Genomic DNA, 57671 nt, shown 5'->3' with positions numbered 1-57671 from the left:
ATAAAACTCTCGCCAAAGTCGTGCGTTATTGAACTGCCTAATTTCTTAATTTCTTCCATAGTGTAGATAGGTCTTGTAAGTAAATTTTTAAGTTGGTAATATTCTTCATCCGACAACTCAATATAATCTGTTTTTATAACATCTTCATAAATATAATTATTTAAATTGCTGAGAATAAAGCTGGTCAGGGAATCCTGTCGCAAACCATATACTTCTTCAACAAACTCTGCAAATTCCTTTAAAGGTATAGGTGAATATTCTTTAAATAATTCGACTAAAAATTCTCTCTTAGTTACATTTCCAATTGTAAATTCAGGCATTCTGTTGTAAATAACACCATCAACATCAATCATACGTCGGTATAAATTGTGTAACTCATGTTCAGTACGTATATCAAATTCGTTCATTATCTCAGGATTTTCACTGAATATTTTTCTCATACTATAAACACCTGGTTCAACCTCTATTAGTTCTTTTAGAATGCCGATTGCCTCATTTGTAATTACTTCAAAATCATAGTATCTATAAGTATTGCCCTTTCCCTTAATACTTAATTGACATCTATCACTTATTCCCCTTAATGATGATTCATCTGATAAATAATTCCTAGGAAGGTTATTCTTGATGATATACTCATTGAACTTATCCACAATCTCAGCATCCGTTACTGAGTTAATGGCATATTTAGAAACTACTTCATCAAATATACTAATTTTAGATAATTCCTTAATTTCTCCCTTTTTATTTAAGAATACATTGTAGTACCTAAGAATTTGTCTACGCTGCACCTCTGTAAATTTTGGGTTAAACACATCATCTAAAATACATTTGTTACCCTTATCATATTTTAGGTTTAGATAATTATATACTTCAGGAGGCTCCTGAAACAGGTTACAAAACAAGTCTTGTTCAATATCAAATTTTCCGAATGTTTCATTATATCGTAATTCTTCTTCAAAAAATGGCATTCTTTTAAGAACTCTTTTTTCGATGTTCCGTATTCCTTGCCTAGAATACTGATAATAGTTTGCCAGTTGAGATAGCGTTTTTCCCTGTAATCTCTCAATAAATATTTTTTTATCTTTAAACTCTTTCCTAATAAAATCTGTAAGTTTAGGATAATACCGCTTTACTTCATTTGAATCGTATATTATATATTTTGTAGAATGTAATTCTTTCAAGACAGATTGAATTGCATTCCTGTTAATTTTTAAATGACTTTCACTTGATATAAGCTCTTCAATTTTATTAAAGTGTATAATTTCATCTAGCTTAAGATTGTTTAATATATCAAGTATTAACTCCCTCAATTTCCAGTTTGATATTCTCCCCTTACTTTGTTCAACTTTTTCAAATGATGAAATGATTTTTTTATAAACACTTTTACGGTTACCACCATTCATTTCACTAAACTTTTCTAAAGTAAGTTCATTTATGTCAAAATAACTAATATTTAAATCTATTAAGTTTTTAATAATAACTTCAGAAAGACCCATATGCGCAAGTTGATATAAATTATCCGCTCGTTCAACATCACTTATAATTGGGATAATATCATCAATTTTCCTTACTAATGTAGGTTTATGATTAATCAATTCATTAATTTTTTCAGTTCTATCCTCAAAATCCTTTAAAGATAGACCTGATTTTACTAGATTTTTAACTTGACGTAATGATATTCCATAAAGACATAATACATAAAGATTATACATACTGCATTCACCTTTTTTCTTCTTTAATCATATATTTCTTTATAATAGACTTCTTTAGTTTCATACAGTTTAAGAAGATCTGTAGAATAAAAATATGATGTGTTTTTCATCAATCTAATAGCATAATCATAGTCAATTTCCAAATTACAAACAGACCACGCTCTGTTAATTAATTCATCTACTGACATAGACTTACTATTAATTAATAAATAAGCAACAAAATCATCGATTGTTATTTCTCTCAACGATTTAACAAATACAATCTGGTCAGCTAGTTTCAAATATTTCAAGCGACCCGGCCTCATTAGAATACTCTCATAAAATACATCTTCAAATCCATACTCATCAAGTTCATGAGTAAATCGTTGTTTTAAAGTACGAATAGTGAAGAAATTTCCCTCTTCTACAAATCTCTCAACAGCTGTTTTATAACTTATTAAATCCTGTTTTACAATTCCTCCTTTAAGAAGGTTATTATTGGTTATATACTGATTTTTTTCAATTTTTAATAACTTATAGTCATTCTCATAGTTATCAATCTTACGTTTTACATAAGATGTAACAAAAACAGGGTTGTTAGGTACTGAAAAATAAGGTCTACTAAATATAATATCGTATAGATATTGGTCAACACTTTCCAAATGATCTTTAATTACAAACCGTTTATCTATTTTATAGCCAAGTGTGGAAAGCAAATTACGGTTAACATCTAGAGTTGTAAAACTAGGAATAACCTGCTTTACTTTTATAATGAACTCCTCTATAGGATATACTGCCTCACTTAATTTTGTATTAAGGGAATTTATTAATTCTTTAGATAATATTAAATCATTTTTTTGATAATTAGAATGTCTCCTATTTACTGCAGGCATATCCATTAATATTAATGCAATATAACTGTTATTTAACCAATATGCTTGCTTTGTAATCATCTGACCATCAGGTAATTCTATTTTGTCGTTTCCATCATTAGCCTTAGGACGTATATGTGCTACATTGTTATCATTTTTTCCAGGTAAATTATTTTCGATAACTATCCTGTTGCCTACTTTTTTTTCCTTTAAAATCACTCCATTATTTACTTTTTCCCTTATTACATTCCACAACTTTTTTATATCTGTGTTTAACGTTTTTTCTGGCATCTGCCATACTTTAACTCCCTTAAACAATAAGATTTTTCCATCAAGTGTCTCTGTATATTGAAAAACGAAAAATAAAAAGATGGATTCAACAAATTTTTCTCTCAACTTACTCTCTTGCCATGTTTCTTCGGTAATTTCAACAAAATCCACATTTTCAAATGACATCGATTCCCTTGGTTTTCCATTAGGTTGTAAACGAACAGTTTTAAGAGATAATTGCATAGGTGCTACTTTATTTTCAAGTTCTTTCTTGTCCAAACTCTTATAATCTAACATTCTGTTAACGATAGCAACCACGGATGCTTTTTTCGATATCAGTGCGGGATTTATACTTACCTTATATGAAATTTCTTCAAATGAAAGGCCAATAAACTCTTCAAATTCGTTTAAAAGCTCCAATTCTAATGTGTTTTTAGTAAATGACAAAGTAATCACCTTTTTAACTAATTTTGGGATTTTTTTGTTATTATAACATTAATTATATAATTATTCCCATTTGGATAAAATAAAATTTTCCAACTTTCTTTGATTGTTATCTAATTGAATATTAATAAAAGTAAAATATTCTTATACTTAAAAAAGAAAATCGAGTGTCTTTAAATAACAGACACTCGATTTATTAAAATAATTCTAACTGTAGTGGATTTTTCTTAATTACCCTTTTTTCTTCTTCTTCTATCTCAATTATTCTATGGCCCATCATTTTTATTAAACCAACAACAAGGGCATTCCCCATACAGAAATACCTCGTTCTATCGGGCATCCCTGTGTTGGTCCAGCCTGCTGGAAATTCATTTAGTAATTCACACTCTTCAGGAGTCAAATAACGAATCCTTCCGGTATATAAATCCTCTACCACATGGGAACTTCTATTACAAGTTGCCTCAGAAGTTAACATAGTTCTCCCAGGTTTATTCAGATCATCCGGAAATGACATGCTCCCTTCTGAATATTTATATTCATATCCAGTAGACTTCGAAACACGTTTGATTTTCTTAGCACCTTTTAAATATTTCATCTCTTCCAATTCAGAACGTCCACTTTTCCTTAATTTTATATTGTCTAAATAATATTTTTCATCAGCTGGGCCATAATCATTGTATGCTTTTTCTAGTATATCCCGCAATGGTATGGAATCTACTTCTATTGGTGTCACTTCTCTTGAAAAAACATTCCCATCAATCATGGTTCCGGCATTACGATAGTTCTCCTTATATTGATTAGAGATATCTACAATATCATTTAATAACTTGTTATTAACATCTTTATGTTTTGTTAGAGGCTCTCCATGAACTGGAAACTTAGGTGCAAAAAAACCGTTAGAATGTATCCGATTTTCTGGTGAAAGGGAGCGCTGGTTTCTAGCAAATACTGTATCGTTTCTATATGCAAAGATAAAAACCCTTCTTCTACGTTGTGCAAAACCGTAATCCGCTGCATTTATTACTCTCCACTCCACGGAATAGCCAGCATCTCTAAAACTAGCAAGCATAATAGAAAAGTCACGACCTCGTTGCTGGGATGGAGATTTTAACAACCGATCAACATTTTCAAGAAGCACATAGCGTGGTGATTTATCTTCTATAATTTTCATGATTTCCCAAAATAGCACACCTTTTTTTCCTTGTATACCCGATTCTCCAGATAAAGTACGAGCAACTGAATAATCTTGACAAGGAAAACCGCCGACCAACAAATCATGTTGCGGTGCATCATTCCACACTTCTGAAATATCTTCATTTACATGGATACCACTATCGCCAAATCTTTTAGCATAACAATCAAATGCATGCTGTATTTTCGTTGCTGGTTCCCATTGATTTGCCCATACAACTTCAAAACCATTTGTTGATTCTAGCCCAAGACGAAAGCCGCCTACACCGGCAAATAATTCTACTACTTGTAACATATCAACCACCTACCTTTCAGAAGAGCCTTGCATTCGGTACATTATCAATATCTATTAAATCCTTACTAAGTTATTTATTTTAACATAAAATAATATAGATATGTTAATTTGAATATCATCATTATAAACGAACGATCGTTCTATATCAATGTTTAACTAAAAAATTATTGATAAAAATAAAAAAATATTCAATTAAGCATTAAATTAGATCAATTTAGTAATGATATTTCTATCCAAGTATTATAAGTATGGATAAAGCTAAAAAAGATAATGAACAAAAAAATACTAAACTATTTAATTTTTTTCTATAACTACATAACTCCACAAAGCCCCAGTCGTATCCCTCCCAATCCGACGAACCCACCAATCCCGATCACCATACTTCTCCACCACCATCTCCAATGCCTTCTCCTGATTCGGGGCCGAAACCACACTCTCAACTTCCTTATCTTCCGTATAAACATGATAAATATAAAGTGTCTGCTTAATAAGCTGACGAATCCCTAAAATCTGTTCAACCTTATTCTCGAACTTCTCAAGATTCGCTATGGAATGCTTTGATTCATTCACAAAACTGTCCTGATTTCCTAAATAATGATCAACCTCGTTCACAAACCCATCTTCAAACTCTACTCGTGTTATACAATGAGGATGATCGGTTGCGAACAGATCACCAGGTTCATATGTGTAATGGCGATAATCAAAGGATTCGATAAGGTCATTTAGCTTTTGAATTTTCTTTTCACTGATGGTAAAGGACTTTTTCCCAATATGTGAGACAAACATTTCTCCGTTCCAGTTTAAGGTTCCATCTGAGTAGACCTCTACATAGAAGATTGGGCATGTGCCGTAGCATCCAGTTCGTTCGAGATACAGTTTTTGAAACATTCCTCTTCCCCCTAGTTATGTATTTTCTTCGTTATGTAGATGGATATTTTTCCAGTCACTTTTAATAATGCTAAAATGATGCTGTTCATGAATGGCTAGTAAGTGAATAACCTGTATGAGATTTGGATAGTGAGCAACAGGATCAAAGAACACGATATGCCCCGCAATATCCTCATCTATACGCTCTACCTTACTCTTCACTTTTTCTGTTTCCTTCATAAGGAGTTGATGCAATTCCTTAAAATCCAATCGATATCGTATCCTTTGGGGAGGGTTTAACACAAAAGGTGCCTTCATACCTTTTTTCTTCTTTTCTTTATATTCTTGATAAATATCATATGTTTCCCGCGGAAAGGGTTTGTCTTTCACAAATCTAGAATATAGCTTCATGCTCGGAATTGTTAGTGTTGCTGCATGTTTGACGAGCTTCATCATTAAATATAAATGATAGATTGACTCACCCACCCCCCATTTTTCTTTAGCTGGCCTTGACCATAACTGTTCATTGGATAAGGTATTCAACTGTGGAAAAAGCATCTGCCTTTGCCTCTCCAGTGTAGAAAAATGATGTTGGATAGAAAGTGATTTCATGATGAGTCCTCCCTTCTCATTCAGCTTTTTCTATTTGTTTCACTAAACCTGACACGTTAATTTAAGTACAAATTCCATTTTCATTTTAACATATAATGACAATTACTTATTTAGTTCAATAAAATTAACATAGCAAATACCTAACCAATTAACGCAGTAAATACCACGCTGACAATTGCTATTGTCATTACGTTTTTTCGGGGTTGCGGTTTTGTATGCTAATGTTACTGTCCGATAATCCCTGACATATAAGAAAAAGAAAATGACCAAATCATATAAGATTTGGTCTGATAATTAGTGCGCTATTTCATATTTTGTACTCCAAAACCGAACCCTTGACCAAAATGAATGTCGAATTTTCTCTAGCAGCTAATCAAGGGCAATCGGCGTGATCTGTCCGTCCTCAACGGCAGCTACACTCGTGTTAATTTCAAATCCTCCATTTTCACCAATACTAGGAATCTCGTAAACCTTTTTATCATCTGGAAGGGCGTCTAATCCGTCTTGGATATGTTCATGAATGGCCTTCGCATCATCGACTGTACCTGAAGCTTTCATTGCCTCTACAAACACATACATGGAGAGATAGTGGAATCCGGCCTCTGAACCCGGGTCTTTATCATGGGTTGCCCGATATTTCTCCACAAAGTCTGCTGAACCTGGATAATCAGCATTCACTAATGGCATGGTCCCAATCGCACCTTCTAATGGTTCATAAGAGCCGCCCATTACAGCCTTCATTTCATCTAGTTTCGCTTGGTCCATGACCATAAAGCCACCTTCAAAACCTAACTCTCTAGCCTGCTGGGCGACTTTAGCAGTAGGCTCAGATGGTCCACCAATAAATAAGACATCGGGATCGGCCTCAAGGGCATTGGTTAACATCGTAAAGAAATCGGTATCCTTTGAGAAATCAATGGACGAATTATACACAACTTCCCCGCCTTGCTCTTCCCAGTGTGGAATTAAGGCTTCAGCCCAATCTTGACCATATTGGGTAACCGGTGGTAGTGCCGCAAGCTTCGGTCCAAACCGCTCCATTTGATAATTCGTAAAGGGCTCAAGGTACCCTTCGTAATTAGGAGGGATTCTTACGGTTAGAGAATTCCCTGCTTCCGTTATGGCTGGTTCACTTGAATAAGCGGCAACAATAAATTCCTCCTGCTCGTTGAATACTTGAAGGGCGGCGATTCCTCCGCTATGAGGCGTGAAAATAATTGGTGTATCATGCTCCTGTTTTAATCTCTTTGCGTTTGCGGCCGTTTCATTCGGTAGGTATTGATCGTCCAGCGTTTCCAAGTTAATCTTGTAGGTCGTACCATCTACTTCAAAACCTTCTTCATTAATTTCTTCTACAGCCATCTCTAACCCACTTAGTGTGTTTTCCCCATAATAGGCAGCTGGCCCGCTCAATGGCCCACTATAGCCAATATTGACAACCCCTTCTGACTGGCCTCCACTATTACCACTTTCTCCATTGTCTCCCCCACCTGTTTCATTGGACTCAGAACAAGCAGCCAACATGAACATCAAGGTGATTAAACCCATCAGATATAATGCTTTTCTCATATTACTTCCTCCTTTTTTATCATAATAGAGTCGCTAAGCCCCGATATAGGCTTTGCGAACTTCCTCATTTGCAAATAATTCCTTTGAACTCCCCTCCACGACAATGTTGCCATTTTCATAGACATATCCTTTATTCGCGATACTTAAGGCGGCATGAGCATTTTGTTCTGCTAACAGAATGGTTGTTCCATCCTGATTGATCTGTTGTATGCTTTCAAACATCTGCTCGACTATTAATGGAGCCAAGCCAATGGAGGGTTCATCGAGGAGCATTAATTCGGGTTTCGACATTAACGCTCTCCCAATCGCCAGCATTTGTTGCTGTCCTCCACTCAAACTTCCTGCTGCTTGATTTCGTTTTTCATGGAGAATAGGGAATAATTCAAACACTTCTTCTAAGGTGTGCTTGATCTCTTTTTTCTTTCTACGATGTACATAAGCCCCCATCATCAGGTTTTCTTGTACACTCATTTCAGGAAAAAGCTTTCTATCTTCAGCGCATTGAACTATCCCCGCCTTCACAATTTTGTCAGGGGTTAGAGAACAGATCGAGGACCCTTCAAAAAAAATGTCTCCAGTTGCAGGTTTATTCAAGCCACTTATGGTTCGAAAAGTGGTGCTTTTTCCTGCGCCATTGGCTCCAAGTAGCACGACAATTTCCCCTGACCTCACTTCGATATTAATATTTTGGATCGCTGTGTAATTTCCATATTGTACGGAAACATCCCTTAAACTAAGCACTCGCACTCCCTCCTAAATAGGCCTTGATGACTTCCTCATTATGGTTAATCTCGTCAGGTGTTCCTTCTGCAATTTTCTCGCCATAGTTCAGCACCATAATTTTCTCAGCTAGTTTCATAATCATCTGCATTTTGTGCTCAATAAGACAGATAGTGATACCTTGCTGAGCCATTTTTTCCATTAGTTGAGATAGCTCTGCGGTTTCATCAGGGTTAATGCCAGCTGTTGGTTCATCAAGAAACACAATCTCAGGGTCTGTAGCCAGTGCAAGTGCAAAAGCGACTCGTTTTTTTTCTTCTTGTGAAATGTTCGTGACCATTCGATCGACAGACTTGGACAGTCCTACGAATTTCAAGACCTCTAGTGCCTTTTCCTTGCACTTTTCTTCTTCCTGCTTTAATCGCTTTGTCCGGAAAATCGAATCTAGAAGGTTTGATTGGGTCCGTAAGCGATGACCGACGACAACATTATCAAAAACAGTGGCCATTTCGAATAAATGGGTAGTTTGAAAGGTTCTGGCTATACCTAGTTCTGCCACTTTATTGGCAGGTAGCTTGGAGATGTCTTTTCCTTTGTAGATGACTTGCCCTGAAGTAGGACGATACAGTCCACTTACAACATTGAAGAAAGTAGATTTGCCTGCACCATTTGGGCCGATAATTGCGTTTATTTTTCCGTGTTCTAGAGAGAAGTCTACATCCTTCACCGCCACTAGTCCTCCAAACTGTTTGGTTAGTTTACGGGTTTCTAACATGACGTTTACACCTCCTCGGCTTGTTCTTGAGCTTGGTTTATATTTACTTTTCGCCGGAGCTTCCAATTAGTAAACCAACCGGCAATGAAACCCACAATCCCTCTAGGAGAGAAAATGACAATTAGGGTTAATAAGGGACCAAAAATTAACATTCGATAATCCTGTAAAAATTGCAGATTTTGCGATAACCAAACAATGAGTAATGTTCCAACAATGGGACCTGATAGAGTTCCGATGCCGCCCACAATCATATACACGAGTAAATCAAAGGTGATGTTTAAATTGCCTATGTCTGGCCCGATAAATCGAATGAACGACGCATATAAAGCACCAGCTACCCCCGCAAAAAATGTGGATAGAACAAAGGAAAGTAATTTATTTTTGATGGTGGAAATACCTAATGATAGTGCTAGATCTTCACTATTACGAATAGCAATAAAGGTTTTTCCTGTTAGGGAATGGATGATTCGGTAGATCACTAGAATGACCAATAATAGTATGGTAAGTACAAAGTAATACTGAGCTATAGGTGTGGAGAGGGAAATCGGTCCAATGTCAGCAGGAGCCGGAATGCCGATTAGCCCACGTACACCTCCTGTCAGCCCTTCCCATTTGTCAATCACGAGATAAATTATATAGCCTACACATAACGTGTAGATGGCAAAAAAGTGCTCTTTCGTTCGAAGGGCAATGATCCCGACCAGAAAGCCAATCCCCGTTGTAATAACGGGTGCTAGTAAAAAGGCAGGCCAAAATCCCATTTCTGCTTTCACTGTCAACAGCCCTAAAGCATAAGCACCAATTGCGAAAAAACCAGCATGTGCTAAGGATAAATACCCTGTAAATCCGGCTAATAAATTTAACCCATAGACGGCTATCATCCAAATAAAGGCAAGTGTTAGCACATGTAGGTAATAATCATTTCTCGCTACATAAGGGAAAAGAGCTGCCAAAACGATTAAACCAATCACAACATTTCGTTTGGAAAAGATTGCTGCCATTTATGCTTCCCCCTTTGCAAAAATGCCCTGTGGCTTGATTGTTAAAATGATGATAAGTAAGACGAAGGCAATAATGTCGCTATAATCACTGGAGATGTAGGTAGCCCCAATGCTTTCACTGAATCCTAGAATATACCCACCCAGTATGGCTCCTGGAATACTTCCCATTCCACCTATGATAATGATGACAAATGCTTTTAAAATGACGAGATGCCCCATACTGGGGAATACAAGATTAATTGGTGAGGTTAAGGAAGCTCCAAGTGCTGCTAGAACACCTGCAATGAAAAAGGTTAGCATAGCGACTTTGTTCGTATTGATCCCCATTAAATGGGCACCTTCACGATTCTGAGCCATCGCAATTATACTAGCCCCAGTGTATGTTTTCTTCAGGAATAAATAGAGTAAAATCATCGCCACAATGGCTGTGACCACGATAAGAATTCGTTGCATCGTTAAGGTTAAGCCAAAAACTTCAATCACTTGCCCATAAGGCGTAACCATTTGCTGATAATCAGCCCCCCAAATGTAATGAGCCAATGCCTCTAAAAAGAGCAGAACCCCTATAGCTGCTACCTTGTGTTGAATCGGTGTGGAATCTCGTAATGGGTGGAATACGATTCGTTCCATCAATACACTGATGAGCCCCACGGATATAATGGAGACCACAATGGCAAAGACATAATGCAGTCCCAAGGATGTCATCATTGTGTAAGTAATATAGGCCCCGACCATGTAGAGGGCACCATGAGCAAAATTGGGGATGTGTAAGATTCCATAGACAAGCGTTAGTCCTAAGGCGACTAAGCTATACACACTCCCAACCGTCAATCCATTAAACAGCTGTTGAAACAGTACATCCAATTTCCTTTCCCCCTTCGTCAAGGTCTACACGCGTGGAAACGTTTACATTTTGTAAGTTGACAGTGGTTAGTTCCCTTTAAAATGTGCTGTTCGTTTTTCCTTAAAAGCTTGAACTCCCTCCTGATGATCCTTTGTGGTTACAACTGTAGCTTGAGTGATTCGCTCCATTTCTAAAATTTCGTCTAAGCTAGAATGTAGAGATTGATCGGCAATTCTTTTCATGAATCCATAGGCCTTAGATGGTCCAGCTGCGATTTGGGTGACAAATTCATTCACCTTGCTATCAAACTCGTGAAGTGGATAAATGTGATTGACAATTCCCAGTTCAAAGGCCTTATCAACTTTGATAGGTTCGCCGTTTAGGAAGAGCTCTTTAGCTCGATATGGACCAATTAATCTTGGAAGGAAATATAGGCCTCCCCCGTCGGAAATCAGACCCACCTTAGAAAAACTTAATACAAATTGACTTCCTTCTGCCGCCAAAATCATGTCACAGGCTAACGCAAGATTAAAACCCGCGCCTGCTGCATACCCATGTACGGCAGCGATAATGGGTTTGGGTACATCTCTCATCGCTAGAATCAGTTCATTTAAGGTACCAATATGGTCGTAGGTGTCAAGAGAATTGGCCTTCCCCATGGTTTTGACATCTCCACCAGCGCTAAAAGATCGTCCTGAACCTGAAATGGTTATGACCCGAACCGTATCATCTGTTTTGGCTTGGCGAATAGCTGTGATTAAACCTTGAATCATCTCTGCGCTGAACGCATTCAAACGATCAGGGCGATGCAGGGTAAGATACATCACCCCCTCCTTCTTTTTGACCTGTAAATCGTTGGTTTCTATCTGTTCCATGGTTACCTTTCCTTTCATATGAAACTCCTCCTTATTCACGTTCGATTATGGTAGAGATGCCTTGACCTCCACCAATACAGGCTGAAATGAGGGCATATTTGCCATCTGTACGGTTTAGCTCATACACCGCCTTGGTCATTAAAATGGCACCTGTGGCCCCTAGGGGATGACCATGGGCAATCGCACCACCATTGACATTCACTTTATCTATGTCCATATTTAATTCACGATTCACCGCTAGCACTTGAGCAGCAAACGCCTCATTAAGCTCGATGAAATCCATATCCTCAAGTTGCAGGCCTGATTGTTCCATCACCATTTTTGTTGCTGGGACAGGACCAATCCCCATGATATTTGGATCTACACCGGCAACCGCTGTTTCTCGAATCGTGGCCATTGGTTGTAGGCCTAGAGAATTGGCCTTTTGTCGCGACATGATGACAAGGGCTGATGCTGCATCATTTAAGCCAGAACTGCTTCCTGCTGTCACACTTCCATCTTTCTTAAAGGCAGGCTTTAGCTTTGCTAGCCCCTCTAATGTCGTTTGTGGACGAGGGTGTTCATCAGTATCGAATATAATCGGCTCTCCTTTACGAGTCGGAACTTCGATTGGCACAATTTGGTCGTCAAATCGACCTTCCTCCATCGCCCTTGCCATTCGTCGTTGACTTGTGAAGGCAAACTCATCCTGTTCTACTCTACTAATCTCATATTTTTCCGCTAAATTTTCTGCCGTAATGCCCATTGGCGGATTTCCAATTTCTGTCGGTGAAAGCTGGGATTTACGAATGTTTGGAGGAACGGGGCTATAAGCTCGCTCTGGTCGGTCCATAAGATATGGAGCCCGACTCATGCTTTCAGTCCCTCCCGCTATATAAACATCCCCCGCTCCTGCTCGGATAGCTTGAGCAGCAAGCGCCACCGCATTAATACCTGATCCACATTGACGGTCTACTGTAAGTCCTGGAATTTGGATGGATAATTCTGTCTGTAACGCCGTTAACCGAGCAATATTCCCTCCTCCACTCAGTACATTTCCAAAAATCACATCATCAATCATTTCCGGTCTAACCCTTGCTCGCTGCACCGCTTTCTTAATGACCTCGGCACCGAAAACATGAGCAGGAACAGACGCTAAAGAACCTCCCTGTCTAGCAATCGGTGTTCGAACGGCAGATACAATTACTGCATCTCGATTCATTTAAATTCCCCCTTATCGATTACCTGTTGAATTTACGTCGCATTTGTTCCCCCATCTACACAGATGGTTTCACCCGTGACAAAATCAGATGCACGTGAGGCTAGATATAAGGCAGCCCCCTTTAAATCATTCTCCCCACCGAACTTCCGAAGTGGTGTAAACTCACGCATGACGTCACCCTTTTCTTCAAGCACTACCTTCGTCATTTTCGTTGGGAAAAAGCCAGGTGCAATCGCATTGACATAGATTCCACGCGGTCCCCATTTCACCGCCAAATCCCTGGTAAACGTAATTACCGCACCCTTGCTCGTATTATAGCCAATCGCGTCCATCATTCGAGGGTCTGAACCTTTTAAACCAGCAACCGAAGCAATGTTAATAATTTTGCCGGATTGCTGCTCTGTCATCACTTTGCCAACTGCCTGAGACATCAAAAACGTCCCCACCACATTGACATTCATCACCTTTTGAAACGCCTCCAATGGCATCTCTTCAACAGGTGCCCCCCAAGATGCGCCACTATTATTCACTAAAATATCAATGCTTCCGAAATTCTCTAAAGTTCTATCAATGACTTGATCAATATCATCTGAATTAGTTATATCGCATTTTAGTGCTATGGACTCCACACCAAGCGACTGCAGATACTCACTTGTCTCCTGACAATTCTCTTCTTTTCGGGAACAAACAACAACATTGGCGTTCGCCTCGGCAAAGGTTTCGGCAATCTGTCTGCCAAGGCCACGGCCACCACCTGTTACGATGGCTGTTTTTCCTTTTAGGTCAAAAAGCTCTTTGACGTGCATAAAGATTCCTCCTTTTATTTCTGAATATTCAATTTCTTTATAGTTCGCTTTGCTAGGGATTTTTAGCTAAGTGGTTCATACTGGGCAGCCAGGTGTGCGGTGCTGGGTGGGTTCAGCATTTGCCGCTCTCTCTTTAGCGAATAAGTGCCGTGCTTTAGTAGAACCCTGCTTATGTTTACCTGATGAGCACCCTTCTTCAGCATTTGCATTGGTTTTCAGCATTTATAGTCGACTTTTTAGCATAATGGCATTGTTCTTCAGCCCTTCACCCACTCACCGTGTCCTGAGCTACCGGTTCACCTAACCTAATCAATTACAAACCTTACTTTCCCTTTAATCACTTCTTTCCCATCCTGATTCACTACCTTGACATCAAAAACTAGGTTTTCATCATTTCGTTCTTCTAGAATCGCTTTTAGTGTCAAGACATCATTCAAAAAGACCATGCCTGCAAAGCGAATCTGATAGTCTCTGATAAACCCCTCTTCATAATATGGCGTGAAGAGTTTCCCAAGATTACCCATTGTCCACATACCGTGTGCTATGATTCCTGGCAATCCCGCTTTCTCAGCTTCTTCATCGATTGTATGGATGGGATTGAAGTCGCCTGATGCTCCGGCATATTTGATTAATTCAATTCTGCTAACTGGATTTAAGGTAATTTCCTCTAAGTATTCGCCTGGTTTTATTTCCACTAAATTTTTCATACCGACATCGCCTTCCTTACTGCTTCCGTAATGATTACCGTCTGTTCCTCAGTAAAAATGATATTACCTTCTGAATCTTTCCCGTATCTTTTCAGCAGGAAAAATCCCATTAAGCCGTTTTTGCCTTGCTTTTCAAAGTAATTTTTTACTTTTGAATAACAATATAGTTCCTCCCCAACTAGAAGTGGTCGTTCATAATGATAGGTTTCTTCTCCATGGATGAGTCCTTTTTGCGGGAGTTCTAAGTCTTCAATTTCCCCATACTCAAAGACTCGTGGAAAGGTTGGGGGAGCGATGTTTTGACCGTACTTCGAATTCTTCCCTATTTCTTCATCGATAAAAATAGGATGGGGATCGCAGATAGCCTCGGAAAAGCGTTTGACCATTCCTCTTTCGACCGTGTTTTTCACTTTGTTGGACTGTTTTCCAATAAAACGTTTATACATTCAAGAAACCTCCCGAATATTAATATTTTGGTCCGCCTGCAACGTAGATCACTTGGCCGCTAACGAATGAAGAAGCTTCATCAGCAAAAAAAGCAACAGCATTGGAGATATCTGCTGGCTTTCCACTACGCCCAACTGGAATTTGACTTACACTAGCCTTGATCAGTTCTTGAAACGGAATCCCGATTCGCTCAGCTGTTGCTTTGGTCATGTCAGTTTCAATAAAGCCAGGAGCAACAGAATTAGCTGTGATTCCAAATTTTCCAAGTTCAATGGCTAGTGTTTTTGTTAATCCTTGGAGTCCGGCTTTTGCCGTTGAATAGTTCGCTTGACCTCGGTTTCCAAGAGCTGAAGTGGAGGAAATGCTGATGATTCGTCCGTATTTTTGTTCGACCATATACTTTTGTGCTGCACGAGCTGCATTGAAGGACCCTTTCAAATGAACATCCATCACCTGCTGCCAGTCACTGTCTGTCATTTTGAATAGCATGTTATCGCGAATCACGCCTGCATTGTTGACGAGAATATCTAACGAACCAAAGGATGATACTACTTCCTCCATGGCTGCCTCCACTTCTTCAGCATTCACCACGTTTGCTTGTTTCACCAGAATGTCATAGCCCTGTTCCTTAAATTCATTAGCGGTTTCCGTTAACGCCTCTTCATTAATATCGATAATGGCGACCTTTGCACCTTCTTCCGCAAAGCGTTTGGCAATTCCCTTACCGATTCCACGACTTCCCCCCGTAACAAATGCAACTCTTCCATTAAATCTAGTAGACATATGAATTCCTCCTCAAATGTTTTCTATCATTATCTAAACAAACTGACCTACTTTCACATGACCTTTTAATAGATTACGAGAAATGATTAAGCGTTGGATTTCATCTGTACCATCGTAAATACGCCACAATCTTGCCTCACGATACCAGCGTTCAATTGGAAGCTCTCTTGTATAACCCATCCCACCATGAATCTGAAGAACCCGATCGACGACTTGATTGCCCATGTTTGACCCGTAAAGCTTTGCCATCGAGGCTAGATGACGATTATCTTCGCCTTGGTCAAGGGTATAGGCCGCATTTAACACGAGCCACTTGGCCGCTTCTATTTCGACGGCAGAGTCAGCTATCTGCCATTGAATCGCCTGTCTGTCAGCAATTGGACGACCAAAGGTTTTTCGTTCTTTGGCATAATCAATCGCCATCTGGAGTAGTCGCTCCGCTGCACCAACAGCTCGGGCACCCACAATCCAGCGTGCAAAGCCAATCCATTCGAGGCCAAGCTTATATCCTCCATGCAATTCGCCTAAAATATTTTCTTCAGGAACTCTAACGTTATCAAAAACTAATCCAGCAGGTCCCCATTCGCCCATCGTGTGAATATATTCTGATTTCCAGCCCATGTCACGATCGACAATAAAGCAAGTGACCCCTTCTCTTCCGGTTTGGGCGTGCATATCCTTATCCGTTATGGCGATGACCATAACGAAATCAGCTTCATTTCCACCGGTAATAAACGTTTTCTCCCCGTTTAACACCCATTTTTCACCATCTTTTTCAGCGGTCATTTTGATGTTTCTTGTGTCCGAGCCGGCATCGGGCTCTGTCATGGCAAAACAAGATTTCTTTTGTCCATTAATCGTCGGAATCAAATATTTTTCTTTTTGCTCTTCATTACCGTAATATAAAATATTGTCGGCAGAACCACCAAAGCTAAAGGGGACAAAGGTTTTGGCGACTTCCATTGATACAATGGCTTGCATCATTTGGCCAAGATCAGCACCACCATATTCAGCAGGTGTATTGATTCCCCAAAAGCCCGCTTCTTTTGCTTTCAACTGGAGTTCTTTTTGCTTTTCTTTTGGTAAACTCGGCTTTCCTTCTCTTTCATTGCGAAGGACTTCATTTTCAAGTGGAATCAGTTCCTTTTCCACGAACTTCCGAATTGTTTCCTGTACCATTTTTTGTTCTTCTGTTAAACGTAAACGCATGAAATCCACTCCCTATTCGCTTTTTTTAATGGATACTAACTAGTTAGTATGTTGTTCCTAAATGCTTAAGTAAACTTAAGCATTGGAATGTTCCTTTAGCGCTCGTTTTAAGATTTTTCCGACTGCTGTTTTCGGTAGTTCATCCACAAACTCAACTACACGTGGAACCTTATACGGAGCTAATTGTTCACGACAAAACTTGATTAACTCTTCTTCTGTCAACTGATCTCCTTCCTTTAAAACAACAAATGCTTTGATGGTTTCACCGCGATACTCATCTGGAATGCCTATTACTGCTACCTCTAATACGTTTGGGTGCTTATAAATGGCATCCTCGACTTCAATTGGGTACACATTATATCCACTTGCAATAATTAATTCCTTTTTTCGACCCACAATATAGAAAAATCCATCCTTATCCATCTTGGCTAAATCTCCGGTATAGAGCCATCCATCTCGTAGAACCCGATTTGTTTCTTCTGGTAATCCCCAGTACCCTTTCATAATTTGTGGCCCTTTTACAACTAACTCTCCCACTTCACCGACAGGAAGGGGTTGTTCCCCATTTGCCGAATCCACAATTTTGGCATCAGTATTCGGAATAGGAATGCCAATGCTCCCATTTTTCTGCACACCAGCAATCGGATTTCGATGGGTAACAGGTGACGCCTCAGATAAACCATAGCCCTCTGCAACAGATGTTCCACTTAACTCATTAAACTGGTTGATTGCCTCCACAGGTAGAGGGGCCGATCCACTAATACATGTTTTGAGAAAACTCATATCAAACTGCTTTTCTTTATAAAAATTGAGTAAAGCAATAAACATTGTCGGTACTCCAGGGAATGTAGTTGGCTTTGTATGTTCAATAATCTTCACGACTTCCTCCACTTCAAATCTTGGAACTAGAATTAAATTCCCACCAATGTGAAAGGTAAGGTTCATTGCACTGGTCATCCCATAAACGTGAAACAACGGAGAAATCGTCAACACTCTTTCTTCGCCAAGGTTGGTTTTGACCTTTGAGGTAGCTGCACTTTGCAGTGTGTTTGCCACTAAGTTGTAATGGGTCAGCATCGCCCCTTTGGAACGCCCCGTAGTTCCACCCGTATATTGAAGAACAGCAATATCCTCCTTTGGATTGATAGACACATTCGGTACTGGTAACCCTCTATCTTTTAGGAATTCATTAAATTTACAATCGCTTTCAAAGGATACATCAATAATTGTTCTTAGCTCTGTTTGATCCTTAATAGACTCAATTAAAGGTAAGGTTTGATTGTAAGCAATTAACACTTCTGAACTCGTATCATTTAAGACATGTAATAATTCAGCTGATTTATACATGGGATTCACTTGTACAACGGTTGCCCCACACATTTGGGCGGCAAAGTAACTAATCGGATATTGGGGACAATTGGGGAGCATAATCGCAATTCGATCTCCCTTATTCACCCCGAGATGATGGAAGGATGCTGCCACATTTCGAATAAATTTCTGTAATTGCTTATACGTAAAGGTTTGACTGTAAAAGGTGATCGCTGTATGGTCCGGGTATTGTTTAATGGATTCATCCAATAGCTCTACAAGTGATATTTCCGGAATCTCAATTTCTATCGGATTTCCTTTTACAACATGCTTGATCCAAGGTCTTTCCACAATAAAAGCCTCCTTTTAAATAGATTCAATCAAATCTATACCGTTTCTAATAGGATGGCCATTCCTTGACCTCCCCCGGCACACAGGGTTGCGATTCCCCGCTTTTCTTCTCTTCTCCTTAATTCATGTACCAAAGTCGTCATAATTCTAGCGCCACTCGCCCCTATTGGATGACCTAATGCAATGGCTCCACCATTAACATTTACTTGTTCTGGATCCAGAGATAGCTCACGAATTACTGCTAATGACTGAGATGCAAAGGCTTCGTTTAACTCAATCAAATCAATGTTAGCCATATTCTTTGATGTCCGTTTGAGTAATTTTTGCACAGCTGGAACAGGACCGATTCCCATGATTTCAGGTGAAACTCCAGCGGTTGCCCAATCCACAATACGCGCTAACGGTTTTAATCCTAGCTTCTTCGCTCGGGATGCTTTCATCAAGACGATAGCAGTCGCTCCATCATTTCTTCCACAGGCATTCCCGGCAGTCACCGTCCCAAGAACCCGGAATACCGGCTTTAGGCTTGAAAGTTTTTCAAGGGTTGTATGTGGGCGTGGATGCTCATCTTCTTCCACGGTGAAGGTTTTCTTTCTTTCCTGAACCTCTACGGGGATGATTTCATCCTTAAATCGACCAGCCTGTATAGCATCATTAGCTTTTCGTTGGCTTTCAATAGCAAAAGCATCCTGGTCTTCTCTTGTAACTTGATATCTTTCCGAAACATTCTCCGCAGTCACGCCCATCCCCAAATCTTTTCCATAAATTTCTGTCGGCTGCTGACCTGCCTCGTGATTCGAATCTACTAATGTAGTTTGATCCCCTCCAAATCTAGCATTTCTCACATATATGGGTGAGAGACTCATACTTTCGGTTCCACCTGCTATGACAATTTCAGCTTGATCAAATAATAACTGTTGGACACCAGAAGCTACCGCCTGCATCCCTGACGCACATAATCGGTTAACCGTATAGGCTGTAGCTGATTCCGGAATCCCTGCGCGTAATGCCGACACTCTTGCAACATTCGAAGATTCGGTCGTTTGGCGAACCTCTCCCATAATCACTTCATCAACCTGTTCGGGTCTAATGCCTGCTCGATTGATGGCTCCTTCCATAGCGATTGTAGCTAGGTGACCCGAGCCTATGTTCTTAAAGGAGCCTCCATAGGTTCCAATCGGGGTTCTGGCCGCACTTATAATCACAACATCCTCTTGCATAAGCACCCTCCTCTCTATGTTTCTAGCTATACTCCTTCTTTAGCTGACCTGTAATAATATTTTTTTGGATCCCGGATGTCCCTTCATAGATACGTGTAATTCTAGCATCACGATAAAAACGCTCAATGGGATAATCCGAAATATAGCCCATTCCACCATGTATTTGTACCGCCTTATCTGCGACTCGGTTATATACTTCAGAGCCATATAATTTCAGCATCGCAGCCTCTTTGATCACCCTTTTCCCTTCATCAACCATACATGCAACACGGTATGTAAATGAACGTAGGGCTTCAATCTCAACCGCCATTTCAGAAATCATATGACCAACCGCCTGATGTTCAATAATAGGCACTTGAAATTGCTCCCTTTCCTGTGCATATTGCATGGACAAATCAAGTAGCTTTTGACAGGAGCCTAGGTTTCGAGCTGCCAAACCAGCTCGACCGTTAGCCAGGATTTTTAAGGCATTGACATAGCCCTGACCTTCTTCCCCTAAGACATTCTCGACGGGAACCTCACAGTCTTCTAGAATGATTTCAGCCGAATGCGACCCTCTTAAGCCCATTTTCCGCTCAACAGCTCCCACATGAAAACCGGGAAAATCTTTCTCAACAATAAAAGAAGTAATGCCTTTGGCTCCTTTATGTGGGTTGGTTACAGCCATCACCGTAAAAATATCCGCTTCAGTGGCATTTGTGATATAGTGCTTTGTGCCATTTAAAACATAGTGATTCCCTTTTTTTACGGCTGTCGTTTTTAGATTACTTGCATTGGAACCCGCACTCGGCTCGGTGAGTGCAAACGCCCCAATCTTTTTTCCGCTAGCAAGGTCAGGCAAATATTTTTCTTTTTGTTCAGAAGTTCCAAGTTCCACAATGCCAACAGATCCAATCCCTGTATGGGCTCCAATAAGTGTGGTATATCCGTTATGGGTGGCGCCAACTTCCTCATATAAAGCACATTTACCAATCATTCCAATGCCTAACCAACCATATTGCTTTGGAATACTCAACCCAAATAATCCCATATCCTTGGACATTTCAATAATACGTTCTGGAATTTGATTCTCCTTTTCAATCCGATGAGCTACTGCTTCGACTTCAGTTTGGACAAAATCACGAACATTTTCTTTTAAAAATTGAATGTCATCACTTAGATTAAAATTCACGTAGTCATCCCCTATCTAATCAATGTGATGCTTGCCACTTTCATAAATGCAATATATATGCCAAGTTGGTAGTGACCACTAAATATGCCAAAAATCCCTCGCGAATAGTGCATCGAAAAGAACGTATCTATATTAGATGAACATCCTATTGAACCAAATGATTCAAAGATGAATCAAGATGAAGATTTGCTCCGGTTAATCACGTGATTCATAATTGAATCAAAGATACATAGTTGTATCAGACCCATTAGCGCAAAAAAAGTACTTGGAATTCCAAGCACTTTAGTTTAAAAATAGCTTTTGTGTTTACTTCACAAGTTTGTTTTCAATTTGTTGATCAATATAATTTAATACACTATAGATAGTAGATAAATGAGGTGTTGCTATTTTCGCCTCATTTCCTTTTTTTACAAGATAACCACACATGGACTCCACTTCCATCCGCTTTTGTTTCAATCGATCCTGGAGCATGGAGGTTTGGTGCTTTCGAGCGTACTCTGCTTTGGCAAAAATAGAGTCTAGCGTCTGTTGAACTTCTAAAGAAATCCCCTTATTTTGAGCTACTTCTATCGATTCAAGGCATATGTTTTCTGCCGTTCGTCTTAAATAGGAATCATCCAGAATGTCACCAACTCGTGCTTTGCTAATAGCTGATAACGGATTGAAGGTCACATTCCATAGAAGCTTTTTCCATTTTTGTTCCAACACATTTTCCACATGCTCTGTCGGAACATCAGCTTCTTGGAATCGTTTCACAATTTCTGCGCAAGTGGAATAAGCTGTTTTCTCAAGCTCGCCAATCACTAACATAAAAGGGCCATATTCTCGAACCTTTCCTGGTGCCTCTAGAGTGGTTTGGACATAACTTGCACATGATAACACTCGACTTGCCCCCAAAATTTTTTGATAGGATTTCCTCCGTATCTGTCGACTTTACACAGAATAAAACAAGCTCACAATCTGCTAAATTCCTCGGATCATTCGTAAAAACTCCATCTACATGTATAATTTTTTGATCAGTAGTCACCGTTAAAACATCTTTTTCCATTGCCTCAAGATGAGACCCTCTTGCTAAAAATGTCACAGAATGCCCTGCTTCATGTAACAACCCGCCAAACAAACCACCTACTGCTCCTGCTCCCGCAATCCCAATTTTCATCTCCTCACCCTTTCCAATTATTTAAGTTTTAGGTTGTATTTTCTTAGTTTTCTGACGACTGTGGGTTGGCTCGTCCCTAATGCTTTCGCGATGTCATAGGTATTGTCATATTCTTGTAAAGCTAAACTTAAGACACTCTTTTCAGCAATTTCTACAGCCTCTTTTAATGGAACAATCGAGTTTAAGGATGATTCCTGGGTGGATTGATATTCTGATGGCAAATTCTCCATCGTAATGACATCTGACCGAGTTGTCACAACCATTCTTTCGATTAAATTGGCTAGCTCCCTGATATTCCCAGGCCAATCGTAGGATAGAAAAAATTCTTTCACATCAAAATCTAGTTCTTTCTCTAATTGATACTTGTGATTAAACTCTGTTATAAATAAATCCATCAATGGTAGAATGTCGTCTCGCCGTTTTCGTAATGGTGGAATGTGAATCGGAATAACATGTAGGCGATAATACAAATCCTCTCGAAATTCTCCTTTTTGAACCATTTCTTTTAGTCTTTTATTTGTTGCTGCTATTATTCTCACATTCACTTTTTTTGGCTTTGTACCACCAATTCGCTGAATTTCTCCTTCTTGTAAAACGCGAAGTAGTTTAACCTGTAAGCCAAGAGGTAGCTCTCCAATTTCATCTAAAAACAAAATTCCATTATGAGCTACTTCAAATAATCCCGTCTTCCCTTTCCGACTTGCACCAGTGAATGCCCCGCTTTCATATCCAAACAACTCTGATTCTAGTAAATCAGGAGGGATTGCACCACAGTTTACCTTTACAAAGTCTCCATCCTTTGAACGACTGCTATTCTTGAAAATGTATTTAGCAAGTACATCTTTTCCGACCCCAGTTTCCCCTAATATCAATACCGTAGCGTCTACATCCGCAATCGTATCTGCGGTGTCGTAAATCATTTTCATCTGTTCACTTTTCGTGATCATTCCATTCACTTGGTCTGGTTTATTTTTGAGACGGTCGATTTCTTTTTTATATTTTACATTGAGTTGATTGACTTTGCTTAATTCGGATTGGAGCTCATTTAAATCGGATAGGTCTCGTATATTCGTGACGATCTTTTCTATCTTTCCTTTTTCATTAAATACTGGTGTGCCAGTGAGGATGGTTTCATTCCCTGCGAAGTTTTTTTGTATGTAGGACACTCTTTTTTGTTGTTTCAACACTTCATTCGTTACAGATTTTTTCAGTATTCCTCTTGAGATTAGTTCATCTACATTTTTACCTAAGTAATATTCTTTGGGGATACCGGTAATTCTCTCAATTGCGGTATTCGTTTTCAACGTCTTCCCATGGTGGTCCGTAATATATATTCCATCATAAGAATTTTCGATGATTGCATCTAATTCTCGATTTAGCCTTTTCAGTTCTTTATTTTCTAATTTTAGTGAGGAAAGTTCTGGAGTTTCGGTTCCAATCAGGATGCTTTGATTGTGATCATTAGATTGATGCTGTAAAAAAATAAATATTTTATTTCCACATTCCGCTGTAACAACATTCGATTCTGAATTATACTCCCAGGTATAAAAGGAGTCCTTGATATGCCCCCCGATACTGAGTGGCGCTTCTATACTTTCCTCTAATAAATGATTATAGAAAAGAATCACGTGATTTTGGTCTAGTATAATCATTGGAAATGGGATTTTTTCTAAAACCGTATTCAAACACTCACCTCCCGTAGAGAAGTCTAGATGTTATAGTTCGATATTTTAAACCAAAACCCTTTTTCTAATGAAAGGAAAAATGAGTCGAAGCCATCATGGTGCTTAGGAGCCACTCCTGATTTAGCTGATTTTTTAGTGCACAGATAGGAGGATTGAAGTTTTTAGGAATCATGTCTTCGAGAACAAACTAGCCAACATTAACAACCTGGATAGCTTTAACTTTTTGTCCCCGTGATTGTTGGAATGAAATAAACCACTATTACCACCAACCATCCTTTGTTGCGTTTGATCCAGCTCACCAAACTCTAGAACATAGTCATTCATTTCTTCCCCTCCCCTTTATGAAGACGCGAGATTACTTGATTTATAATAGCAAGCTATAAAATATAAAAAGAGACTAAAAAGGGGTTGGGAATCGTGGTACAATTTAACTAGAGGAAAGGCCAGTTACCTAGGAAACTGCCCTTTTTTATTGTCAACTAATTTCATAAAATAACCACTCCGCTAGTTTACCACCCATTTTCTGATAAAGGGATTGAGCCACTACATTATCCTTTGCCGTTTCCCAGGTCATTGATGAGAATTCATTTTTGCGAATGTAATCTAAATTGGCCTTAAATAATTTTTCTCCTACCTTTTTCCCTCTAGCATTTGGGACGACGAATAAGTCGTTTAAAATCGCTTGTCTTTTTACACTCAATGTACTAAACGTAAAATATAATGTTGTGAAACCTATTAATTCTCCGTTTTCTTCAGCTACAAATTGAAGACCAAACTTAGGGTCTTCTATCAAATCCTCAATTAACTTGATTAAAGAGGATTCATCGGGTCTCGGATGTTCGTAAAAGTCAACAATGTATTGCTCCATTATTTGTTTTAATTGTGATACATCCTCTTTTCGTGCTTTTCTAATAATCATAGAATCCATAAATTCATCTCCCCTATTTATTTTATGGTAAGATTATATGGAAACTTTGACCCCGTTTGAAGATACAGTTTGAATTCTTTTTATAGGGACAGTTAGGGAGATGGAAAATGGATTTTACTTTTTGGTTGGATGAACAATCCAATGAACCATTGTATTTACAGCTTTATCAACACATCAAAGAAGAGATTCAGTATGGTAATGTGGGAGCTGGCACAAAGTTACCTTCCATCCGCCGACTCTCTACACATTTAAGTATAAGTAAAAACACCATAGAAGCTGCATACCAACAATTAATCTCAGAAGGATACGTGGAAAGTAAGGAGCGTAGTGGATTATATGTGGTTCCGGTTGATGGTGATATCATTCCTCATCAGAATATTGAACAACATTTATTTGAAGAAGACTGGAATCATGAGGAGAAGACATATACGTACGATTTTCGACAAGGAAGAATTGATTTAGACCATTTCCCTTTCTCAATATGGAGAAAACTATCTAATCAAAGCCTATTACCTGAGCATAAAGACACTTATTTATATGGCAATCCTCAAGGTGAGCCTGAACTACGTAAAGAAATTGCAAAATATCTCTATCATTCTAGAGGGGTGAATTGTTCCCCGGGCCAAATTATTATAGGTGCGGGAATCCAGCAGTTACTCACCCTTTTTGGTCAATTAATGGACATGAAGGATAAGAGTGTTGCCATTGAGGATCCTGCATATGATGGGGCCAAAATGGTTTTTAAGAGTTTAGGCTTCAATCTTCATCCAATTCCATTAGATGATAAAGGAATTAACGTTGATCATTTGGTACGTAGTGATGCAAAGGTTGTGTACGTAACCCCCTCACATCAATTTCCATATGGGATGATCCTTCCTTATGCAAAACGATTAGAACTGTTACAGTGGATGGTAAATACTAATGGATATATTATTGAAGATGATTATGATGGGGAGTTTCGGTATATTGGAAAACCCATTCCGGCCTTACAGGGGTTAGACTCAGCAGGAAAGGTGGTTTATTTAGGGACGTTTTCTAAAGCTTTAATGCCCGCCTTACGCATGAGTTATATGGTGCTACCCAAAAATTTATTCCTTACCTTTAAAGAAAAATTTTCAGCCTATGAGCCAACCGTTTCAAAAATCCATCAGAAAACTATGCAATTGTTTATGGAAAACGGACATTGGGATCGACACATCCGAAAAATGCGAAAAATCTATCAATCAAAGCACTTAACATTAACTTCAGGCATTCAAAATATTATGGGGAACAAAGTTCGTATCATTGGTAGTCAATCTGGATTACATATCTTGTTGAAGGTAAACAACAACATGAGTGAAGGTGAACTGATTGAATCTGCTATTAGACATGAAGTTAAAGTCTATGGTACGTCTAAATATTGGATTGATAAACATCACACCGAAACCCCAATGATTTTACTAGGGTTTGGTGGATTGACTGAAGAGCAAATCTATGAAGGTATAGTTAGATTGAATAAAGCTTGGTTCCATTCTAGCTGACATTTACCACCTGAGTAGCTTGAACCTTTTCCCCTTGTACACTAGGACTCCATGATTATTGGAATGAAGGGAAACTACAATTTTGTTTTCTCCTTCATCCAGTGTTCCTAGGTTATAATACTTCCCATATAAGCGATTAACTTTTTCTCCGTTTATGTACAAGTGAGCATGTCCTTCATGATAGCTAGGGGCTTCTGCACCCACTTTATGCGGGGTAAAGCGGAAATTTTCCGTATCCAATTCTAATAGCCATGTACCCGATTGGTCCTGTTGAACGTGAATGTCCACTTTAGGGGATTCATAGGACTCCGGAATGGCCACGGGTTGATGGGTTGTATGGGCCTCTGACAGATGGATTTGTTGGTTTTGATGAATAAAATAAAAGGAAAGAATGACAAATGAAATCATTAAACCGATGAAACTTTTGAATTTCTTCATATTATCCCTTCCTTTGACGTTTGATGGTGTAACCTAGCACGAGCAAAATGAGCCCCAAGATTAAAAATGAAATATCATACATCATCGGGTTTTCTGCTGCTGGTCGAACCCGGTGCACCTGAAGAATGTGATGATTCACGATTCCTTCTACGAGATTAAACGTCCCCCCGCCTATCAATATCCCACCAATAAATATTCGCCAGCTAGAACCTAATTCGTTCTGACGTGCATCCTGAAAGATCTTTACTCCACCCCATAGGAGTAGGGCTGAAAAGGCAGCGGTAAAAATGCCGTCTGTTATGATCTCCAGCTGGATGTCAGGATGGAGCACCATATGATGCCATTGCAAAAGCTGATGAAAAACAATTCCATCAATAGCACCTAGAAGTCCTAGCCCTAGAATAAATGCGGCGGTTAATAGATTTTTATCTCCTTTAGACATTCATATCACCCACTATTAAAATACTATTCGAGTCATTTCCCAATTTTTGTGATATTATACATAGCAATGCTAGTGGGCATTTTACAAAGTATTCTGTATTATGAAATTAGATTTGTACTTTGTTTTGGGGGTGAAGCCGTGAAGCGTTGGTGGTATTGGTGGTTTAGTGCGGTCCTTTTGGGGTTCATTCTTATCACCCGTAGCTTATTTTCCTCTTACAAACTCGAGGGTCAAATTCCAGGTTCCTTAAACGAATCTTTATTAAGCCTATGGTGGGGCTGTATTGTTATTTTAGTAATGTTATTGTTTGTGAAATGGTTAAGTGAAGTAAGACGATAACAAGCATTATGGTCACCCCCACCCCTTTACTACTTGAAAGTGGTGAGGGACAGACCCTTAGTCATTACTACAGCTTTCCTCGTCTTTCAGATGGCCAGCTCGATTGACTTTTGTTTCTAAATACTTTTTATTATACTCTGAGCGATCTCCCCATAGGGCCTCTCGTCCGGAAATTGGTAAACCAGCTTGCTTTAAAGCCTTTAATTTTTTTGGGTTGTTGGTCATAAGGGTAACGGGTTTATTGCGTAATGTTTTCAATACCATTATGGCATCACTATAATTTCTAGAATCATCTACAAATCCAAGTGCTTCATTTGCTTCAACGGTATCGTAGTCATTTTCTTGGAGTATATAGGCCATGGCCTTACTAAATAAGCCAATGCCTCTCCCCTCATGATTGGCTAAATAAAATAATGCACCCGTGCCGTGTTCCACAATATTTTTCATTGATTGCTTCAACTGAAATCCACAATCACATCTCTTGCTTCCGAAGATATCACCTGTGTGGCAAATTGAATGAAAACGAATAATTGCATCTTCTTCATTTTTAAAGTCTCCGTAAACAAGGACACTTGATTGTTGAAGTTCGGCTAAATTAATGGAAGATAGCTTCTCAATGATTCTTTCATAATCCTCCGTTACTTCTTCGCAATTTAACCAGCAATACCAGTTAAATTCAACCGTTTGCCCATATAAATTAACAGGAAGTCGAATAGGACCTACTAAATAAATGGCGCCATTATCCGTTTTTATTAATTCAATTTTATCTTTAAGTACGGATAGAACCTTTGATTCAAAAATTGTTTGCGTCATCGTTCATCACCTTTTTTATTTATTTTGTAACTTTAGGTAAACTAATATTTAAGGGAATAGGTGGTAATTCGATTGTCTCGTTTATCTTTCCTTAAACAAGCATTACCTCTTGGTAAGAAGTAATGCTTGCTGGGTGTATTAGTTTAAAGTTGTTGTGTTATTTTCTTTATTGTTAAAAATCAATTGATCTAAAGCTAATCCCTTTGACCCTTGGATAGCAATAAATACAGCAATCGCCAATAATGCTAAATCCAATTCGTATCCTGCCATTTGGCCATTTCCTAAAAAGCCTACAGCTAATTTCACTTTTACGATTGCCCCAACCATAGTGATTGCTAATAAACCAGATACGACTCTGCTAAATAAACCAAGGATTAAAGCAATTCCGCCAACTAGTTCTACGGATGCAACTCCGTAAGCTAAAAATCCTGGTAATCCAATACTACTAAACCACCCAACTGTATTTTCAATACCACCTTGAAATTTATCTAATCCGTGTATAAAGAAGATCAAACCTAATACTACGCGTAAAATTAACGTACCTGCTTCAAATTTATTTGTCATTTCCATTTCCTCCAATAGTTATTTTTTTAAATCTTCAAGTAGCCAATTTGTAAAATCCTGTTTATTTTCTAGAGAGATACCATGTCCTTGCTGGTATTCGTTAAAAGCTACATGCGAACCTAGATTACTAAAATATTTATAGCTTTCTACTCCCCAGTCATACGGTAGAATGTTGTCAAATTTTCCATGTGAGATGAACAATGAAACGTGATCAACTGGTTGGATTGCATAATCTTCCTTAACGAAGTCAGGAATATATCCACTTAATGCCACAATCCCTTTTATTTTATTTCCTATAGAAAGCCCCAACGTCATTGATACAATCGCACCTTGACTAAATCCTAATAAATATAAGAAGTTACGGTCCACTGGATACTGTTCAACTGCATCATCGATAAAACATTTAAGCTTGTTGATTCCTTCATCAAATACTTCCCGATGCGGTTGCCCAAACCCCTTTATCGTAAAATAAGCATAACCAGGTGGCTGCGATAAATGCCCTCTAATACTAAAAATAAAAAAATGATCCTCTAATCCATCTACTAGTGAAAGCATATCTTGTTCGTTACTTCCAATTCCATGCATTAAAAATAATGCTGGGTATTTTTTGTTGGGTTCTATGTGAGATAGCTTACGAATTTCATACTTCAGTTGTGAGTTCAAATCTAGTCCCCCTTTCTTGTCATAGCAAATAATTGTCATTATTTTAATGAGAATAAAAGATTCATATTAGAAAACTTACGACCAAAAAAATAGATGAAGCCTCGTTTTATTTTTTATATGAATATTTGTTGTTTATAAGGTAACAATTTAAGCTATGGATTGTCAACTATATATTTGCTAATATATAAATATGTTTCCTATTAGAAAACTTTCTGTTGGGGTGATTCATTTGGATATTGGCACTAAAATTCGAGCAATACGGAACAGAAAAAAAATAACGATTGCGCAGATGTGTGAAGGTACCGGACTTTCAAAAGGCTTCATTAGCAATGTGGAAAACAATAATACCTCACCTTCCATTCACACATTAAATACGATTGCTTCATTCCTAGGGGTCCCATTACCGTACTTACTTTTGGAAAAAAAGCAACAGATGCGTGTAATACGTAAAGATTCTAGACGTACATCAACATTTAACGGTTTAAAAATCGAACATTTAACATCTAAGGGAGGGCTAAGAATGATGATGGTAGAATTCCCTCCAGGAGCGACCATAGGTGAACCTCATGCCCACGAAGGCGAAGAATCTCATCTCGTATTAGAAGGAAAAATTCTAGCTGAACAGGGAGAAGACTCTGTCATTGTGGAAGCGGGTGATTCATTCAGCTGGAATGCGAGTGTTCCCCACTTTGTTAAAAACATCGGAGAAGAAAAAGCCGTAGTCCTAATCTCCATTTATTCAGACACAGAGTTAATCGACGTTCTATAGGGGCAGGTCCCTTGACCCAGTTTTTAAGAACGGGCTAAAAAGATGACATAGAAATTAGTTTAATGAGTAAAATTTAATGTAAATGGATCATCATAAATCGATGTAGGTAAGACACCAAAGACAGTATGACACTGACGTTTGGTGTTTTTTTATGGGTAATATATAAGTATGGGACGCGGGACCTGACCCCACGCCCCATGAAGGAGGGGGAAGATAGATGGATTTACTAGAGGAGAAGTTTTTAAAGCTTGGTGCAGAGCATGCACCTGGACAAGAAGGACGGCAGAACATGAGTGAGATAAAACTACGAGGTGAAAAAATTCCTGGGACACCTGTTGACTTTTCGCATGGGGATGTTGATGCTTTTCAGCCGATTCCTGGTAGTTTGGATGTTTTCAACGAAGGAGTTCACCTCGGGGGTAAGCAGGCTTATACGGAATATCGTGGTAGTCAAATCATCCGAGAAGATGCAGCTCGAAAGCTTGCTCATTTTACGGGTACATCGATTGATGCGGACCGCAATCTGATCATCACGCCTGGAACACAAGGTGCACTTTTCCTAGCAATGGGTTCTATCATTGCTAGAGGCGATAAGGTTGCAATCGTGGTGCCAGACTATTTTGCGAATCGGAAACTAGTAGAATTCTTTGACGGAGAAGTGGTCCCTATTCAGATGGATTATTTCCAAACCAACAGATGTGCAGGCTTGGACTTAACGCAGCTGGAGGACGCTTTTAAAGATGGTGTTAAGCTCTTTTTGTTCTCTAATCCCAATAATCCTACTGGCGTCATTTATTCATCAGATGAAATTAGCGAGATTGCTAAACTTGCCAATCGATATGGGGTAACCGTCATCGCGGATGAACTGTACTCTCGTCAAATTTTTGACGGAAACACCTATACGCATCTATGTGCTGAGAGTGATATTGACCCTGAACAGGTCATCACTATCATGGGACCCTCGAAGACAGAATCACAGAGTGGATATCGGTTAGGCGTTGCATTCGGCTCTTCCAAAATCATAAATCGCATGGAAAAACTGCAGGCGATTGTGTCCTTACGTGCAGGTGGCTATAGTCAGGCTGTATTGAAAACCTGGTTTGCTGAGCCAGAGGGATGGATGACAAAACGAATTGCACAGCATCAAGCCATCCGAGATGATCTGCTATCAAAACTGCATACTGCGGAAGGCTTTCACGTGAGAGCGACAGAGGCTGGTAGCTATCTTTTCCCGAGCATTCCAGAATTGGAGGTTACGATAGAGGAATTTGTGAAAATTCTTCGTCTACAGGCTGATGTTATTGTTACACCAGGTACAGAATTTGGTTCACAGTTCGTCAATAGTTTTCGCATCAATTTTTCACAGGATCATCAAGCGGCGGTTGCTGCGATGGAACGTGTGATTCAGGTAGTGGAATTTTATCGTAAGTGACGTTGACACTGGGACGAGGGACCTGTCCCTCTGTCCCATAATAACACTAATTTTTAGGACGTAAAAATTGCATGCGATTCATTAAATCTGATAAATCCAGATTAGCATGTTCCTTTTGCACCAATTGATAGATTTCTGCAATCAGCAACTCTATTTCTCGAACTCGATCGATAGGCTTTTCAAGGAAGATAGATGAAAAACGCTCTTTAGCTTTAGGTGGTATTATTTTCATCTGATCCAGAGAATGATTTTGCCATTTAAATGCTGGATGATGCACATATAATCGATTTAACCCAAAAAGAGTACCCATTAATTGTGTATTGACATCAGTTAGCACTTTACTCAGCATTAACCAATCTTCACGTGCAAGTAATGCTTCACGATTGTTCCATCTGTTTCCTAAATCTAGATGTTCACGAATCATGGCAACACTCAGTTCTTCTGGATAAACCTCTACCTTCTTTTTTAATTGCTTGACTTTTCCTTCTCCACCTAAGGCGATTCCATCATGAACGGCAGCCACTAAGCACTGCTTATCTAAATTCGTATCAAAGGTTACGGTCACATCGTGGATAATTTGTTCGATGGTATCGGTTAGAAAGTTACTGATTTCTAGCTTAACTCCGTTTGTGATATACGATTCAGACCATTCCTCTTCCTCATAGGGATGAAAATCAATGATCTCTCCATCCAAGGTTGAAATGGGAAGTTTTCGATCTTCCTCAGTTGGTCCCTCTTTCCAGAAAATAAATAGCTCAATATCAGAGTACTCATCATCCCAATTCCTCGAAACAGAGCCCCCTAGCATAACCGCTTCGACCTTTTTATTCTGCATATAAACTGTAGATATTTCATTGGCTAATTGCTTTAAATTCATCCTATTTAATCCCCTCATTCATTAATTTAAGGCATGCCTGATTTTATTTTATAAATCAAACAACCTTTGCTGAGAATGCTGTTCCTCTTCCCCAGCCTCTATATCATCCATGGCTAAATTGATAATTCGATAAATCCGGTCCTCTACACCTTGTTTTTCCACTAACTCCAATTTTCCTCGACTAACGAGAAACTCCAGGTACATACACACTTTTGGAAATATGAGCAGCCGTCCACTTGAATACGTTTCTTGAGATGCACCATGATTCTTAATGAGGTCCTCGCAGACATCATTGGCAGAGAATTGACTCGTCCTCAAAAGATCTAAATAGACCAAAACACCTAACTGTAAATGTTGATCTAAAGGAATCTCATGACTGATTGCAGCTCCCATTTTTTCTGCTACAGCATGTCTACGTTGAGATACAAGTTCACGCTTTTTCTGCGCCGCTTGTTCCTGTTCAGCTTTTTGAGCCTCAAGCTGTTTCCTTTTTTCTTCACGTAAATAGTCAGCTATTCGTTCTCTCAAACGCTGTACCTGTCTGTCTAGTAAAGGCACGCCCGCATCAAAATGCTGTTGGATATCTTTAGGAATATCTATGGCAGCGGGGATTGTTTCTATCCCTGCATGAACTAATGTCCAGCCTTGGGCATTTTTTAATAGAATTTCATCCATCTCAAAGTCAATTTTTTCGATTCCCTTCACAATGTCCTTTACTAGTTGTGGCGGGATTCCGGTATGCTCTTCAAAATGTTTAATTCCAAATTTCCTTATCTCCCCTGTTCCTTTATTGTGCACGATATACTGGTATCTCAGGGGCCTGCCACATTCACAATGAAGTTCAGAGCGTGTCTGCCAATCGGGGCCTGCATCGATATAGTCTAGCAATTCCCATTGGGATGCAACATCTTCTATTTGATTTTCCTCAACGGATCCCGCCTTCTCCTTAGCTAGTAAATTGGCAAAGACGGTTTTTCTCCCACGCTTCAAATAATTTTGAACAAACATCTTTTGTTTCTCGTTGAGATTTTTTAATAGTTCATCTCTTTCGGTTTGGGTTAAGTGTTCGGTACTATTCATTATTCTCCCTCCCTACCTTATATATCTATATTACCACAATATCCCAATGGCTAGGGTCAGTCCCCCACCGCTTTAACGCGTTAGCGTAGCGGGGGACTGACCCTAATTTATATATTTTATGATGTTTACCGAGATATTTTATCTTTATAATACGTTATATAGGATGTAAAAGCGCTTTTACAAAAATGATGAAGGAGCCCTTGTAGATGAAAGCAAATGAAAATAATTTTATCAAACGTCTACAATCAAATAAAGAGGATGCACTAGATTACATCGTAGATTCATATTTACCTCTTATTAAAGGAGTAATTGCTAAGGTTTTACTGAGAACTAATCATGAGAGTCTGATAGATGAATGCGTGAATGATGTCTTTCTATCGATATGGAATCATGCCGGACAGTTTAGGGGGAATAACGCTCAAGATTTTCAAAAGTGGATTTGCCAAATCGCTAAATTTAAAGCTATAGACTATTATAGAAAGGCTGTAAGACAACCAGAGATCACATCAGATGATTTGGAACACCCCTCCTCAAACAACGTTGAAGACGAGATGATACGCTTAGAAAATCGTTCGGAACTACTGAATTTTATTAAGGAGTTAGATCCTACTAGTCAAAAAATCTTCGTTATGAGATATTTCCTTGGTTACAATTTAAACGAAATTGCTGAACAGCTACATATGACTACATCATCTATTCGTAACCGATTATACCGGGGGAAAAAGAAGCTAAAAAAGCAATCAAAACATTTTGAGGTTGGAGGTATGTCATATGAAGGAAATTTATAAACTATTTAATGAAATGGATATAGATGTAAAAGAATTTGAGGAAATAGATGTTAGCGATACTGAAAAGGCTCTAGTAAAAAAACACCTTAAATCGACCATTACACCCAAAACTAGGCATTGGAAAAAGCCAATAATTGCAGCATCTATCACGTTAAGTTTAGCCTCTGCCACGCTATTAAGTGCAGCCTTCTCCAGTGAAGCAGGCGCATTCTTAGGTAACCTTTTTAACTTTTTCAATCAAAACGGTGTCTATGAAGACTATAAAGAAAACTCGGATGAAATTAATCATACTCAGGAAAGTAAAGGTATTACCATAACGGTAAATGATGCGATATTTGATGGGAAAAACGTGCATTTAACCTACACGATAGAAAGTGAACTCGACTTGGGTGAAGAACCTAATATTCATTACCCTTATCTAGAAGTTAAGAACCAACACATCGGGCAAGCACAAGCAGGCAGTAATAAAATATCAAGAGTAGATTTGAATCAATATGTAGGGATGATGACTATTAATATAGATGGTGCTAAAAGCGAATTAAGCAATCTCACTGCCGAGTGGAATATTGAGAGTATTGTAGCAGATACAGAAGAAGAAAATGAGATTCAAGGGGAGTGGTCATTCGAATTTGACTTAAATGCCATTGAAAATATGTCAGAGATCGTTTTAAATGAAAGCCGTGAAAAACAAGGCGTTGCAGTTGATTTCCAGACGTTACAAATCAAACCAATGGCCATTAAGATTAACTATGAACAGATTATTTCTGAATCTACCCAAACTAATTGGGATTTCGTTCAAGTTAAATTAGACATAAAAGACGATTTGGGAAATGAATATACACTCGAAGATAACTATGGTTCAGGTTCCACTAAGAACAAAATGAGTTTTCATGAAACCTATAATAAGCTGAATGAAAAGGCCTCAAAACTAGTGATTACTCCAACCGTAGAACTTTCTGAAGCAGATGAAGTGGAATATAGAGAGGATGGCAGTGTAGCAAGCAAAGGCCGTAAAGTGAATAGTACAGCTCCGATTGAAGTATTCACTTTAGATGAAGTGGTTGTGGATTTAAATAAATAGATAGGAATAAAAATGTTATATGCGACCCAAATTATGAGAGAAGTTCACAATTAAGGTCTGACTTTCTATTAAAACGAATTCCCCAAAATCAGGGTCAGTCCCCCACCGCTTTAACGCGTTAGCGTAGTGGGGGACTGACCCTAGCTTATGTTGAAAATACTTTTACGTCTTGTCCACCTAAAACAACCTCTTTATCTAGCTGCATCCCCAATTTTCTTGCTACATGTAGAGAAGCTAAGTTATCAGGTTGAATAAGGGCAATAAACCTTTCTTTCAATAAATGTTTACGTCCATAATCCAACAGTGCCTTTGCCGCTTCTGTTGCATATCCCTTCCCCCAATATTCACGAGCAATCCAATAACCAATTTCGATTTCATCTTTGCCATTAATTGTTTGAGGGACCAGACCAGCGTGCCCAATCGGGATGTGATCCTCTTTATGGACCAAAACCATTAAACCAAAATGTTCCCCGACCTTATATGTGTTATATATCCAATTCAAAAAATCCTCTCCACCGCTTTTATCTTTTGTCTTGCCATTACCAATAAAACGAACTACTTCTGGGTCTGATAGTAATGACATAAGAAATTCATAATCACCGTCTTTATAATGCCGAAATAGAAGTCTTTCAGTTTGCAATTAATATGCCCCCTTTCAAAATTGATGGAGGATGTGAACTATTAAAAAGAAATGGTGTTGGAAATAAATCATTCCAACACCATTATACCTTACTCTAATTCAACCTTAATAGGTTTCATTTTTACGGGCTCTTCATTTGCACTTATTGTTCCAAATGGGACAACAATAGAGTAATCTTCATAATTAAACGTTTTAGGATCTTTTATGTCAAATGTGGATTGATAATGCAATTCGCCATCCTCTTGTATCTTTGCTTGGTCACTCCGGATTTTATATTCCAGCATTTTTCCCAAATCCAAACCTCCATTTTCATCACGTTTAATATTATCGGACTTAATAATGGTGATATAATCAGCAAAGTTTTGGATAATATCCTCTCTCATGGATTTGGCATTGATATTCTGTATATTATAATCTAATATTAAGCGTTCTCCCTCTTGCTGTATGCTGTTTACCTTTATAGAATAATCAAACCTACTACTTTCTACGACAAATGGCGTTGCTTGTTCCATAGAATGTATAACATCATTATCCCGTTTTACGATCTCAGGGTGAACAGTTAGATACGTTGCATCTTCACTGATTTTACTCCTAAATAGCTCTTGGTTATCTTTCACAACTTTTGTTCCGTGTACATCAGTTGTTAACACATCCGGGTTGAATTTTGATAATCGATTTCCTTCGTTATCAAAAACTGTAATTCTTATATTATCCTTTTTACCTGCTAGCGGTACTGTCGTCTTATAATTTAAGGTTGTCGTTGCTTTTCCTTTTACAACTGACTCCATTTTAAGTGAATAAACTTGATTGTCTAATTCAGTTTTAGCGTCTGAGTATATCGTTTTCATTGGGGTATGCTCAACTGGAACATCAAATTTCCATAACCCTTTCACACCTGTAATATTCGTAAATGTTAAAGGCAAGGTATTCTTTTCAGATAAATTAGCATTAGGATGATAAAATTCCATCGAAGCAATGTACCCATCCTCTGTTTCTTTTAATTGAGTCATGGTTGAGGACCACTGATTTTGTTCATCGCTGTCAAAAAGATGAAAATTATATCCAGTTTCAGGTCCATTATCTCCCACTTGGTCCATCGATACCTTGTCACCCTTAGCTTTAAATGTGACCCCAATAATTTTCCCATCATTATATGCACTTGTGATTGTGATATCTACTCCATTACTAGTAGCCTTTTGATTTAATTGAGTAACTAGATCGCTTTCTAATAATTCATAACCGATTTGTAATCCAACTTTTTCATAAATGGACCCTAATACCGGGATGGATGATAAGGCATGTGATATGGGCGCAAATAGTAAACCTGATGCTAAAAAGGAAGTTGCCGCAATGGATGCCCCGATACTAAATATTTTAGCTTTCGATTTTCTTTTCGGTTTCTTTTCGTTACGTCCCTTTTCTAGCCCATTATCAATTGCATTCAATATTTCGCTCTTTGGAACTTCTATTTCGTCAATTTCTTTATGAAAACGCTCTTTGTTCACTGTAATTCACTCCCCCAATAATTTTTTTCAACTCAATCTTCGCACGACGTAAATATGTTTTGATTGTGTTATCGGGTTTTTCCATTGTTTCCGCAATCTGATGAATAGTTAAATCGTGATAGTAATATAAAATAATGACGGTTTGATAACTTTTAGATAGATTCGATATTGCGTTTATAACGTCTAGTTTCCCTTCAATATCTCGACTGCTACCATCTGATAAATTACTAATAAGATTTTCATCCAAAACAACCTTCTTCCGTTTTCTTAAAACATCATAGGCAGTACGAATTAAGATTCTAGTTAACCAAGTATGAAAATACTCTGGTTGCTTCACCTGTCTAATGGATATAAAAGCCTTATAAGTAGTTTCTTGAAGCACATCTAAAGCATCATCTTTATTTCGAACGTAGAGAAAAGCCGTTTTATACAGTTTTTCACTTTCGTTCTTGATAATAGCCTCAAAGGCTTCTTTATCTCCGTTTATGGCCTTTTTTACTAGGGATAAATTCCTCAAGTTATAACCTCCTTCACCCAATTAGAGCAATCAACACACTGAAAAGTTTCAAAAAAATTAGCTAGAAGAAAATTGTTTTCTCCTAGCGTTAAACACTTCATTTGCAAAATGTATAATTCAACCCAGTAGCCTAACCCCATCTATCTCTTATTTCATTAATCACGATTTCTGGCTGATCCTATTGTAGCATGTGCGAAGAGTTAGGAATTAACTTTTTAACGGTTAGTAAACGTCCTCTGATTTAGGTAAGTAGCTCTAAGTAACAGGATATTGTTAGACAGCTTATCATAAATATCTATGTTTCATTTTCATACATACCTCTTATCATTTTTCCCGCTGTTGTCCCTCTTGCATGCCAATAATACTTACCATTCTTTTGAAGGGCTAAATCTTTGGCTGCAATATCAAAGTAATGGTGTTCTTCTGGAATCACCATATACAGCCACATCCAAAATCCCTCCCAGGTTTCTACACACTCTTCAAAATCACTTAAGTAGTAAGCTATTTCCTCTTCCATTGAAATCTTTTGTAGTCTTTTGGTTTGATAGCCACCGTCAATAAGGGATTACATCGATTACTTTTTCTAAATAATTACATAAATAAGAAATAAATCTTTTTATGTTTCAGAATACCTATTATTGAATCTAACCAATTTGCTAAAGCTGGCATTTCATACTCTTCGTCACTTAGAATTTTATCTGTCTTCCCATGTACAGGAGCATCAATACTAATCACTCTATAATATTCTTTTAGTTGTTCTGCAATTTCAATGAAACTAAGACTTGTACTCCCAAGTCCGTGCAAGCAAAAATATTCGTTTCATTTTCACTTCCCCATTCAGTTATATGAACATTTATTTTACCATCATTGATAAATATCGCCTCACATATAATCTCTCCCACCATATCGACTATTTATTTTTCATGCTGTAGTAAACAATAAACAAAAAAAAGATAAAAATAACAATGCCCACACCTAGGAGTAAGTTCACGATACCGATTATTACATACCTCCTTAAAATGTCATCCAAGATACGACTATCAAGAGAAAATATAAAGGTCTTTGAAGGGCTCTTATCTAAAATACTGTAGTACAGTACCTTTCCCGTTTGATACTTCAACTTCTGCATAAGCACCGTTAATCAATGTTATTTGTGGAGGTACATGACCACAGTCCATATCATATATTACTGGAATGTGAAGTTCCATTGCTAGATCATGATACACATCCTCAGCATGATAATTATCAATTGGAGTATTCGCAGGACTTCTACCAAACATGATTCCTGAACAATTTTCAAACCAACCGGCTAATTTCATTTGGACTAATGTACGCTTTAAATCCGCTACGTCCATTTCACAGTTTTCAAAAAACCACAATATAGGTTCACCATTAATGTATTGTTCACTAAACTTTTGTATATCTCCAAATGAAGTACCTATGAGATGTCTGATTACATCCAAACAGCCGCCAAGCAAACGGCCTTCAAATCTTGTGCTAGTTTTGGATACAGATTTCCATCCGTTTTTTCTGTTAGATTAAAAACGCATGGGGTTGGATTAGCATGGTCCCATTTTTTCTGGTATTTATCTGATGAGTATTGTAGAACAGAATCCCCCGCCTTTGTAGTCAAAACGGATTGCCACATTGCGGTGGTAGCATCTGAATATTCGCCTCTTAAATCTACTAGGTTTGTTCCATGTGCAGTGGCAATGCCAGTTTTTAAGGTGATAACCAATAATAATAGACTTGTATCTGAATATCCCAACATCCATTTAGGTGTAAGATTTTCAAAGTCAACATATTCAAGCATTTCAATCAGCAGTACCCCACCCCATGGCGGAATGATGATATCGATATTTTCATCTCGCATCATGTCATTAAATTCGTTTGCTCTTTTTTTAGCAGGTGCAGATTTTGCTTTATCCTGTGTCCATACCGTATCACCAAATACTACTTTAAAGCCTTGTGATTCCATGCGAGTACGCGCGGCTTTTAATAGTTCATGTAGCTCAGACGGAACACCAGATGATGGTGCTGTAACTCCAATTGTAGCCCCTTGTTCTAAAAATGGATATTTAATCATGCTACTACCCCCAACCCCCTCTTTATATTTCTCCCATTATCTCTATTTTTAACTAATTTCATGTTAACATAATATTCAAACATAGGATTTCAAACCTTTGGAATCTTTCTATAAAAAAAACCTGCCCACAAATTTAGACAGGGTTAACGTGAAATTATTTCATCTGTGCGATCTGAATAAGGTTTCCGCAGGTATCATCAAAAACTGCGATGATAACAGCACCCGCGTCTGTCGGCGCCATGGTAAACTTGACACCCTTTTCCTTTAATCGTTTGTACTCTGCGTTAATATCCTCAACGCCAAACATGGTGACCGGGATCCCGTCTTCAAATAACTTCTTTTGGTATTCCTTGGCAGCTGGATGGTCATTCGGTTCGAGCACAAGCTCAGTACCGTCTTGTTCACCAGGAGAAACAAGCGTTATCCATCTGAATTCCCCAGAAGGAACGTCATGCTTCTTTACAAATCCTAACGTTTCTGAGTAAAATTCCAATGCCTTGTCCTGGTCTTCTACAAAAATACTGGTAACTATAATTTTTTCATACGATTTTTGCCTCCTTGCTTATCATTTCTCCTTGCTTTTGATCGGTGAATATCCTTTACATTTAAACTAACAGAAAATGCTCCTAGTTACACCCTTTCTCCTCCTTCCAACCATATTACAAAAATCTTCTATTTTATGTCAGAATTCCTCAAGTAATATGAATAGTTATACCTTATACGAGCTAACATCATAAAAATATTAAACTATTTTAACAAGAAATTGATTTAATCCCAAAGCATTCCAGTTTATTGTTATAATTGTGTTAACCACATGAAGCATTATACCCTTAAGTTGGATTGAAAAGACTAATAAGATTATTGGAAGTGCTGAAAATGTTTATTGATTTAAATTCGGATTGTAAAAATTGCTTTGGATTATGTTGTGTAGCGTTACCTTATGGAAAATCAGCTGATTTCCCTTTTAACAAGGACGGTGGAATACCTTGCCAAAATCTATGTTCAAACCACTTGTGTGCTATTCACGACCAATTGAGCGAGAAAGGCTTTCGTGGTTGTGTTTCGTATGAGTGTTTCGGTGCTGGTCAGCATGTTTCACAATCTATTTTTCGTGGTAAAGACTGGCGTGAAGATATTGAACTTGCCGAAGAAATGTTTGCTGTATTTCCACTTGTCCAACAACTACATGAAATGCTTTGGTACCTCAAACAAGCTTTGACATTAAAAGAAACACGTTCCATTCAAACCAAACTTCAAATGATTTACGAAGAAACAGTTGAGCTAACAGTAAAAAACCCTAAAGAAATTGTAGAATTAGATATTGCAGAACACAGAAGCCAGGTCGATACCCTTTTAGTAGAGACAAGTAAAATATATAGAAACGACATCGAAAATAAAGGTAAAAAGAAATGGATCAAGAAAGATGAAGACTTGCTAGGAGCCAATTTACAAGGGTTGAACTTACAAGGTGAAGATCTTCGTGGAAAGCTAATGATAGCGTCAAACTTAAAAAATAGTGATTTAAGAAAGGCTGATTTTATCGGCGCTGACCTTAGAGATGCAAATTTAAGTGGTGCTGACTTATCAGAGGCTCTCTTTCTTACACAGTCCCAAATCAATTCAGCAATTGGGGATATTCACACTAAAATTCCAACTTATGTAGAGAAGCCAAGCCATTGGTGAAAACCAAACCATTAAATGACCCAACTAATACTTAAGTATTGGATTTTACAAAATGTAGGAGTCTGACCTTCTTCATGGACAATGATCCATAAGAAGGGGCAGACCCATTTTTTCCAACATTTTAATTGTTTACTACGTACGCTTTTGCTTCTTCCTTGAAGAATCAGCTTTTTTTCGACCAGTTTCCCTATTTGTAGTTCCTTGCCCTTCCGTTTCTGGTGACCCGAGGCCAACTTTTGATGGATTTGCTTTTCTTTCTTTCACTCTTTTCACCTCCCATTATAGCTTTCCTTAATACAAATGCGTTATGTTTTTTCACACTAAAAAAGACGATTATGGATAATCGCCTTATTACCATCAAAGGTGTATTTTACTTTTCGTTTACTATACTTAGTTATAATGGTAGTATCTTTTTAATAAGTTCAAAAGGGTGCATCAGCGCAGATTTAAAACCTGTTGCTGGTATCGCCAGCGAGACGTGATCCAATAAAGGATAATCATACAATCTGCCTTCGTAAACGATTTGAAAACTCTTATGCTTAAAAAAATGATTTGGTGTGATTAAGGCAGAAGGAAGTCTCCATAATTTCAGGCCACTTTGTTGAAAAACCTCTGCAACAAATTGAGAACAAAAATACTTATTCCTAAGATGAATCGGCCGACGAAAAACCACACCGACTAATCCCAACAAATTATATGAATATAGATCTTTATTAAGATTAAAGCTTTGGATCACATTTTTGATGCGAGAATACTGCTTTGAAGAAACATCAATTTTTAAAAGAAGGCACCTCGTATTATTAAAATATCGGTAAGTACCAAAATAGACATCTTCTCTTATAAATCCTGCAATCAATGGATTTCGCGGATGTTTTCGTCCAAAGCTATACATTTCACCGAGTTCCTCATCCAATACGATGGAAACATGATTATAAGGTGCATTGGTAAACCATTTGATTATTTTCGTGAATAATGTGCCTGTATCTGTCAATAGAACATAAACGCTTTTTGAATTCTTTTCCCCCATACTCCCTGTTCTTCCCCCTTATGAGTGGTAAACCAATCTATTTATTTATTCCTCGTCCTCTTTATATTCTAGTATATCACCAGGTTGGCAGTCCAATGCCTTACAAATCGCATCTAAAGTAGATAGACGAATCGCTTTTGCCTTTCCATTTTTCAATATGGAAAGATTCGCCATCGTAATTCCTACCCTTTCAGAAAGCTCCGTTACACTCATTTTCCTTTTCGCCAACATCACATCTATATTGATTATAATCGCCATCTTATTCACCTCAGACCGTTAAATCATTTTCTGATTTTATTCTAATCGCTTCCTGCAGCAGTCTTTGAAGAACGGCCGCAAAAACAGCTATCACCATCGCAGCAAAAACAGGAACCATTCCGATTATGACGAGACCCGGTGCATCATCATACTCTGCCATGATAAATACAAATGGCAAAATGACCACATACAAACTACTGAAGATCATGGCACAGATTTTAATTTTACCTAAAGCTTTTACAGACAGATCTGAGAAAGCTTGGTTCCTGTCAATGTAATTGAGAAGTTTAAATGATTGATACAATGCTATGAAATATGGCACCGTCGATCCGTACATTCCCACGATAGCGGGATATATAATATGAGCAAACTCTGGATTTACCGGATTACGAGCTAAAAAATATAATCCAAATATAGATAAAGCCAGAACGGGTAGTCCCATTAAAATTACAGCCATCCTTAAAAAGAGTGTTGTTCCTCGTTTCATTATAAAAGCACCTCGCTTAATTATTGTCTATTTGAATTTAACATATGTTTTATCGTTTTACAATAAATTTTTATTTAAGTTTGTGGTTTTTTTGTTGTTTAACAGATTTATCTTCAAAAAAATAAAAAAGGTTCCCACTATTTACCGAGTGGAATGGCCAAAACACGCTGACATTTCATTTTATATTTTAATAACTTTAAGTTACGATAATAATAATTGAATTTTATATGGGGGATCGTATAGATGGCTAAAAAAGTTTTTCCTAAAGATGCAATACGTGTACTAAAAGATACTAGTCGTACTTTTTATATTCCAATCACATTTTTACAAAAGGAGTTAAAACATACAGTTGCATCAGCTTATTTAGTATTTAGAGCCATTGATGAGATTGAAGATCATGAACAAGTGGACAATGATGTAAAATACGATATTTTAATGAAAGTAAGCGAATTATTCAAACGAACCTTCAATGAAGAAGAATATTTACAGATTCTTGGACCAGTAAAGGAGAAAATGCCTGAGGTTACCCTTCGTTTAGGGGACTGGTTAGAAGCTTGCCCTAAGGATAGCCGGCCGTTCATCATGAACTCTACGAGCGAAATGGCATTTGGCATGGCGAAATGGGCAAAAGCAAACTGGCAAATCCATACACGTGATGATTTAGATGATTATACCTATTATGTAGCAGGGCTTGTGGGAGTACTGCTTTCAGACCTATGGGAGTGGGGAGCTAATGTAAAAACAGACCGCGATCTGGCCATTGGTTATGGACGAGGGCTTCAAGCCGTAAACATTTTGCGTAATGAACAGGAAGATTTAGAAGAACGTGGTGTAAGCTTTGTACCTGATGGATGGACTCGTGCTGATCTGTTTGAATATGCTGAGGAAAACTTGGCAAAAGCAGATGAGTATATGAAGTCAATCCATAAGCGAAGCATTTTATTATTCTGCCGCCTGCCCCTTGCTTTAGCGCATAAATCATTAAAAGCTATGCAAGAAGGGCGCGAAAAAATGACACGTACAGAGGTAGAACAAACAGTTGAAGAAATTCAAGTGGATAAATAAGATTAAGCTTCCATGTTGCACCTCTTACATTATGGAACAAAGTAAAAGACGCATTCTAATGGAATGCGTCTAGTTTTTTTCAATATATAATTTGAATCATCATCAGAACTATTGACTGATGTTTGCCTTTTGGACAGGTTGCTTATGAAGAATGACCAACACATATGGGCGAATCCATTGGATAATAACCCCCGTAAGGAGTGCATTGAGCAACGTGCCAATACCAATAGCTCCATCGAAAAAGAATGCTACAATCACAAACACAATACTAATGATTGCCCGTGACTTACTAAAAGACCACCCTGTTTTATCAGTCAAAATAACCATCGAACGGTCCATAGGATTTGGTGCAAAGCTTGATTCTAAATAGATTCCAATTCCGATTCCTGTAAAGAGAGTGCCTAGTAATACTAATAAAGATTGTTCCAATATATGCTCTGCGATTAACCAATCACCGAATAACCAAAGCCAAGTATCGATCCCAATCCCTGTAATAAGGGACGTTAACATGGCTAAATATTCGGGTCTTGATTTTGAAGCTATGGCATTAAGTAAAACCACTGCAGCCCCAACGATAATTTCCCAACTACCTATGGTTAACCCAAAGGTCCGATATAAACCTACGAGTAAGGCATCGTATGGTGAAGCCCCTAATTGAGATCGAATCATAAGCGAAATTCCAAATGCTAAAACGACAATCCCAATAAAATAGATTAAAAACGATTTACTCATTTTTTTCATAAATATCCCCGTCTCCATCATCTGTATTAGTCTATTGTAGCTGTATATATTGCTTCTTAAAAGAGTTTATATTGTACAATGTTAATTTCTTTAAAAATAAGTGTTTCAAAATAAAATGACGCCAACCAATATCACGTCATTTACAAATCAAGGTTACATGTGATTAAAATTTTCTTGTTTGAACTCAAATGCTAGTTCATCCATACTTCGGTTTAATTCATCTAGTAAACTATTTTCCTTCGAAGGTAGTGAACCAGGAAAATGTATTTCGCCAATCCTTAAACCATCGCGATAAATATCTCTTACACGGACAATATGTAGGAAAAGCTTCCTTAACGTTCCTAGCTCGGGTATAAGTTGAACATCCCAATTACTTTCTGGAACCTCATTCGCCAAAGCGTTGGTTAACTTGGCTGAATATATAAATCCATTTACATCTATAATAATCTCCTTCATTTAGACTTCCTATTGTAAAAAGTTCATTCTTGTTCCCAATTTCAATTCTTCCGCTTTCTTGTAAACAAGCCAAGCAGCAATTAAATCTTGAAAAGGTAACCCTACCATTCCATAGATTGTGATTTGGTCTCCACGGGTTCTACCAAGTTGATGATTTTCAATGACCTCACCTATTTCAGCATCAATAGATTGTTCGTCTAATCCAACCCCACCTATTGCCCCCATACTCACAGCGAGCTCCTTATCATCGCAGACAAACAGGGACTTGTTAATAAGTTCAGAACTCACCTCTGCTTTATTGGGTTTATCTGGACCGAGTGTAGTAATGTGCGCACCTTCCTTGATCAAATCTGAGAAAAGAAATGCATCTCTAGACCATTTCGATGTTATGATTATATCGGCTTTCGAAACTGCATGTTTTAGAGTGAGCAAATGTGAAAGGTCTCAGGTATATCATCTTGCATATCATCAACCATATTTACAGTGTTTTCTTCCCTTTTGTCATAGATATAGACTTCTGAAAAGTCTCGTAAATAACTAAGTGATTTAAGTTGAAGTTTCCCCTGTACACCCGCTCCAACCACAGCCACTTTATCCGCATCTTTTTGAGCCAATAAATGAGTGCCCATTTCTCCAGCCATTCCTGTCCGAATGGAAGTAATGTATGTAGAATCCATGATCGCCAATAATTCCCCTGTCTCAATATGGTGTAAATGAATAACACCCTTAATGGCTGGTGACTCATAAGGAAATTTAGCATGGTTTTTTATTGTAAAGGCAGGTATATCATCAACTAACCCCGGAAAAAGTACCATAGCACTTGTGTTTTCATGCTTTAACGGAGACCGAACCCGAAGGCCTACATTATTACTTCTTTGCGAATAATTTTTAAATCCACTTCTTAGCTTTGAGTATAATTCATCCATATCTAATAAATTATGAACTTCGCTTCGATTTAACATAACCGTATCCACTGTGTCCACCATCCTGGCACTGATTATTCGCTTCCATGATATTCAATTATAAATAATATTCTAACAAATGATTCCAAAATTAAAAGACCATAGATGGTCTTTTTGATAAACTCTAATTCTACTACCTTAAACAATCAAATCGTTCTCTGATTTGATATTCAATGCATTTCTTAATAATCTCTGAAGCACTGTAGAGAACAGCGCGATAAAAGTGGTTATAAACATGACGGTAAATCCCATTATTGCTATACCTGGATGGAAGGCACTTTGCGTCATAAGAAATATTGAACCCATTACATAAAATAACAAAATGGATATCAAACAATATTTGATATCCCTTAGCGCATTCACCGACCCTTCCGAGAAAATCTTGTTCTCCTCTACTCCACGCAAAAGCTTGAAGGTTCGAACAAGGGCTATGGAAAAGGGAATGACGGTGATATATAATCCGGCTAAAACCGGAATTTTGAGATAAGCAAACTCTGGATACATGGCTACCGTATATTCAGCTAGCCAAGTAAAAGGAAAATACTTAAGGCTAAGCTCATAAGACCAAACATCAAAACAGATATCCTTAGAAAACTGGTTGTCCCCCGATTCATTACAAACACCTCACTTTTATGTTAGCTTTAGTTTAATACATATTTTATTGTATTTCAATAAATCATTGTTGTTTTTAATTCGATTTTTATTGTTTTTATGAGGTTGTATAACCATTTGGTCTGAGATTACTCTAACCATACCGACCATTTTGTTATACCTTTAGCCATTATCATAAGAGGTCTTTAAAAGAAGTTATGATCTAATTTATATTTTTTTAAAAATCTTAGAGAGCAGGGATAGCTAGTGATAAATTGAACTATAAATGAATGTTTTTTATGAAATTGTAAAAGTTAAAGGACATATAAACAAATGCAAAGGATGACAATTAAATTATGATAACCAAACGGCACTTGCTATTTAATTTGGCACTTATTTTATTACCTTGGATTACGGTGTTATTTCTACAAAAAAAACATTTTAAACGGTTCTCATTAGCAGGGGTTTGTACTATTGTTTTAGAATTAATGTATCAGGTTATTGGACAGAAACGTAACTGGTGGGTCTTTTATGATAAACCGAAATCCTTTGTAAAGGATGTACTTCCTTTTGCTATAGGACCATATATGCCATTGTCTATGTGGTTACTTAGGTTATCTTATGGGAATTTTAAAAAGTTTTTAGTATTAAACATCATTGCAGATGGACTTTTTGCATTTCCTGGTATTAAATTTCTAAAAAAAATAAAAATAGCAAATCTAAACAGGTTAAGCAGCATTCAATTTTTCTTTTATTTGTTTCATAAAGCCTTTATCTTATATGGTATGCAATACTTAGTTGAGCGTAATAGACGTACTAGGACAAAAGGGGAATAAGTTCCGAACAATTAGGTTTTAGCATGTTCGTAGCGTTAATCTAATATGGATACATTGTGTTACTGGGATTGAACAAATCGTTTTGTATGAACTTTTGTAAATTTGGCTAACAAATTTAATATCAGAATGGAAAGGAACTCATAAAGTTCTCGTGGATAAATTTGTTATTTACTATTCCTTTTCTGATGACAAACAAACATGTTTTATAGAATTTTTTAACATACCCTAGTCAGCTTTATTAAGCTATCCTTAATTGTTAAGGATAGCTTTTTTGTTTCGCTACACATTAAAGGAAATTCACAGAATGTGGAATGCATAACTTAAAGTAAAGGGGGCTTTTCTTCAAATAGAGGTATTCTTTGAAACTACCGGAGGCAATAGTCGAACAAGGTGGTCAACATTTTTGTCGTCTTTATTTTATCCGATAAATAGTTGGAATATTATGTTAAAATTAGCTTAGGAGATATTGAGCTAACGAAGCAAGTTTACTTAATAAGGAAGTGAGAAAAGTGAGTAAATACTTAAAAACTACTATAATTATTCTCGTATCTATCTTAGCGGGCTGTACTTTTAATAGTAAATTGGCAAACCATGAAGTTTCAAAATCAAATGATGAAGTGAAATACGAAGATTTTATTTTTCGGCTTGTAAGCGAAAAAGAAAAATATCACGTAGGAGAAGAAGTGAGGTTGTATGGAGAAGTCGAATATGTAGGTGAAAAAGACGAAGTAAAAGTTCCATTATCAGCTACAATTTTTTCTCTCAAGGAAATGGTTCGGGACTACGAAATTAGAGATAGGAGAACTGAAGAGATTGCTGAGGATGGAGTTTTAACAGCAACAACTTTAAAACAAGGTGAACCTTATCGAATAGACTATGAAAAAAGCGGTACAACAAAAGGAAGTGACACCGAATCATATAGAAAATTTATTAGAAGATTTGTTCAAAGAGACGGCTTTCCTCCTGGTTATTATGTGATGACTGGTTATACGGAATTCCTTATTGGAGAAAAGCCCGAGAAGGTTAAATTGGAGGCAAAAATTGATTTTAAAATAGTTGAATGAATGCCTGCTCTCCTCATAGTAAAAATGAGGTCAAAACATCAAAAAAAGGTTATCTTCTCTGCTCTGGCCTGGATCTTATCTATTTTTTCTCTGTGAACATTTCTGTAATCAAGAATTTGTTTGATTTTTAATTTTGTATCAAAGATCATAGCTGCTAAAAAAATTAGCCCGACGGGGATTGTAAAAAATACCCAAATCAAGGGATCACCTCCCGTGATGAAATTCACTTCTATTTATTTGTCGTAATCCCTTTTAAAAATGTTTCATAATGTAATTGAAAGTATCACTGAGATGTCCTCGCCCGTTCCTGAACAGTTGCTACATAGTGGAGGATAAATACGAGAATTACTACCGTAAATACCATGATTGAGAAATACATAAAAAGTTTACCTTCCATCACAATAAAGACTCCAAATAACAGCAGTTGTGTAAACCCTAATAACACCTTTAGGAACCTAATGGACTTCTCTTCTATATGGTTACATGTAATAATATTCGTAATCCCCATCCAAAGCAAACAGGCACAGGAAAGAATATACATGAAGAATGGTAACAAAACGTTATATAATAGACTTAATTGCTCGCTCCCTATGATGCTACTATAACCTTCTTTAACAAAAGTGGTGAGCGACATGTTTGCTATATCCCCGGATAGCTTTTGAGCAACAATGGCTAAAGCTAAACTTGCTAAAATCGTAATTACCTGTGTGACATGATCCTGAAAAAGTTCTTTTCCAAATTTTATCATTACGAGACACCTCCTACTTCTACTCTATGACGTCTAGTAGAAAATAGGACAACTCTTTTAAATTTTTCATAGTTTCTTTTCAGGTAAACTCGGTCCAATAGAAAACCTTTACACTCCCCTTTTCCCTATTAAAAAAGTTATTATATCTATGAATTAGGAAAAGAAGAGGGAATATATTATATATCCTAATATTATGACAATAATAAGTATTCCAGTACCTTTCCATCCTAAACTACCAACCAAATCAACAAGATTACCATTGTTTGATTTGTTAATAGAGTCGTTCAGATTTCCGCCTATATTATTCTTTATTTCTTCTTGTCTTAACCTTTCTCTTCGCTGCTCTGGAGTTTCTTTGTCGCTCATCAAATTCCCCTTTAGTCTTCTTTAAATTGTATTATTTCAAGGGAAAATCTTATTGTCATATACTTATACATAGCATAAGAGCTATTCCCCGTTAATTGAAGAGAAAGTGTTAAATCTTTTTCTCCATAATAATATCTGTCTCTAAATATCCGAGTTTTTCATATAAACCTCGTGCGACTTGATTGTGACCAAATACGTGAAGACCTATACTTTTCAGGTTTAGATTTTTTGCCACCTTCTCTATTTCCTTCATTGCTTGTTTCCCATAGCCATGACCTTGGTTGCCTTCCCAAACATTGATGTCATATATAAATCCTTTATCGTTTGAGCGTTTGGCAAGCCATATCATCCCCACTTCTTTGTCACCATCCCGAATAATAAATAGTTCATTATTAACCGTTTTTTCTCTTTCAGGTAGTAGGTTTTCAAACTCTTCAGTCGCATTGCTTATAGCTTCTTGCTCATTCCAGTTTCCAGCTTTAACGTGTTCATTTGCATAATTTTTAATCGCAAATCTCAGATACCTTTCAAATTCACTTGAGTTCATTTTGTCTAAACTAACCATTTTACTCTCCCCCACAATTTTTCCCGAGCTCTTGTTTCACAAACTTTATATTTTCATAGTGAATATCCTTCATTCCCTCAAAAAATAAATACTTCTGCTGACATTGCTTTTCTAAATCCGATTTACTACTTGTGATCTCATTTAAATAATACTTTGAAAAATTCAGTCGGTTTGTCATTTCATTGTAATCATTAGTCACCGTTCCATGACCAGGGATATGTAGGTTTATTTTATTTTGTTGTAGAGTCCTTTCCGCTTTTTCCATTGTGTTGAGATAGTCCTTGTAGCCACTCGTAATAAATGGGAATTCCACATCTGAGAGATAATCACCAGAAATAAAAATGCCAAGCGGTTCAACAATCGTAAATAATCCGTCACTTGTATGCCCTGAAGCGGTATTGAAAGTAAAAGTAAGATCTCCTAAATTCATTTTTTCACCATCATTTGAAATCACGAAATCTACAGATGGATATTCAGCTTTATAATTCCTATGTATATAGTATTGTTGGTCAAAGTCTTTAATCTGTTGAATAATATTATCTTTATGAGGATAGTTGCTAAATGTCTTTGATGCGATGACCTTCGCCTCTGGAAAAGCACCAGAACCGATAATATGGTCGAAATCATTATGCGTATATATGATATAGAGCTGCTGAGAAACCTTATGCTGCTCCACACATTCTCTAATTTCTTTTATTTCATGCGGAAGCCAATTAGGATCTATTAAAACCATCACTTCATCAGTATGGATAAGGGTGGATGTTGTCATATATAATACGCTTTGAAAGACTGTTACATGTTTCCCTTTGTAATGAATCATTTAATAGCCCCTTCTATTTCGTTTATTTTTCTTTCTATTAATCCCACCAAAAAATCATAGCCCTCTTCGCCAAAGTGTAGCCCGTCATTCATTATGCCTTTGAGTTTGAGTTGATAATTTTCCAGTGAAATCATCTCATTAAAAAAATCAATGAAGTAACTACCAGTACCTTCAGCAACTCGTTTAACGGCTAATGCGTATTGATTTAATGTTTCATTATTCCTAGCAAACTGTACAGTTTCATCTACAGGAGATGGTGAAATCAGGACTGTTTTATGTGATTTTAAAAGGTCTGTTATTTTATTTAGATTTGACTGATAGGTTTCTAAGTCAATCATCTTGTGAAATGCAGCATCATTCGCACCAAATAAGACCGTCACAAAGTCTGGCTGATGATGGATCACATCCTCTTCTATTCTTGCTAGAGCATCACAAGTATTATCCCCAGATACACCTGCATTGACGATTTCGAAGCCTTGTAACCTTGTCGCTAGTTTGGTCGTAAGCATCGGCTGGGGCATGCCCTCATTTCTTGCTGTAATACTGTCACCAAAACAAACCAGTTTCCGCATGCAATTTCTCCTTTTTGCAGTCGTTCTATGATAATTTTGATTCATAGATCCGTGACCTCTCACCCCACGGATGAAAGCCGTCTGCCATGTAATGAAACCCATACTTTTCGTAATAGCCCTCTAAATCAGTACAAAGATATACAGACGAAAAGCCCCCCTTTAAGGCATCTTCCTTAGCCTGGTCCAATAAAAGAGCTCCATAAGAATGGCCTCTGTAAGCTTCTTCTACATAAACCGCGCAAATCCAAGGATATAAATCCATGCGACTGATGAAATCATTCGTAATCAAGCCTGCACACCCTATAATTTTATCGCCGTCCATCAAAATATACCATTGCGGCAAGGGATTTGAGGTAGTTAAACTATTTGTTATGCAATCATCATATACCATCTTGCTATCCTCATTCGCCCATTTATGTTGAAAATATTGTATAGCCCGCTCCCTGTACTCTGAGTGCTCTCGTATCGCTATAATATTCACTTCTTTATCCCCTTCATTGTTTAGTCAAAAACAGGCTCTTTTCCTGGATCCTGTAAAAACTCAAACAGCATATTGACTTGTGACTCTGTATTTCTTTTGACCGAAAGCTTTGGTAGATTAGATTCACTAAAAAATCTTACTTCACTTGTTTCTACACCAACACGTGCCTCTCCCCCATGTATTTCACACTGAATAAAGAGTTTGTAGTAATCAGTAGCGTCAGGAGGATGGGGATGTTTGTTTTTATCTAAAGCAGCGAGGAGTTTCACTGGCGTTACCTCAAAGCCAGATTCTTCTTTTATTTCTTTGACGATATTTTCACCAGGAGATAATCCAATTTCACAAAAACCACCAGGCAAGGACCATAAATCTTCATTCATTTCTTTAACTAGTAGGACTTGATTGTTTTGAAAAACGGCTCCACGAACATCCATTTTAGGTGTTGGATACCCTGTTTCAACGCTAAACAATTCATCGACCTTTTGAAAGTCCATTTCACTATATTCCTCCATAATCTCAGCACTGATATGACGTAATTCCTCATAGCGCTCAATATCATAAACATCCTTAGAAAACGTTAATCCAGCCTGGGAAATCGCTTGAATTCGTTTTGCCCACTCTAACCATTTGTAGCTCATTTTGAACCCTCTTTTCGATAATAGATGACTATTTCAATAATGGTATATCCATATATTTGACGTATTCATTATTCTCTTTTTCTTGATACACTCTCACAAAGCTAACTTCAAAGCTAGGGTAAGGAGTCAATTCGTTTTCAGCTCGTTTCGCCATTCTTCTTAGCTCTTGTTTCGATAAACCATAGTGCGTTTTTGCTAATGTCATATGGGGCACAAAGTTTTCAAGTTCAAAATATTGGTTTATTAACTCATCTGAAGGTGAAATGGCTTGTACAATTTTTTCGTGTAAAGAGAATAACTCGTTAGACGATGCACTTAAATAAAGAATATCATCTCCAAAAAATTTAGGCTCATGTATAGAAAGGTGAATAGACGGATAACTTTTACAGATTGTCTTCACTTTAGCGATCCACTCTTCATCTTCAGTTAATCCACCCTGAGCCTTCAAAGTGATATGGGGCTCAACCACATCCATAATATCATTGCTGTCCCACTGCTTTTGAAAGTTTATGATTTTATCTTTATAATCATCCGGAGGTACAATTCCAATAAAATATTGCATGACCCAAATCCCCTTTTTGTTACACAACCTACATTCTATTTTCAACAAAAAGGATATTTTCTCCTTCATGAACTATATGAATAAATCCGTTCAAACTTCTCATCTTAGTACTAGGAGGTGCTTGAATTGGGTAAAGACCGACAAGAGAAAAAGTTAAGAAAAAGCGGGCGTGTCGAATCAGATCGTGATCAGGGGATAGATTATAAAGGGTCCACAAGAATGTCAGGACCTGATGATGCAAGAAGATTAAATGATGGACAAAAGTAAAATAGAAACAGCAATCACTTTAGATGATTGCTGTTTCTTCTTGTACCTATGTTTCTAATGTAATCACAATTTTCCCACGAGCATGATGTGATTCACTTAAAGCATGAGCCTCTTGTACTGCTTTTTCATTAAATTCAAATACCTCGCCTATGATTGGCTTTAGCTTTCCTTCTTTATAAAGTTTGGCCAACTCTTCCAATTGTTCTCCTTTTGGTTCTAACCAGAGAAATCCAGCTTCTACACCATGTTTGGTTGCCTCTTCCTCTGATGGGGGCTGCGCAATGGAGACGAGTTTGCCACCTTCCTTTAAGACTTTATAGCTTTTCGATTGGATTTCCCCGCCCATGGAATCCAATACAATATCATAATCACTCAGTATCGTTTCGAAATTGTCTTTTTGATAGTCAATTACCTGGTCTGCCCCTAAATGGGTTAGAAACTCCTCATTTTTTTCACTTGCAGTTGTCGCAACATAAGCTCCAAAGCTTTTCGCAATTTGAATAGCAAAGGTTCCTACCCCTCCAGCTCCAGCATGAATCAAGACTTTATCTCCCTCTTTGATGTTCGAAAAATCTACCAGACATTGCCAAGCTGTTAGGCCTGTTAATGGAATGGCCGCACCATCCTCATAGCTCATATTTTCCGGCATCATTGCCAATAAATTCTGATCAACAGGCACAAATTCAGCATATGTACCTTGTCTAGTTGTGGCTGGTCTTGAAAATACTCTATCCCCAGCTTTGTACTCTGTTACATTTTTACCGACTTCTGTTATAGTGCCCGCAACATCCCATCCTAAGATAATCGGAAATTCAAATGGAAGCATTTCCTGCAAATATCCCTCACGTAGTTTCCAATCGATTGGATTAACGGATGTTGCGTGAACTTCCACTAATACTTGATCATCCGTAATTGACGGACGTTCTACATCTCTTTCTTTAAGCTGTTCGCTCCCACCGTATTGATCAATGACAATGGCTTTCAATCTAAATCCTCCTTATTTGACCCTAATCTACATTTATCATGATTCGTAAATAGTATGAATCATTGTGTGAATTTTTAAAGAGGATATGAGATAAAAACTTATTTAACTGCTTTCCAAATCGTCCATCTATCCTTTTCAACTATACCTTCCTCAATAGACAAGGAGCTATCTATATATTTTACTAATCGATTGAGTTCTGCATCGCTTAATTCGTGTAAAATACTTCTACCCGTTCTTTCCGTTAAGTCGATTAATAATTGCTCCTTAGTATCATACATCTTTCTTGTTTCCCATAGCTTAATTTCTTCAATGTTTTGAAATCCTACTTTCTGCAGCATGTCGGTTACAAATTGACTCTTATACCGTCGATTCATCTCTTTTTCAGCTAGTCTTGGAAAAAGTTCAAAGAAGTAACCTCTAATATGATGATCACTACCCTCTAATAAACAATCTTCAGGCGTACGATCCTGAATGATATAATAGGCGTTATCCTTCAATACCCTATATGCCTCTACAAAACAAAAATACAAATCTTCAATATGGTGAATGAGTGCTCTTTCTAATAGTAGATCATAAAGATTATCATCTAAGCCCGTTTCATAAGCATTTCCAAGTTGAAAAGTTATCTGATGGTAATTTTTACAATTTTCTTTTGCCCCATTAAGCATTGGTTCAGAAAAATCAACGCCAGTAACATGAGCAACTCCCATGTCCGCTAACGCCTTGGAATAAATTCCTCCCCCACACCCAATGTCCAACGCTTCTCCAATTTCCGCAATAGGCACAATTTTTTTTATTGTTTCCATCCATGAAATATCAGCTGTTCGTTTGGTGTAACTCTTTTGATTGTTCTTATTATGAAAATCAATTCCCACTAAACATCCCTCACTTCAGCGTTATCATAAGCCACTTCCAATAATTTGTAAGACATATCCACCAATCACACCTAAAATCACAATGAGCCAAGCTGGGACTTTCCAAATATTTAACAAGCCAAATAAAATGACGCCTAAGGCAAAATCGGCTGTACTAAAAATTGAGCTGTTGATTACTGGATCATAAAAAGCAGCTAACAAAATACCTACAACACTCGCATTAACTCCCATTAAAACGCCTTGAAATGTAGCTCTCTGACGAAGTTCATTGAGAAATGGTAAAGCAGCAACAATGAGTAAAAAGGAAGGCAGAAAAATTCCAATCGTCGCTACAATGGCACCAATTACTCCTTCCATCATTGTCCCAAGATAACTTGAGAAAGTAAATAATGGTCCGGGGACAGCTTGTGCCATACCATATCCAGCTAAAAATTCATTAGCTGTTAATAAACCTTGAGGAACAACTTCTCTTTCAATCATAGGTAATACAACATGCCCACCACCAAATACGAGCGAGCCAACTCTAAAAAAGATATCAAAAATATTTAATAAGGGATGGTCTGATACTTTATTTAATAGTGGAAGTAAAATAAGTAAGCTTATTAAAATTCCTAAAGAGGTCAAACCAAGCTTTTTGGAAATGTTAATGTGAAATGGCTGTACTTTAGATTCTGCTTTATCCTTAAATAGCTTTAAACCTAGTAAGCCTGCACCTAAAATAATAAATATCTGCATCCATGCCGATGGGTATAATAACATGATCGTAGCGGCAACCATTGCGATCGCTAACCGAGGCTTATCAGGTGTCAGCTTCTTCCCTAGACCAATTAACGCGTGTAGTACAACAGCTGCAGCCACAATCTTTAAGCTATGTATAAAACCTGCATCACCCAATGAAAATGTTTGGTACATCATTGCAAAGACAATCAACACAATAATCGATGGTACGGTAAATCCAAACCACGAAATCAGCCCGCCAAGTAATCCTCCGCGAAGCATTCCGATGGATATCCCTACCTGACTACTGGCTGGACCAGGCAAGAATTGACAGATCGCAATAATGTCAG

General features: G+C 37.7%; 67 protein-coding genes and 2 pseudogenes (2 of these 69 cut by a window edge). 10 read left to right on the top strand and 59 right to left on the bottom strand.

The window, feature by feature from the left end:
* The 26 genes from GH754_RS06395 to GH754_RS06270 all read right to left on the bottom strand — a co-directional run.
* Window positions 1–1712 carry the 5' portion of a hypothetical protein gene (locus GH754_RS06395; protein ID WP_153727897.1) on the bottom strand. It extends 691 nt beyond the left edge of the window, so 1712 of the gene's 2403 nt are visible here — the first part of the coding sequence; its start codon is at window positions 1710–1712; the stop codon falls past the left edge of the window.
* Between the two features lie 23 nt (window positions 1713–1735).
* The gene (locus GH754_RS06390) at window positions 1736–3280 is read right to left on the bottom strand and encodes a MutH/Sau3AI family endonuclease (RefSeq protein ID WP_153727896.1); all 1545 of its coding nucleotides are present in this window, start codon (window positions 3278–3280) and stop codon (window positions 1736–1738) included.
* Window positions 3281–3473: 193 nt separating this feature from the next.
* A complete protein-coding gene (dcm, locus tag GH754_RS06385) occupies window positions 3474–4763 on the bottom strand; it encodes a DNA (cytosine-5-)-methyltransferase (RefSeq protein WP_153727895.1) in 1290 nt (429 codons plus the stop codon).
* A gap of 294 nt (window positions 4764–5057) precedes the next feature.
* A complete protein-coding gene (locus GH754_RS06380) occupies window positions 5058–5651 on the bottom strand; it encodes a DUF6438 domain-containing protein (RefSeq protein ID WP_153727894.1) in 594 nt (197 codons plus the stop codon).
* Window positions 5652–5666: 15 nt separating this feature from the next.
* Complete coding sequence (locus tag GH754_RS06375; protein ID WP_153727893.1) at window positions 5667–6242, bottom strand: DinB family protein; 576 nt, start codon at window positions 6240–6242, stop codon at window positions 5667–5669.
* Between the two features lie 369 nt (window positions 6243–6611).
* Window positions 6612–7811: an ABC transporter substrate-binding protein gene (locus GH754_RS06370; RefSeq protein WP_153727892.1), complete on the bottom strand. Its 1200-nt coding sequence runs from the start codon at window positions 7809–7811 to the stop codon at window positions 6612–6614.
* 33 nt (window positions 7812–7844) lie between these two features.
* Window positions 7845–8552, bottom strand: coding sequence for an ABC transporter ATP-binding protein (locus GH754_RS06365; protein WP_323741881.1), 708 nt, complete (start codon window positions 8550–8552; stop codon window positions 7845–7847).
* A complete protein-coding gene (locus GH754_RS06360) occupies window positions 8545–9306 on the bottom strand; it encodes an ABC transporter ATP-binding protein (protein WP_153727891.1) in 762 nt (253 codons plus the stop codon). Before GH754_RS06360 ends, GH754_RS06365 begins: the two co-directional genes overlap by 8 nt.
* Window positions 9307–9311: 5 nt before the next feature.
* Window positions 9312–10307 (bottom strand): branched-chain amino acid ABC transporter permease, encoded by a 996-nt coding sequence (locus GH754_RS06355; protein ID WP_153727890.1) that lies wholly within the window; start codon window positions 10305–10307, stop codon window positions 9312–9314.
* Window positions 10308–11171: a branched-chain amino acid ABC transporter permease gene (locus tag GH754_RS06350; protein ID WP_153727889.1), complete on the bottom strand. Its 864-nt coding sequence runs from the start codon at window positions 11169–11171 to the stop codon at window positions 10308–10310.
* A 66-nt stretch (window positions 11172–11237) separates the two neighbouring features.
* Window positions 11238–12044 (bottom strand): enoyl-CoA hydratase/isomerase family protein, encoded by an 807-nt coding sequence (locus GH754_RS06345; protein WP_228550160.1) that lies wholly within the window; start codon window positions 12042–12044, stop codon window positions 11238–11240.
* Between the two features lie 13 nt (window positions 12045–12057).
* Window positions 12058–13227, bottom strand: coding sequence for a thiolase family protein (locus GH754_RS06340; RefSeq protein ID WP_153727888.1), 1170 nt, complete (start codon window positions 13225–13227; stop codon window positions 12058–12060).
* Window positions 13228–13259: 32 nt separating this feature from the next.
* Complete coding sequence (locus GH754_RS06335; protein WP_153727887.1) at window positions 13260–14033, bottom strand: SDR family oxidoreductase; 774 nt, start codon at window positions 14031–14033, stop codon at window positions 13260–13262.
* A 75-nt stretch (window positions 14034–14108) separates the two neighbouring features.
* Complete coding sequence (locus GH754_RS06330) at window positions 14109–14255, bottom strand: hypothetical protein (RefSeq protein ID WP_153727886.1); 147 nt, start codon at window positions 14253–14255, stop codon at window positions 14109–14111.
* Between the two features lie 83 nt (window positions 14256–14338).
* Window positions 14339–14740 carry a MaoC/PaaZ C-terminal domain-containing protein gene (locus GH754_RS06325; RefSeq protein WP_153727885.1) on the bottom strand — a complete coding sequence of 134 codons (402 nt, stop codon included), beginning with the start codon at window positions 14738–14740 and terminating at the stop codon, window positions 14339–14341.
* Entirely contained in the window at window positions 14737–15186 is a 450-nt protein-coding gene (locus tag GH754_RS06320) for a MaoC family dehydratase N-terminal domain-containing protein (RefSeq protein WP_153727884.1), read from the bottom strand. Before GH754_RS06320 ends, GH754_RS06325 begins: the two co-directional genes overlap by 4 nt.
* A gap of 19 nt (window positions 15187–15205) precedes the next feature.
* Window positions 15206–15970, bottom strand: a complete 765-nt coding sequence (gene fabG / locus GH754_RS06315; RefSeq protein ID WP_153727883.1) for a 3-oxoacyl-ACP reductase FabG — start codon at window positions 15968–15970, stop codon at window positions 15206–15208.
* A gap of 33 nt (window positions 15971–16003) precedes the next feature.
* On the bottom strand, window positions 16004–17179 hold the full coding sequence (locus GH754_RS06310; protein ID WP_153727882.1) for an acyl-CoA dehydrogenase family protein: 1176 nt from the start codon (window positions 17177–17179) through the stop codon (window positions 16004–16006).
* A gap of 75 nt (window positions 17180–17254) precedes the next feature.
* Window positions 17255–18838: a long-chain-fatty-acid--CoA ligase gene (locus tag GH754_RS06305; RefSeq protein WP_323741880.1), complete on the bottom strand. Its 1584-nt coding sequence runs from the start codon at window positions 18836–18838 to the stop codon at window positions 17255–17257.
* A gap of 35 nt (window positions 18839–18873) precedes the next feature.
* Window positions 18874–20058 carry a thiolase family protein gene (locus tag GH754_RS06300; protein WP_153727881.1) on the bottom strand — a complete coding sequence of 395 codons (1185 nt, stop codon included), beginning with the start codon at window positions 20056–20058 and terminating at the stop codon, window positions 18874–18876.
* A gap of 22 nt (window positions 20059–20080) precedes the next feature.
* Complete coding sequence (locus GH754_RS06295) at window positions 20081–21229, bottom strand: acyl-CoA dehydrogenase family protein (RefSeq protein WP_323741879.1); 1149 nt, start codon at window positions 21227–21229, stop codon at window positions 20081–20083.
* Window positions 21230–21535: 306 nt separating this feature from the next.
* The gene (locus GH754_RS06290; protein WP_153727880.1) at window positions 21536–22111 is read right to left on the bottom strand and encodes a ketopantoate reductase family protein; all 576 of its coding nucleotides are present in this window, start codon (window positions 22109–22111) and stop codon (window positions 21536–21538) included.
* Complete coding sequence (locus GH754_RS06285; protein WP_153727879.1) at window positions 22017–22388, bottom strand: ketopantoate reductase family protein; 372 nt, start codon at window positions 22386–22388, stop codon at window positions 22017–22019. The genes GH754_RS06290 and GH754_RS06285 overlap by 95 nt, the downstream gene beginning before the upstream one ends.
* 17 nt (window positions 22389–22405) lie before the next feature.
* The gene (locus GH754_RS06280; protein WP_228550159.1) at window positions 22406–24073 is read right to left on the bottom strand and encodes a sigma-54 interaction domain-containing protein; all 1668 of its coding nucleotides are present in this window, start codon (window positions 24071–24073) and stop codon (window positions 22406–22408) included.
* Window positions 24074–24241: 168 nt separating this feature from the next.
* A complete protein-coding gene (locus tag GH754_RS06275) occupies window positions 24242–24397 on the bottom strand; it encodes a hypothetical protein (protein WP_153727878.1) in 156 nt (51 codons plus the stop codon).
* A gap of 151 nt (window positions 24398–24548) precedes the next feature.
* Window positions 24549–25001 carry a GNAT family N-acetyltransferase gene (locus tag GH754_RS06270; RefSeq protein WP_153727877.1) on the bottom strand — a complete coding sequence of 151 codons (453 nt, stop codon included), beginning with the start codon at window positions 24999–25001 and terminating at the stop codon, window positions 24549–24551.
* A gap of 107 nt (window positions 25002–25108) precedes the next feature.
* Here GH754_RS06270 and pdxR point away from each other — a divergent pair, with 107 nt between their 5' ends.
* Window positions 25109–26521 (top strand): MocR-like pyridoxine biosynthesis transcription factor PdxR, encoded by a 1413-nt coding sequence (gene pdxR, locus GH754_RS06265; RefSeq protein WP_153727876.1) that lies wholly within the window; start codon window positions 25109–25111, stop codon window positions 26519–26521.
* Window positions 26522–26524: 3 nt separating this feature from the next.
* On the opposite strand, the gene GH754_RS06260 is transcribed toward pdxR, so the two are convergent.
* From GH754_RS06260 to GH754_RS06240, 5 genes are all read right to left on the bottom strand, one after another.
* Complete coding sequence (locus GH754_RS06260; protein ID WP_153727875.1) at window positions 26525–26959, bottom strand: hypothetical protein; 435 nt, start codon at window positions 26957–26959, stop codon at window positions 26525–26527.
* 1 nt (window position 26960) lies between these two features.
* Complete coding sequence (locus GH754_RS06255) at window positions 26961–27401, bottom strand: DUF2243 domain-containing protein (protein WP_153727874.1); 441 nt, start codon at window positions 27399–27401, stop codon at window positions 26961–26963.
* A gap of 396 nt (window positions 27402–27797) precedes the next feature.
* The gene (locus GH754_RS06250; protein ID WP_153727873.1) at window positions 27798–28553 is read right to left on the bottom strand and encodes a GTP cyclohydrolase II; all 756 of its coding nucleotides are present in this window, start codon (window positions 28551–28553) and stop codon (window positions 27798–27800) included.
* A gap of 138 nt (window positions 28554–28691) precedes the next feature.
* Window positions 28692–29117, bottom strand: a complete 426-nt coding sequence (locus tag GH754_RS06245; RefSeq protein WP_153727872.1) for a DoxX family protein — start codon at window positions 29115–29117, stop codon at window positions 28692–28694.
* An 18-nt stretch (window positions 29118–29135) separates the two neighbouring features.
* Window positions 29136–29780 (bottom strand): alpha/beta hydrolase, encoded by a 645-nt coding sequence (locus tag GH754_RS06240; RefSeq protein ID WP_153727871.1) that lies wholly within the window; start codon window positions 29778–29780, stop codon window positions 29136–29138.
* 229 nt (window positions 29781–30009) lie between these two features.
* Here GH754_RS06240 and GH754_RS06235 point away from each other — a divergent pair, with 229 nt between their 5' ends.
* A complete protein-coding gene (locus tag GH754_RS06235; RefSeq protein WP_153727870.1) occupies window positions 30010–30549 on the top strand; it encodes a helix-turn-helix domain-containing protein in 540 nt (179 codons plus the stop codon).
* Between the two features lie 217 nt (window positions 30550–30766).
* Window positions 30767–31981, top strand: a complete 1215-nt coding sequence (locus tag GH754_RS06230) for a pyridoxal phosphate-dependent aminotransferase (protein WP_153727869.1) — start codon at window positions 30767–30769, stop codon at window positions 31979–31981.
* A gap of 46 nt (window positions 31982–32027) precedes the next feature.
* On the opposite strand, the gene GH754_RS06225 is transcribed toward GH754_RS06230, so the two are convergent.
* Together GH754_RS06225 and GH754_RS06220 are read right to left on the bottom strand one after the other, a co-directional pair.
* Complete coding sequence (locus tag GH754_RS06225) at window positions 32028–32858, bottom strand: DUF4037 domain-containing protein (RefSeq protein ID WP_153727868.1); 831 nt, start codon at window positions 32856–32858, stop codon at window positions 32028–32030.
* 48 nt (window positions 32859–32906) lie between these two features.
* Window positions 32907–33938 carry a DUF3895 domain-containing protein gene (locus GH754_RS06220; protein WP_153727867.1) on the bottom strand — a complete coding sequence of 344 codons (1032 nt, stop codon included), beginning with the start codon at window positions 33936–33938 and terminating at the stop codon, window positions 32907–32909.
* A gap of 206 nt (window positions 33939–34144) precedes the next feature.
* Here GH754_RS06220 and GH754_RS06215 point away from each other — a divergent pair, with 206 nt between their 5' ends.
* Both GH754_RS06215 and GH754_RS06210 read left to right on the top strand, forming a co-directional pair.
* On the top strand, window positions 34145–34726 hold the full coding sequence (locus tag GH754_RS06215; protein WP_153727866.1) for a sigma-70 family RNA polymerase sigma factor: 582 nt from the start codon (window positions 34145–34147) through the stop codon (window positions 34724–34726).
* Window positions 34710–35807, top strand: a complete 1098-nt coding sequence (locus GH754_RS06210; RefSeq protein ID WP_153727865.1) for a DUF4179 domain-containing protein — start codon at window positions 34710–34712, stop codon at window positions 35805–35807. The genes GH754_RS06215 and GH754_RS06210 overlap by 17 nt, the downstream gene beginning before the upstream one ends.
* A 145-nt stretch (window positions 35808–35952) precedes the next feature.
* On the opposite strand, the gene GH754_RS06205 is transcribed toward GH754_RS06210, so the two are convergent.
* The 6 genes and pseudogenes from GH754_RS06205 to GH754_RS06180 all read right to left on the bottom strand — a co-directional run bounded on the left by GH754_RS06205 (window position 35953) and on the right by GH754_RS06180 (window position 41090).
* Entirely contained in the window at window positions 35953–36447 is a 495-nt protein-coding gene (locus tag GH754_RS06205) for a GNAT family N-acetyltransferase (protein ID WP_228550158.1), read from the bottom strand.
* An 89-nt stretch (window positions 36448–36536) separates the two neighbouring features.
* On the bottom strand, window positions 36537–37952 hold the full coding sequence (locus GH754_RS06200) for a DUF4179 domain-containing protein (protein WP_153727864.1): 1416 nt from the start codon (window positions 37950–37952) through the stop codon (window positions 36537–36539).
* Window positions 37930–38469, bottom strand: coding sequence for a sigma-70 family RNA polymerase sigma factor (locus GH754_RS06195; protein WP_153727863.1), 540 nt, complete (start codon window positions 38467–38469; stop codon window positions 37930–37932). The genes GH754_RS06200 and GH754_RS06195 overlap by 23 nt, the downstream gene beginning before the upstream one ends.
* Before the next feature lie 178 nt (window positions 38470–38647).
* Window positions 38648–39374: pseudogene (locus GH754_RS06190) on the bottom strand (alpha/beta fold hydrolase).
* Window positions 39375–39542: 168 nt separating this feature from the next.
* Window positions 39543–40555, bottom strand: a pseudogene (locus GH754_RS06185) (S66 family peptidase).
* A 154-nt stretch (window positions 40556–40709) separates the two neighbouring features.
* Window positions 40710–41090 (bottom strand): VOC family protein, encoded by a 381-nt coding sequence (locus GH754_RS06180; protein WP_323741897.1) that lies wholly within the window; start codon window positions 41088–41090, stop codon window positions 40710–40712.
* Between the two features lie 341 nt (window positions 41091–41431).
* Between GH754_RS06180 and GH754_RS06175 the strand changes: the two genes are divergently transcribed.
* A complete protein-coding gene (locus GH754_RS06175) occupies window positions 41432–42238 on the top strand; it encodes a pentapeptide repeat-containing protein (protein WP_153727861.1) in 807 nt (268 codons plus the stop codon).
* A gap of 132 nt (window positions 42239–42370) precedes the next feature.
* Here GH754_RS06175 and GH754_RS06170 read toward each other — a convergent pair whose 3' ends face one another.
* The 4 genes from GH754_RS06170 to GH754_RS06155 form a co-directional block, all read right to left on the bottom strand.
* Entirely contained in the window at window positions 42371–42502 is a 132-nt protein-coding gene (locus tag GH754_RS06170) for a YuzL family protein (RefSeq protein ID WP_162038776.1), read from the bottom strand.
* Window positions 42503–42632: 130 nt separating this feature from the next.
* The gene (locus GH754_RS06165; protein ID WP_228550157.1) at window positions 42633–43265 is read right to left on the bottom strand and encodes a hypothetical protein; all 633 of its coding nucleotides are present in this window, start codon (window positions 43263–43265) and stop codon (window positions 42633–42635) included.
* Window positions 43266–43310: 45 nt separating this feature from the next.
* Window positions 43311–43523, bottom strand: coding sequence for a helix-turn-helix domain-containing protein (locus GH754_RS06160; RefSeq protein WP_153727860.1), 213 nt, complete (start codon window positions 43521–43523; stop codon window positions 43311–43313).
* 10 nt (window positions 43524–43533) lie between these two features.
* Complete coding sequence (locus GH754_RS06155; protein WP_153727859.1) at window positions 43534–44010, bottom strand: DUF2975 domain-containing protein; 477 nt, start codon at window positions 44008–44010, stop codon at window positions 43534–43536.
* Window positions 44011–44253: 243 nt separating this feature from the next.
* On the opposite strand from GH754_RS06155, the gene GH754_RS06150 reads away from it, so the two are divergent.
* Window positions 44254–45075, top strand: a complete 822-nt coding sequence (locus tag GH754_RS06150) for a squalene/phytoene synthase family protein (protein ID WP_153727858.1) — start codon at window positions 44254–44256, stop codon at window positions 45073–45075.
* A 108-nt stretch (window positions 45076–45183) separates the two neighbouring features.
* On the opposite strand, the gene GH754_RS06145 is transcribed toward GH754_RS06150, so the two are convergent.
* The 5 genes from GH754_RS06145 to GH754_RS06125 all read right to left on the bottom strand — a co-directional run bounded on the left by GH754_RS06145 (window position 45184) and on the right by GH754_RS06125 (window position 47738).
* A complete protein-coding gene (locus tag GH754_RS06145; RefSeq protein ID WP_153727857.1) occupies window positions 45184–45816 on the bottom strand; it encodes a YczE/YyaS/YitT family protein in 633 nt (210 codons plus the stop codon).
* Window positions 45817–45969: 153 nt separating this feature from the next.
* The gene (locus GH754_RS06140) at window positions 45970–46272 is read right to left on the bottom strand and encodes a hypothetical protein (protein WP_194841300.1); all 303 of its coding nucleotides are present in this window, start codon (window positions 46270–46272) and stop codon (window positions 45970–45972) included.
* Between the two features lie 9 nt (window positions 46273–46281).
* Window positions 46282–46704 (bottom strand): hypothetical protein, encoded by a 423-nt coding sequence (locus GH754_RS19795; RefSeq protein WP_153727856.1) that lies wholly within the window; start codon window positions 46702–46704, stop codon window positions 46282–46284.
* On the bottom strand, window positions 46692–47246 hold the full coding sequence (locus GH754_RS19790; RefSeq protein WP_194841299.1) for a hypothetical protein: 555 nt from the start codon (window positions 47244–47246) through the stop codon (window positions 46692–46694). Before GH754_RS19790 ends, GH754_RS19795 begins: the two co-directional genes overlap by 13 nt.
* Window positions 47247–47372: 126 nt before the next feature.
* Window positions 47373–47738 carry a DUF2975 domain-containing protein gene (locus GH754_RS06125; protein WP_228550156.1) on the bottom strand — a complete coding sequence of 122 codons (366 nt, stop codon included), beginning with the start codon at window positions 47736–47738 and terminating at the stop codon, window positions 47373–47375.
* A 443-nt stretch (window positions 47739–48181) separates the two neighbouring features.
* Here GH754_RS06125 and GH754_RS06120 point away from each other — a divergent pair, with 443 nt between their 5' ends.
* Both GH754_RS06120 and GH754_RS06115 read left to right on the top strand, forming a co-directional pair.
* On the top strand, window positions 48182–48661 hold the full coding sequence (locus GH754_RS06120; protein WP_153727854.1) for a hypothetical protein: 480 nt from the start codon (window positions 48182–48184) through the stop codon (window positions 48659–48661).
* Between the two features lie 509 nt (window positions 48662–49170).
* On the top strand, window positions 49171–49725 hold the full coding sequence (locus GH754_RS06115; protein ID WP_153727853.1) for a hypothetical protein: 555 nt from the start codon (window positions 49171–49173) through the stop codon (window positions 49723–49725).
* A gap of 283 nt (window positions 49726–50008) precedes the next feature.
* On the opposite strand, the gene GH754_RS06110 is transcribed toward GH754_RS06115, so the two are convergent.
* The 8 genes from GH754_RS06110 to GH754_RS06075 form a co-directional block, all read right to left on the bottom strand.
* Window positions 50009–50473 carry a hypothetical protein gene (locus tag GH754_RS06110; protein WP_153727852.1) on the bottom strand — a complete coding sequence of 155 codons (465 nt, stop codon included), beginning with the start codon at window positions 50471–50473 and terminating at the stop codon, window positions 50009–50011.
* 153 nt (window positions 50474–50626) lie between these two features.
* A complete protein-coding gene (locus GH754_RS06105) occupies window positions 50627–50839 on the bottom strand; it encodes a DUF6366 family protein (protein ID WP_153727851.1) in 213 nt (70 codons plus the stop codon).
* A 109-nt stretch (window positions 50840–50948) separates the two neighbouring features.
* The gene (locus GH754_RS06100) at window positions 50949–51404 is read right to left on the bottom strand and encodes a GNAT family N-acetyltransferase (RefSeq protein ID WP_153727850.1); all 456 of its coding nucleotides are present in this window, start codon (window positions 51402–51404) and stop codon (window positions 50949–50951) included.
* Between the two features lies 1 nt (window position 51405).
* Complete coding sequence (locus GH754_RS06095) at window positions 51406–52224, bottom strand: MBL fold metallo-hydrolase (RefSeq protein WP_153727849.1); 819 nt, start codon at window positions 52222–52224, stop codon at window positions 51406–51408.
* Window positions 52221–52796: an SGNH/GDSL hydrolase family protein gene (locus tag GH754_RS06090; protein WP_153727848.1), complete on the bottom strand. Its 576-nt coding sequence runs from the start codon at window positions 52794–52796 to the stop codon at window positions 52221–52223. The genes GH754_RS06095 and GH754_RS06090 overlap by 4 nt, the downstream gene beginning before the upstream one ends.
* 25 nt (window positions 52797–52821) lie before the next feature.
* A complete protein-coding gene (locus GH754_RS06085) occupies window positions 52822–53277 on the bottom strand; it encodes a GNAT family N-acetyltransferase (RefSeq protein ID WP_323741878.1) in 456 nt (151 codons plus the stop codon).
* Window positions 53278–53297: 20 nt separating this feature from the next.
* Window positions 53298–53915, bottom strand: coding sequence for an NUDIX hydrolase (locus tag GH754_RS06080; RefSeq protein WP_153727847.1), 618 nt, complete (start codon window positions 53913–53915; stop codon window positions 53298–53300).
* Between the two features lie 28 nt (window positions 53916–53943).
* Entirely contained in the window at window positions 53944–54477 is a 534-nt protein-coding gene (locus GH754_RS06075; protein WP_153727846.1) for a 2'-5' RNA ligase family protein, read from the bottom strand.
* A 126-nt stretch (window positions 54478–54603) separates the two neighbouring features.
* Between GH754_RS06075 and GH754_RS06070 the strand changes: the two genes are divergently transcribed.
* Window positions 54604–54744, top strand: coding sequence for a YpzI family protein (locus tag GH754_RS06070; RefSeq protein ID WP_153727845.1), 141 nt, complete (start codon window positions 54604–54606; stop codon window positions 54742–54744).
* Between the two features lie 46 nt (window positions 54745–54790).
* On the opposite strand, the gene GH754_RS06065 is transcribed toward GH754_RS06070, so the two are convergent.
* The 3 genes from GH754_RS06065 to chrA all read right to left on the bottom strand — a co-directional run.
* Window positions 54791–55729, bottom strand: coding sequence for an NADP-dependent oxidoreductase (locus tag GH754_RS06065; RefSeq protein WP_153727844.1), 939 nt, complete (start codon window positions 55727–55729; stop codon window positions 54791–54793).
* A gap of 98 nt (window positions 55730–55827) precedes the next feature.
* Entirely contained in the window at window positions 55828–56604 is a 777-nt protein-coding gene (locus GH754_RS06060) for a class I SAM-dependent methyltransferase (RefSeq protein WP_323741877.1), read from the bottom strand.
* A 24-nt stretch (window positions 56605–56628) separates the two neighbouring features.
* Window positions 56629–57671: the 3' portion of a chromate efflux transporter gene (gene chrA / locus GH754_RS06055; protein WP_153727843.1), read on the bottom strand. It continues 157 nt past the right edge of the window; 1043 of the gene's 1200 nt are visible here — the last part of the coding sequence; the start codon falls outside the window, past its right edge; its stop codon occupies window positions 56629–56631.

The sequence above is a fragment of the Salinibacillus xinjiangensis genome (assembly GCF_009649735.1).
Classification (GTDB): Bacteria; Bacillota; Bacilli; order Bacillales; family Alkalibacillaceae; genus Salinibacillus; species Salinibacillus xinjiangensis.
This window is presented reverse-complemented; position numbering and strand designations above follow the sequence as displayed.

Bases quoted from the DNA above. Each gene is read 5' to 3' on its own strand.
- GH754_RS06245 (WP_153727872.1), bottom strand. From the start codon at position 29,117: ATGACAAATAAATTTGAAGCAGGTACGTTAATTTTACGCGTAGTATTA.
- GH754_RS06360 (WP_153727891.1), bottom strand. From the start codon at position 9,306: ATGTTAGAAACCCGTAAACTAACCAAACAGTTTGGAGGACTAGTGGCG.
- GH754_RS06370 (WP_153727892.1), bottom strand. From the start codon at position 7,811: ATGAGAAAAGCATTATATCTGATGGGTTTAATCACCTTGATGTTCATG.
- fabG (WP_153727883.1), bottom strand. From the start codon at position 15,970: ATGTCTACTAGATTTAATGGAAGAGTTGCATTTGTTACGGGGGGAAGT.
- GH754_RS06145 (WP_153727857.1), bottom strand. From the start codon at position 45,816: ATGAAAAAAATGAGTAAATCGTTTTTAATCTATTTTATTGGGATTGTC.
- GH754_RS06320 (WP_153727884.1), bottom strand. From the start codon at position 15,186: ATGTATAAACGTTTTATTGGAAAACAGTCCAACAAAGTGAAAAACACG.
- GH754_RS06345 (WP_228550160.1), bottom strand. From the start codon at position 12,044: ATGAAAGGAAAGGTAACCATGGAACAGATAGAAACCAACGATTTACAG.
- GH754_RS06375 (WP_153727893.1), bottom strand. From the start codon at position 6,242: ATGAAATCACTTTCTATCCAACATCATTTTTCTACACTGGAGAGGCAA.
- pdxR (WP_153727876.1), top strand. From the start codon at position 25,109: ATGGATTTTACTTTTTGGTTGGATGAACAATCCAATGAACCATTGTAT.
- GH754_RS06105 (WP_153727851.1), bottom strand. From the start codon at position 50,839: ATGAGCGACAAAGAAACTCCAGAGCAGCGAAGAGAAAGGTTAAGACAA.
- GH754_RS06260 (WP_153727875.1), bottom strand. From the start codon at position 26,959: ATGAAGAAATTCAAAAGTTTCATCGGTTTAATGATTTCATTTGTCATT.
- GH754_RS06160 (WP_153727860.1), bottom strand. From the start codon at position 43,523: ATGGCGATTATAATCAATATAGATGTGATGTTGGCGAAAAGGAAAATG.
- GH754_RS06325 (WP_153727885.1), bottom strand. From the start codon at position 14,740: ATGAAAAATTTAGTGGAAATAAAACCAGGCGAATACTTAGAGGAAATT.
- GH754_RS06125 (WP_228550156.1), bottom strand. From the start codon at position 47,738: ATGTATCCAGAGTTTGCTTATCTCAAAATTCCGGTTTTAGCCGGATTA.
- GH754_RS06225 (WP_153727868.1), bottom strand. From the start codon at position 32,858: ATGAATTTAAAGCAATTAGCCAATGAAATATCTACAGTTTATATGCAG.
- GH754_RS06090 (WP_153727848.1), bottom strand. From the start codon at position 52,796: ATGCGGAAACTGGTTTGTTTTGGTGACAGTATTACAGCAAGAAATGAG.
- GH754_RS06300 (WP_153727881.1), bottom strand. From the start codon at position 20,058: ATGCAAGAGGATGTTGTGATTATAAGTGCGGCCAGAACCCCGATTGGA.
- GH754_RS06220 (WP_153727867.1), bottom strand. From the start codon at position 33,938: ATGAATAGTACCGAACACTTAACCCAAACCGAAAGAGATGAACTATTA.
- GH754_RS06120 (WP_153727854.1), top strand. From the start codon at position 48,182: ATGATAACCAAACGGCACTTGCTATTTAATTTGGCACTTATTTTATTA.
- GH754_RS06155 (WP_153727859.1), bottom strand. From the start codon at position 44,010: ATGAAACGAGGAACAACACTCTTTTTAAGGATGGCTGTAATTTTAATG.
- GH754_RS06250 (WP_153727873.1), bottom strand. From the start codon at position 28,553: ATGACGCAAACAATTTTTGAATCAAAGGTTCTATCCGTACTTAAAGAT.
- GH754_RS06255 (WP_153727874.1), bottom strand. From the start codon at position 27,401: ATGTCTAAAGGAGATAAAAATCTATTAACCGCCGCATTTATTCTAGGG.
- GH754_RS06210 (WP_153727865.1), top strand. From the start codon at position 34,710: ATGAAGGAAATTTATAAACTATTTAATGAAATGGATATAGATGTAAAA.
- GH754_RS06340 (WP_153727888.1), bottom strand. From the start codon at position 13,227: ATGAATCGAGATGCAGTAATTGTATCTGCCGTTCGAACACCGATTGCT.
- GH754_RS06270 (WP_153727877.1), bottom strand. From the start codon at position 25,001: ATGGATTCTATGATTATTAGAAAAGCACGAAAAGAGGATGTATCACAA.
- GH754_RS06285 (WP_153727879.1), bottom strand. From the start codon at position 22,388: ATGAAAATTGGGATTGCGGGAGCAGGAGCAGTAGGTGGTTTGTTTGGC.
- GH754_RS06100 (WP_153727850.1), bottom strand. From the start codon at position 51,404: ATGGTTAGTTTAGACAAAATGAACTCAAGTGAATTTGAAAGGTATCTG.
- GH754_RS06075 (WP_153727846.1), bottom strand. From the start codon at position 54,477: ATGCAATATTTTATTGGAATTGTACCTCCGGATGATTATAAAGATAAA.
- GH754_RS06095 (WP_153727849.1), bottom strand. From the start codon at position 52,224: ATGATTCATTACAAAGGGAAACATGTAACAGTCTTTCAAAGCGTATTA.
- GH754_RS06355 (WP_153727890.1), bottom strand. From the start codon at position 10,307: ATGGCAGCAATCTTTTCCAAACGAAATGTTGTGATTGGTTTAATCGTT.
- GH754_RS06175 (WP_153727861.1), top strand. From the start codon at position 41,432: ATGTTTATTGATTTAAATTCGGATTGTAAAAATTGCTTTGGATTATGT.
- GH754_RS06215 (WP_153727866.1), top strand. From the start codon at position 34,145: ATGAAAGCAAATGAAAATAATTTTATCAAACGTCTACAATCAAATAAA.
- GH754_RS06150 (WP_153727858.1), top strand. From the start codon at position 44,254: ATGGCTAAAAAAGTTTTTCCTAAAGATGCAATACGTGTACTAAAAGAT.
- GH754_RS06330 (WP_153727886.1), bottom strand. From the start codon at position 14,255: ATGCTGAAAACCAATGCAAATGCTGAAGAAGGGTGCTCATCAGGTAAA.
- GH754_RS06230 (WP_153727869.1), top strand. From the start codon at position 30,767: ATGGATTTACTAGAGGAGAAGTTTTTAAAGCTTGGTGCAGAGCATGCA.
- GH754_RS06110 (WP_153727852.1), bottom strand. From the start codon at position 50,473: ATGATAAAATTTGGAAAAGAACTTTTTCAGGATCATGTCACACAGGTA.
- GH754_RS06380 (WP_153727894.1), bottom strand. From the start codon at position 5,651: ATGTTTCAAAAACTGTATCTCGAACGAACTGGATGCTACGGCACATGC.
- GH754_RS06080 (WP_153727847.1), bottom strand. From the start codon at position 53,915: ATGAGCTACAAATGGTTAGAGTGGGCAAAACGAATTCAAGCGATTTCC.
- GH754_RS06310 (WP_153727882.1), bottom strand. From the start codon at position 17,179: ATGCGTTTACGTTTAACAGAAGAACAAAAAATGGTACAGGAAACAATT.
- GH754_RS06140 (WP_194841300.1), bottom strand. From the start codon at position 46,272: ATGAAGGAGATTATTATAGATGTAAATGGATTTATATATTCAGCCAAG.
- GH754_RS06165 (WP_228550157.1), bottom strand. From the start codon at position 43,265: ATGGGGGAAAAGAATTCAAAAAGCGTTTATGTTCTATTGACAGATACA.
- GH754_RS06335 (WP_153727887.1), bottom strand. From the start codon at position 14,033: ATGCACGTCAAAGAGCTTTTTGACCTAAAAGGAAAAACAGCCATCGTA.
- dcm (WP_153727895.1), bottom strand. From the start codon at position 4,763: ATGTTACAAGTAGTAGAATTATTTGCCGGTGTAGGCGGCTTTCGTCTT.
- GH754_RS06275 (WP_153727878.1), bottom strand. From the start codon at position 24,397: ATGAATGACTATGTTCTAGAGTTTGGTGAGCTGGATCAAACGCAACAA.